Consider the following 50,292-nt stretch of genomic DNA (forward strand, 5'->3'; position numbering starts at 1 on the left):
CGATCGAGGGGTTGGGGCGATAGCCGGCGACGGTCCGGCCGGCCTCGGCCGCCCTGACCCCTGCTGTGGCGGCTTCGAGACTGGGCGCGGTTGCGCCGGCGAGCGCCAGCGCCCGCTCAAGCGTGAGCGGGGGACTGGGCGATGCCGGCTCGGATGATTGCGCGTGCGCGATCGACGCGCACGACGCCACGGCCAATAAGGCCGCGATGAAACGGGACATGGTGACGAACTCCTGACGAACTTGGATTGCCGCGCGGGAAGCTCCCGGCGGATTAGGCGCTTGTCAGGCTTGGGGAGGTCGCAGAGCTGGGTCCGAAGGCACCGGTGCCATCGGGGCGTGGTTCCACGCTGGAGGAGCGACAGAGAGCCCGGTCACTGAGGCAACGAGCTTGGCCTCGAACGGAACCCCGATATGATGGCCATGGCAACCGCCATGATGGTGCGGATAGGCCTTATCGGCATCAGCCGGCACCTGGTCGGCGTCGCCGTCACTATGTTCGAGCGAGCTGGCAGCGGTGGTATCGACGCAGCCCACCGCCTCGGTCGCATGCGCGACCGATCCCAGCCCAAGCGACAGCACGAGCATGAGACAGAGGAACAAGGCGGAAAGCCGATGCATCGGCCTTCGCCTTAGCAGCTTAGCGAACGCCATGTAACGGCTGCCTGTAAGTGGAAGGGGCAGGCGTGGAAGCGTATCGCAGTTCGGCCCGCGCCTGTCGCATGATCTGGAATCCGCCCGACAGACCGAGCACGGCCATCAACGCGGCCACCACTAGATCGGGCCACGCGCTGTTCAGACCGAAGACGCCGCCTGCAGCCAGCACCACGGCGATATTGCCGATCGCATCGTTGCGCGAGCAGATCCACACCGAACGCATGTTCGCGTCACCGCTCCGGAAGCGGTACAACATCACCGCGACCACGACATTCGCGATCAGCGCCGCAATCCCCACAACGCCCATGACCTCGGCATGGGGCACAGCGCCGTGGAGCGCGCCCCACCCCGCCGCGAGCAGGACATAGAGCCCAAGCAGGGCAAGCGTCGCTCCCTTCAGCATCGCCGCACGCGCGCGCCAGGCTATCGCCATCCCAGCGACACCCAGGCTGATCGCGTAATTGGCAGCGTCACCGAAGAAGTCGAGCGCGTCGGCCTGGAGCGCCTTCGACCCGCCCGTGATCCCCGCGACGATCTCGATCGCGAACATGCCGCCATTGATCGCGAGCGCGATCCACAACGCGCGCCGCCACTTCGGGTCATTGAGGGTGCCCGCCTTGTCGGACGCGCAGCTCGTGCAGGCCATTTCGCCACCTCGATAGAATCGATCTGGCAGCCTATATGCACCCTCTAGTCGCTAGAGGGTCAAGCGCTGTGTCTGATAAACTGACGATCGGGAAGCTGGCTTCGGCGACGGGCACAAAGGTCGAGACGATCCGCTATTACGAGCAGATCGGCTTGCTGGCGGCGCCAGCGCGGTCGGCCGGAAATTACCGGACCTACGAGGGCGAGCATCTGCGGCGCCTGTCCTTCATCCGTAGAGCGCGCGATCTCGGCTTCTCGATCGACCAGGTCCGGGAGTTGATGGGGCTCGCCGATCGACGCGAACAATCCTGTATGGCCGTGGACGTGATCGCCAACCAACATCGTGATGCCATCACGCGAAAGATCGCTGACCTGACGGCGCTCGCGAGCGAGCTGGATGCGCTGATCGACTCCTGTAGCCGCAACACTGTGGCCGAGTGCAGGATCATCGAAGCCTTGGGTCCGAGCGCGGAGGCCCGCTCACACTGAGCGTTTCTAACGGGCGACGCTGGGCTCATGCGCCGATCGAGGCGCGCCGGTCTAAATCAGGGTGCGTGTCGACCCGACTTAGTGTGCCACGTGGCACACCTCCTGTGCAGGAGCGCTGGTCTAAGAAGGCCGTCCCTTGATGCCGAAGGCAACAGCGGGGACGGCCATGTTGCCTTCAACATAGCGCGTCTTCTGCGGCTTTTGAAGAAACAGTTCGCTTACAAAACCGAGGACCGCCTTGAAAGGCGGTCCCGGTGCTAGTTCCCTGATCGGGAAACGGACAATCCGTTGGATGCCGCATGTACCGATTTGATAGGGGTCGCTCTCTGTTGGGACAAGGCTCCTCAAAGGGCCGAATGCGCCACGTGGCACACCAACGGTCATCGAAAGCACGAAAATCGTGAGATGGGCGCTCTCAACGCACGCTAACTCAGCCTGAAAATCGTCAATCTTCGTGCTTTCGATGACCGTTTCCAGCTTCGGTCCTCAAAAGCACGAACGCCTCGCGAGACGCCATAGGCGGCAAGGCGCTACCTCCTGAGCGGCCCGATGTAATTCGTGCTTTTGAGGACCTGAGCAAAGGTGCCGCGCCTGATTTCGTGTCCTTGCGCAACAGCCCGGACCTTGTATCATCGAGAAGCGAAAGCCGATCACGACCAGAGCCCACCAAGCTGCTACTTGGTGGGCTCAAATCATGAAGGCTTGCTACCCGATGATGCCGCCAACGATTCCGATCAGCGTCCGAAATCCCGTAACGGGTCGATCGGTGGTCGTTCGAGGTGCTGGTGCGCTACGCGGCCGATTGATGCTCAGGGATGGTTTGGACCTCACCCGGCCGATCGCCGCGCAAGTTCTTAGGCCCGGTTGCTAACAGTGAGATAGCCAACCTGAAGCTGGCACCCCTCGCAACGGTCGTGGCTAGTAGGCACGCAAGATGGACTATCGCCCACGGCCCCGACCATCACCACTCCGATCCTTGTCTCGCTGTTTGATCCGCTCGCGTTCCTGCTCTTGCTGGCGGACACGCTCGGCGCGGCGCTCGCGCATGACTGCTTCGTAGAGCTTGTTGAGGTGAGGATGCGCGCGCTCAACCCTGGCACGCGCCAGCTCATCGCCGCGGTGACGCCGCTGCCCGGTCACGGGACCGAGATACTCCTTGATCTGACCTAGTCGCTTCGCGAGCTGCGTGGATCGCTGCTGCAACCCGCGCGCGGCCTTCTCCCAACTCGCGCGTGCTGCCTCGTAGGACGGACGCCGCAAGGTTGCCATCAGTCCTTTGGGCGGCAGCGGCTGCTTACGAGCATGATCACCTCTCACCGCCTCATGTCGCCGGTACATTCCATCCGCCCGCACCTGCGCGCGTTGCGCGCGTGCCTGTACGTCCGCCAGCTCGCGTCCGTGTTCGGCCGCCCAGCTCCGCACCACTCCTTCGCGGGTCGGGCGCTGGTCGCCCTGCGGACTTGCCGTCGACCTTTGATACCGCTCCCCTGCCCCACCACGCGTCTTGTCGACCATCGGACGCGCGAGTTCCGGCAACCGGATCTCGCGCCGGTCGGCAAAGGCCCGGGCATGATCCTGGTGACTACGCTCGGGACCATAGTCGCCGGCCATATCCTTTGCCCGATCGCGAGATAGCAAGAGGGCGAGACGGCCTTGATCGGCGAAGTCATCCCGACCATAATGGAGGTGCACGCGGTCGCGGTGACGCGTCATGCCGACATAGCTGCTGTGACGATCCATGCCCGGTGTTGCGAGCGCATGGGCGTCATCTACCGACACGCCCTGCGACTTGCCGAACGTAGCTGCATAGCCGTGATCGAATGCCGCATAAGCCTTCGCGTCGAATTGAACCTGACGCCCACCGTCCAGACGCACCGTCATGCTCCCAGGATCGGCTCGCTCGATAGTGCCTAGCGTGCCGTTCTTGACCCCCAGCGACCGCTCGTTCCGAAGGAACATCAAGCGGTCGCCCGCCGCGAAGTCGCGGGTGCCCCGGTCTGTCGTGAACGCCACGTCCTCGCCAAGTTCGCCACCAGCTCGAAGCCGGCCGCGCGCTTCCTCGTTCAGCTCGCGCACCTCGGCATTGGTATGGGTAAGGATGATCCGTGAACGGTCGGGATCGGCCTGGCGTTGACGATCCCACCCCTCCACCAGCTCGGCCCGCGCCGCCTCGCGCGTGTCGGCGGCATGGACCATGCCATGCGCGGCATAGGCATTCAGCGCCTCGGCCGTCCGTCCCGTGGCGAGCGCCCGCGTTGCTTCCTTCTGCCAGTCCTCCCGCTGCCGGCGAATCTCGGTAATCTCGGCCGCGCCGTGCCGCTCGGTGATCGACCGGAACGCTGCGCCCGCCTCGATCGCCTGAAGCTGCTCGGGGTCGCCCACCAGCACCACCTTGGCCCCGGCGTCACGGGCATGGGACATCACCCGCTCCATTTGGCGCGTGCCGATCATGCCCGCCTCGTCGACCACCAGCACGTCCTTGGGCCCGAGCTGGTCGCGTCCCTGCGCCCAGCCATGCTCAAGGCTGGCGATGGTGCGGGAGGTGATGCCGGAGCCGCCCTCCAGGTTCTCGGCCGCGATTCCCGACAGCGCCGCGCCGCGCACCTGGTAGCCCTCGCGCTCCCACGCCTCGCGCGCGACGCCCAGCATCGCGGACTTGCCGGTCCCGGCATAGCCCACGACCGACGCCAGACCGTCACGGCCGGTGATATGATCGAAGGCGTCGCGCTGCTCGTCGGACAGCGTGAGACCCCGCGCCTCGGCCGCCTCCAGCGCCCCGGCTCGCTGCCGGTGGGACACGCCATGATCTTGGCGCCGCGCCAGCTCGTCGCTGGCCTTCTCCAGCCGCGCCTCGGTCGCGATCATGTCACGGGAGGTGAACCGCTCCTGGTCACGCCCGTCCCTGCCCAGCGCCACCAGCTCGGGGCTGGCGCGAACCGCCGCCATCACTTGGTCGAACTGCTCCTTGCCGTCCGAATGCCGGAACGCGAATGCGGCCAGGTCGCGGGTAGTGAACGTCGCCTGCTGCCGGGTGATGCCGTCGAGCGCGATGCGCGGATCGGCCGCGATCTTCTCGCCGTTCTCGCGCGCGATCCGCCGGTGATCGTCAGCACGCTCGGCATCCTCGCCGCGGTCGAGCCGGCGCATGCCGGCCGGGCCGATCTTATGCTGCGGCTCCAGCTCGATGCCGCGGTCGGCATGGCTGCGATGATCGATCCGCGCCTCAAGCCCCAGCTCGGCCATGCGCTCGTTGACGTGGGCCGCCCATGCCTCGCGCCAGCCTTGCAATAGCTCTCCGCTGTTCCAGTCGCGGTTCTTCTGACCAAAGCCGTCCGGCCCCACGTCGCGCATCGACAGCATGACATGCGCGTGCGGCTTCGGACTGCCGTCCCTCGCCTTGTCCCAATGCACGTTGAGGTCCGCGACCATCCCGCGCTTCACGAACTGCTCGGCGACGAAATCGCGGGTGAGCGCGACGCCCTGCTTTTCATTCATCTCACGCGGGATCGAGAACTCCACCTCGCGGGCGAGCTGAGCATCCTTGCGCTTCTCCCCTGCCTCCACTTCGTTCCAGAGCACGGTGCGGTCGTTTAAACGCTCCGGTGCACCCTGCGGCAACATCACCTCGGAGTGGATGACGCCGGCCTTGTTCGAGAAGTTGTGATTCCGCCCAAGCCGCTCGTCATGCAACTCGGAGGCAGAGCGATAGGCGGCGGATGCGACGGCGCTGGAGCCGTTTGCACGACTGATAATTTTGGCGCTGAAATGATAGATCGCCATTGCGTCCAGTACCATGCACTTTGGAGCGCACGTCGGCAACGACGTATAAGCGCGCACTCACGATCTGCTACGCATCTCCTGACTGACTTCTTCTGCTTTTGGCTTGCGCTCCCCGTCTGCTCTGCCAAACTGCCTGAACAAGGAGAGCATGATGAGCCGTGCCTACGAGGAAGCGATGGAGCGACGCCGCGATGCGTATGTCGCTCAAGCGCTCGGGATCAGCGTCGACACGCTTGATGACTACCCCTTTGATCTGGACGAGAATGCCAGCGACGATGGCGTGGTCTACGGTTGGCGCATTCTGTGGAACGGGGAAGCTCCGCCCGGCGTCGATGCAAACGGAACATCGGGGCTGCTGTGGTCGGATATTCCTGCCGCGCTGGATGAACCCGATGAGGATGATCGCGATGCGTAGGGTGCGCGATTACGATGCGGAGCTGAAGGCACTCGGCGACAAGGCCAAAGCGCTCAAGGCGAAGCGGATCGAACAGCTCGGGACGCTGGTCACCGCAACGGGTGCTGACGCTCTCGATGCTGAAACACTCGCGGGCGTGCTGCTCGACGCGATCGGATCAAAGGATGCGAGCGCGAAGGAGGCATGGCGCGCGAAGGGCGCTGCCTTCTTTCAACGGCGCGGGCGCAAGGGTGGCGGCGCTGCTGCAATCGACGGATCGGGCGCTGCGACTGAACCGCGCGGCGACGCTGCGGACGGAAGCGGGGCAACGGCGAACGGATAGCAGGGGCTGGGTCGTGCAACGCCGCGAGCGCACCCGCCACCTGATCGAGCTGGGTGGCCTCGTCCAGAAGGCCGGGCTGGTCGATCTGGCCGACGACGATCGCGCGACGATCTACGGTGCGCTGCTGGAGTTGGTCGGCAAGGCCAGGAGCGAGGCTGGCGACACGCTGGCATTGTGGAAGCGCCGCGGCAGGCGGGCGTTCGACGCGGAAGAAGCTGACCGGGAGACGGGCGAATGATAACGATCGACCTCGACACGCTGCGAAGCGAAGTCCGCGCGCTCGACTATGTGCGCGGCAGCCCGGCCGAGGACACGATGTGGCGCGAGGACGACGAGGACGCCCGCGCCAACCTCGCGATCGAAGGCATGGCGCTGACGCCTGAGGATGACGCACTGTTCGACATGATGCGCGACGAACGGGTGCCCCCTGCCCTCGCCACCCAAATCCTTCTCAGACTGCTCGGCCATCCCGATGCCGATCCCGCGCTGGCGATCACTCCCGCCGGCGCGAGCCACTGATGCCGGCGCGGATCGGCCCGCTCTGGGCGCTGCTGATCGGCTTCATCGTCCTGATGGCGAGCAATAGCTGGCTCAAAGGCATTTTCGGTGTTGGCGAAATCGCGACCGATGTGCCGTTCCTGCTCACCGGCCTGGTCCTGTTCGGCATCTGGAAGTTCAATCGTCGTGGGCGCGCCCGCAACACGCTGATGGGTTCGGCCCGCTTCGGCGATGGGCGCGACCTGGCGAAGCTGGAAGGCTCGGGCGATCTCGTCATTGGACGGTCGGGCCGTAACAACAAGCTGCTTCGCTATGACGGTCCGGCCCATCTGCTGACGATGGCCCCCACCCGCTCGGGCAAGGGTGTCGGCACGATCATCCCTAACCTGCTGCTTCTCGACCGCTCGGTGATCTGCATCGACCCCAAGGGCGAGAATGCCCGCGTCACGGCCCGCACACGGGCCAGGAAGGGCGATGTGTGGTGTCTGGACCCCTTCGGCGTCTCCGGGCGTCCTGCGGCCCGCTATAACCCCCTGGCGTGGCTCGACGCCGCCAGCCCGGACCTCGCGGAAGATGCACAGACGATCGCCGACGCGCTGGTCCACGACGCGCCGGGACAGTCGGGCGAGGCGCATTGGAACGAGGAAGCCAAGGCGCTGATCGCCGGCATCATCCTACACACCGTCATCCACGAGCTCCCTGCCCTCGCCACGCTGGCGACGGTTCGCGACAAGCTCACTCGCGATCCCGCCGGCTTCGCCGCGCTGCTCACCGACATGCAGGCCAGCGCCGGCGCGCACGGCCTGATCGCGCGTGCCGCCAACCGCCAACTCGGCAAGTCCGATCGCGAGGCGGCCGGCGTGCTGTCGTCCGCCCAGCGGCACACCCACTTTCTCGACAGCCCGCGCATCGTGGACAGCACGTCGGCATCCGACTTCCGGTTCGCGGACCTGAAAGAGCGGCCGGGCACCGTATTCCTGTGCCTGCCGCCCGATCGGCTCGATACCTATGCGCGCTGGCTGCGGCTGCTAGTAAGCCAGGCGGTCACCGACATGGCACGCTCCCCTGCCCGGCCGGAACGCCCGGTCCTGTTCATGCTCGATGAGTTCGCCGCGCTTGGCCGCCTCGATCCTGTAGAGCGCGCGATGGGCTTGATGGCGGGTTACGGGATGCAGCTCTGGCCGATCCTTCAGGACATGCACCAGCTCAAGGCGACCTACGGCGAGCGCGCGGGCACGTTCATGTCGAATGCCGGCGTGATCCAGACGTTCGGGGTCAACGACCTTGCCACCGCCGACATGCTGTCGCGCACGATCGGCGACACCACCATCGAATATGAGACGTTCGGCACGTCAGGCCCGGCGAGCATCTTCAGCGACGGTACCCGTTCGGAAAGCGCCAGCGGCCACGTCGCGGCCCGCCGATTGGCGACGCCTGATGAAATCATGCGGATGAATTCCGATGATCTCCTGCTGCTGCGGCAGGGGCAGCATCCGCTCGTCGTCGGTAAAATCCGTTACTATGCGGAGCGCGAGTTCGCCGGGCTCTATGATCCGACATGATCCCACACACCGGAAAACCAGACGATAGGCGTCGGGATAGCGCCCCTCCCGCCCCTCAATCTGCGCGACGCTGACAGTCACACACCGCCGAATCGGCTTGGCTTTTCCCGGAAAGCCTGCGGCCGATAGGCCGCCTCTGTGACGGCGTTAGCCGGCACGCATCAAAGGTGCATTGGCCTGTAGGCCAATTCCGCATGCCCTTCTTTCGTTGGTTGAGCGGTGTGTCGCGGTTAAATGATTCTGTTAAATAGGAATCGTTAAGAAGGTTAAGGCTCAAAAATGAGCCAAAAAAGCGAGGACTTCTGCGGCTTTCCAGATAGGTCCGGTGTGTGATCCCACGTGATTCGGTGTGTGATCCCACGATAGCTCGGTGTGTGATCCCACGATGCTTGGGTGTGTGATCCCACGATAATCAATTGGCTATTGGCACCGCGATTACTGTCAATTCCGCACTCCTACCGTTCCCTCCGAGACGGTTCGGATCGTGCCCTGCTCACGACGGTGTGTGAAACCACGATAGTCAGCGTCCGCCGGCGAGCCTATCCATAAGGTCGTCCACCTCGGTCGCGCGGCGGCGATCGGCGTCGAAGCGATGCCGCCGTTCCTGTTCGGCCTCCAACCTGGCTGTCAACGCCAACGCCTCTGCCTCCCCCCGAAGACGGAACAGCACAGCAGGGCTACCATCTATCGTCGTCGTCAGCTCCATCGCATAATCGGGGAGTTGGTCGGCCTCCACCACCTTACGGAGCATCCGGTTGAACTCCTTAGGCTTGCTGTCGCTGCCGGTCTTGTCGCGCAGCACCTCCACCCGGCATGTCCACCCGCCCTTCTGGTTACCGGCGTGTTTGCGCGCGATCCGGTACAGGGCGCGTTCCAATCCGCCAGTGAGCAGGAAGTAGTCCTGGTGCATGGTGAGAAGCGATCTCTCTCCCATGATGCCCTCATAGACCCAATCGGACAGGGTAATGGTCATGCCCCGGGGCTGGTCCGTCTCAGGGTCCACCTCCAGCGTCCATTTGTCGAGCCAGTTGAAGCCGGCCTTGGTACGCCGCTTCGGAGCGCGGATCGAAGTGGATATGGAGGTCGTCTGGAGCCGTTGCAGCGCCGCTTGCAATTCCTGATAGGCTCGGCCGCTGGTATCGCGCTTGATCGCTCGAAGCAGGTCGTAGGATGTGGTTTTGAGGGTCCGAGGAAGGTCGTTTACCCCCTGCTCCCGCATCCGATTAAGAGTGGAGGCTGCCCATATGAGGATGTCGGCATCCCAGATGGTCGCCATGCCGTAGGCCGGGATCGCCTCGATCTTCACCCACGTCTCGCCGTCCGGGCTGCTGTACTCGATCGGCTTCACTCGCTTACGCTTCTGGAGCGAGAAGAACGGTCGTTCCATAGTCTCCCGCTGATCCTTGAGCGGAAGATCGCCCATCAACGGGATGAAAAGGTCGAACTCGGGGTTAGGGTTTTGACGTTTGGTCACTTAGCATCAATCCTGCCGTTCTGCATTTATGCAGGTGTGCACATTATCAAGAACGACCGAACTGCTTATCGGCCTCATACTTCGCGACTAGCTCACTGATCGCTTCGGCAAGAAGGTCCTGGTGGCTGCGCCTGGTTCTCGCCGCCAGCACCCTGAAGGCTTCGGCCGTGGGATCGGCCGGATCAAAGTAGGCTCCTAGGTGGTACTTGCCAGGTCGCTTGCCGCTTGATCGCGTTGCGTTCACCGGCGGTGCCGAGGGAGCGGACACATTCTCCTGCTCGGCCTCGGGACGCGATTGGGGTGTCATCGCTGGGGCTAGCAAGGAAGTCCGCTTTGCCATGTTCAAGCCTTCACATTTGCAGGTGTGCAAGGCATCAGATCATCAAATATGTGTTTTTGCAAGGCTGCAACTTCTTGCGCTGCCTTACCCTTGGGCTCATGCTCGATGACGCCGAGACCGTAAGGCCATGCTGCTCGGTAGGCACTCCGCTCCCGCAATACCGCGCGTGCCACACGCAATCCGGTCGCTTCGGCAAGTGTCCGAGCATCATCCAGCAGCGTAGTTGCCGTTGGAGGAGCCGCGTTCAGCACGACCACACCCATTCTCCCGGTGCTGGTGATAAGCTGCGCAGTCCGCTTGATCGCGTCCAAGTCGATCAGCGAGGGGCGGCACGGAATGACGACGAGGTCAGCACGCTGCGCCGCTGCCGCGGCCTCTGAACCGGCAGCTGGCGGCGTGTCGATGATGGTAAGAGCGAAACCGTTGGCCTCAGCCGCGTCGATCGCCTGGTTGAGCCTGCGCGCACTGATTGGTTCGACATGGGGCAGTTCGGCCGTCCGCCGTTCGCTCCATGCGGTCGCGCTCTCCTGCGGATCAAGATCGAACAAGGCCGTTTTGATCCCGGCCGCTTGGGCCGCAACCGCGAGATTGACCGCTAGCGTCGTTTTGCCAACGCCGCCCTTCTGAGCTGCAAGCGTGATTATCTGCACGTGTGCACACCTTCAATTATGTCTTTTTGATATTATGCAGGATAGCAGATTAGCACAACCCAGGGAGGACAGGCCTGCCACTGAAAGCGAGCGGGGCCAGTCACTGGCCTCCGCGCCCTACTTCAATCCCGCCGCGCGGCGACGGAGCAACTCGCGGGTGTTAAATCAGTACGCGCTCCACCTCGTCCAGGCTGACCGCATCGTGCCGCCGATCGTAGAGCTGGGTTGTCCGGGTAGAGGCATGGTTCGCCATGGCAGCGGCCTTCTCTAACGTGCCCCCATTCTTTAGGTAGGCGGTTATCCCAGTGGCCCGAAACGAGTGGTTGCCGATCGCGGTCCTGATCCCGGCGATAGAAGCGCGACGCCTCACCATCTGGAACGCATTGGCTTGGGGCAGGGGGGTTGTGCTTAGCTGACCCGTGCCCCGCGCGATCGTCCGGAACAGCGGTCCCTTGCGATCGTCGCCAAGCTCGCACCCGTCGATATAGGCGTACAGGTATGCCTCCAAGCTGTGGTGGCAAGGCATCTCATGCCGCTTGCCGCCCTTCTCGTGCAGCCGCACCCAAAGGCGCCGATCCTGCACATAGGCGTCTTCGACCCGCATCCCGAGCGCAGCGCCAATCCGCGCGAAGCTGAACACCATCAACGCGATCAACGCTCGATCACGCAGCCCCGCCGGCGTGGTCACGTCGATGCTATCGAGCAGTCGGCGCGCCTCCTCAGGCGCCAGCACCGGCGTCTTGCCCCGCTTCACACTATGGCTCGGCCCACGCACCGATCCGGCCGGGTTCACCGGCACGACCTGGCCAATCACCAGCCAGTCAAACAAATGCCGAATGCCAGCGAGCTTCTGTTTGACGGTCGGCGCGCTCACTGCACTCCTTAGTTCCTCGATCCATGCAGCGACGTGTAGCGGCTCAATATCGGCCAGCGCCCGCACCTGACGAGCATCGCACCAAACCAGGAAGTCGCTGGCGGCACGCATGTAGGCCTTGCGCGTATGAGCGTTACGGATCGCCACGGCGAAAAACTCAAGGAAGCGCCGCTGCGCATGTGCCTCGGCCGATGCGACCAGGGTAGGGAGGGTGAGGGTAGGCCCGAGGCGCGCAAGCTGCGTTGTCATTCGAAAAGGAATACCAACTCACCAATATTGTCTGTCTGCACCACGAAAACCCCTGCTTCGCTTCGGGCATTGGCGTAGATGGTATTTGTACCGCCCAACCGCATATAGAGGTCGCCTCCTGCATGAACCCCCTTGAGGGTCACGCCGGCCGTGTTAGCGAAACCGGCGACGTTACTGATCAGTGCACGCAGTTCCTCGTCCGTCAGGTTATCGAGGTCCCGGATCTTGCCTTGCATTGGTCGCCCGGGCGTCCGCAGCGCCATGGCCGTATCGACCATCAATTTGGCGGCTTCGTCCATCATAGCAAAAGTACCTCCTACATCCGATAAAGGACATTATCATATATAGCCGGTGAGGAAAGGTGGCTCGTGACTGCCCGATCAAAGGGGCTGCGAACCGGGCGTTCGTTCCATCAACCGACATGCGAGATATGACTCGCCCCACCGGGTCGCAAATGTCTCCGACACCTCGAACCACCCGGCGCCCGGCCCCCCGGCACCATGATATGCACCCATGCATGAACATTGGCATTCGTGCCCTTGCGCGTTCATGCATTGCGACGCGCACTTCTCCTGCTCACGATAGGGCTGGATGATGTAGAGCTTCGAATATTTGCCAAGAATGTGATTCACGAGATCGCTGAACCAATCTTGCGCCACTTCCCACCCTTTATAACGTTCGAGCCAATCCGGACTCCGGCCCGTTGGACGGACTACTTGCAGGAAAGCACGTGCTAAGCGCCGGTCCTCAAAGGTTCTGCTGGAGTGCGGCAATTTGACAATGAGCCTGTAGCCTTTGCCTTTGCGGACAATGACCGGAATTTGGTTCTGCCTCCATATGCGCCGGAGATCGTCTGGTGCGCTTTGGTCCATTTCGCCTTTACGCCCCGATCTCTTCACCCCAGAATTTTAATGGCGATTACCACGGTAGGGACACATAGAGTTCTCGGACAATGGCGAACCGTTCATCGAACGCAGGCAGGTCCGACAATTCCAGCTTGAGCGTATCCCAATCAGCCTGCGCCCGCTTTGTAATTTCCGGATCGTCGATCGACGTTATGGTAGGCTCGATGCTACGGGTACGGCATTTATCCACGAACGTCGTGAGTATCTTTGCCCGATCACTGTCGGTCAGCGGATTAGTCTCAGCAAGGAATGCGATGTCATAGACATCCTGACGCCGGTATCGATTCCGAATGGGCTGCTGGAGCAAGGCCCGGAACTTCTCGGCGATCAGCTCATGCAAAGTGAACGCGCGCACAGCAACGCCGGCATCCGTGAGGCTCAGTTCTTGAAAGGCATAGACCTGATCGCGGAAGCTGATCTCCATATCCAAAACGCGAGTAGCCTGGCCAGCGTCGAGCCATTTTTCCTCTCCTGATCCCCGCACCGCCGAGCCGATCCGCACAAGCAATGCTGGAAAGTCATATTGCTCGAAGTTCTTAGCTCGCGGCATCTTTTTGACCGCCTGCACACGACATAGCAGATCGACATAACCGAGGCTGATCGCCGTTCTCGGCAAAAGTGCGTTCAGCTCCTCGACGATGAGCTGGGCAAAAGTCTCGGGATCAGCGTCCGCGCTGAAATCCACATCCCCCGTCACCCGCTCGCTTTTGAAGGCAAGCGCCATGACCGCCCCGCCTTTCAGCACCAGGGTTTCTTTCAGGTTCGGCGCGACGCCGATCGCGGCCAGGACGACTTCCGTCACCTGCCGGTCACGATAGCGAACCAGGTCGGTCTTTGCAGCTTCCACCCAAGCGCGCACGTCGACATCAACAATCTCGGTTCGCTCTCCCTCGGGAGCCTCGTCAATTTCAGACATTCAGAGAAATCATCCATCGTTCGGAATAGGTCGGAGCATATGGTGCGTCCGGGTCGAGTTTCCTTGACCCCCCACGCTGGGCGAACTGCTCCCAGCCGTCGATCCGGCTATCTTCAACCTCCAGTACCTCGGATAGCAAGTAACCTGCGCGGACCTTCACCATTTTGGAATCGAATTTTTCGACCTCATCGATGATCTGGTCCGCCCATTGTTCGGCCTCCTGCTCCCAAATGTTGATCACATGGCGGATACCGCCACACAGCGCCGGCTCAGAGAGCATGTCTCCAAAGGTGCGTCCAATAGATGTGATTCGTGTCTGCTCCCCGCGAATTTTTACAGGCGTTGCAGGGTGGCTAGATTGGTGCAGGATAACTGGTCGACGACGCAATTCACCCTTGAACCCCAAGCGCAGTAGCAGGGGATGCCCCTCGTCAGGTGGGCCGCCAAAATCCTCAACCATCTTCCGATCGCGCAGCATGTTCCAAACGGGTCTTGCCGGCGTCGTGAGGTGCAACGCCTCGGGGCTACGATCAGTCAGGCCGTAGCGCTGCATCGCCGAAAGGTGAGAAACGTAGCAGAAGGGATCAACGATACAGGCCACCTCTTCAGCCGACCCATTCCGCGTGGACTGAACCACACGCCAAACGCCAGAGTGAAAGTCGGCATCTGCCGTTAGGGACTTACGAGCTTCAAGGCGGCGGAGAGAGTTCCGCGCACGGGTCTGGTCCCAGCCAGCGGGTAGCCGCTTTAACGGCTCACCGGCCCACTCTTTGGCCTCAAACAGCTTCCGGCCGAGGGTAAAAAACTCGTAATCGGTGACGATCGGCGCATCATGCTCGAGCAGGGCTTTATCGAGGCCATCATTGAAATTCATACCGTAGCGATATCCCTATGTCCTAAGGACATAGGGATATCGCTACTAGCAGTCAACGGTTTTGCGCTCTCCCCTCGCCGCCACATCTCTCTTGACACATGCCACACGGAACCGCATATGTCCTAAGGACATATGCGGTTCCGTGTAGGTCTAATTATGGTGTCTAGCTGTTTGTCTGTCAGCGTACCAGTTGAAGCTTAGGTGTGCGTGGTGCGGTCGTTGATGGCACCGCATCACTATGCAATCCCATCACCGCCAGCCCAAAGACGAGGCGGTCAAGTTCGTCCGGCTCGATATGAAGAGCCGCTGCAACATCCGCTTTCGTCATCCCATCCTCGCGCAACGCCGCGAAGATTTTCGGGATCACCAAAGACATTTCTCGCTGAGCACCTTCAGGTTCCGCCGTGCGGTAACCGCGCTGACCCATATCGATGCACAGTCCGCGATAATTCCACTCCGATAGAAGCCCAAGCGCCTGCAACCGATAGGCCAAGGCTCCCACGGATACGATCCAGTGATGCTTTAAGCGTATAAGTGTCTCCAGCGTCGGCATCATCGGTGCGTGCGCCAGGACACTCCCGCGAGGCATGAGAAATGCCGATGCAAATCGGTTAGCCTCTTGCTCGGCCTCACGACCTCTTGGTTCGTCATGCCGATGAAGAACGAGATGCCCAAGCTCATGCGCAGCATCGAACCGGCTGCGTTCCGCCGACTTTTGAGTGTTCAGGAACACGAATGGCGTCGCCTCCCGCCAGAGGGAGAATGCATCTACCTCCGCCGTATCCTCTGCCATCGAATAGACTCGAACCCCTTTGGATTCGAGCAGATGGACGACGTTGCGGATTGGCTTCTCGCCGAGCAACCAATGCTGACGCAAGACCATGGCGGCCGTCTCCGGGTCCTCTTCCCGAAGATCAAGCAGATCAGGTTGCGGCAACGCGAAACGCGCTTCAATCCAATCGTTTAATAGGAACGCCAAAGCGCCAGAAGCCAGAGCGGCTTCACGACGCGACGCTGCCATGCGCGCCATAGAGCGAAAGCTCGCAGTGCGGTTGGTCGGCTCATGCAAATCGGCACCGGCAAAGAAAGCGGCCGGAAAGCGCAGTGCCACAGCGATACGGCCGAGCGTGTCACCGCTTGGTTCGTAATCGCCGCGCTCATATCCTGTGACGCTGCGCAGATCGACGCCGATACGTTCAGCCAATTGGGTTTTGTTCAGCCCGCGCCGTTTGCGGGCCACTCTAAGACGCGAAGGGGAAAACATTGCCTCACGCGCGACGCTGAACGTCGATGTCGATGTCCGGACCAAAGTCCGGTGCCGGCATCCTAGCGCCTTCGGGGTCGAGTGGCTGGGAGCCTAAAATAATACGCTCGCGCCAGCTATCGATATGATCCTTTTCGTCCATGCTCACCGGCAACGACAGCTCGGCTCGAAGTTCCGTAGCGTCGGCATGAAACAGCAGGACATAGGTGAGGCATTCTGCCTCCTCCTTAGGAGCCGGTTCTGGGGTCGTTTCAAAAAGGTCGAGTTGCTCCACGTTAGCGTGGATCACATCAGCTGTGCGCGGCCCCTTGTCCCGCTTGGTGCGAGGAAATCCACGTGCGCTACCTGTCGCCTCATCGCCGGACGACACGGAGATGGCGATGCGGCCGTCCGGACTCAGGATGGTGGAGAACATCTGCTCATCCACCCGCGTCCATCCCAACACGACCAGCTCGTCACGCAACGTCCGAAGCGTCTCGTTCCAATGATAGAAGCCAGCCGCGATCGGTGCATCATTCGCCGTACGGGAAATTCGGGACAAATAACCTGCGCGAACCGCCCGCATCAACGGCGATGCCGTCAACCCGAGACGCGCCAGCGCCGCATCGACCTCTTCCGGCCTGTCATGGATCATGGTCTTGAGCATCGCACACCCCTCGTTTCCGATTTTTCTACATCGATCGATGTAGAAAAACAAGAAGCGGCGTGATGCTGATTGCTAAGGTAGACCTTTTTTACCTCAGGCTGTCGCAAGCTGACATATTCGACACGCGGTTCTGACACCTGCAAACCCATGCAAATGCGAGGTCGCGCGGACCGGCCGCAACCGGACGATAATGGTCAGTCCTGAACGATGCTGGGTGGGAAGTCGCGCGCAGCATGAAGGGCGAGCGAAGTGAGGAGCGGGCGGGGGGCATACCCCCCAAAAGGCGGCGACCAATTATCCCTGCAAAAGGGTCCGATTAACACCGAAGCTTCGGAGGTAAGGGGAGCCCGGTTAACACCACCCAGCGGCTCCCAGAGGGGGGTCCGATTAACACCACCCAAGCCGCGGAGAACGACGGGGGCTGTTAAGAAACCTACGCTCTCTGGCCCGCCTGTCCCGATTGGGATGGTATTTCGGGATTATGGAAGTAGATCGGTTAGCCGGTTCCACCTGAGACATCAGGAGCCACTTTGGGGTCCGGGTCCTGCGCCTTGCCGGTCGCGGGTGCCACCTTCTGGCTCGGCATAGCGGTGAGATAAGCAACGATCGCATCGACGTCCTTCTCGGCCACTGGCGCCTTATACACCTCACGCATCTTGGTGACGGTCGCCTTCCACTGATCCGCCGATAGCGCAGGCTGGGTCAGCGCCATGCTGGCTGAGTGGCACGAGGTGCAATTGGCATTGATGACGTCGGCGTGCGGACCGTCGGGGTAGGTCGCGTCGTCGGCCGGCAGGTCGACGCTGGTCGAGGCAAGCGAGAAGCCGCGCGCTGACACGCTGGCGGCCGGTGCCGGCTCAGACATCTCGGAGATCGGAACGGGCGCCTTGCGGCTGCTCGGCGCGCCGATCGAGACGAGGATGATGCCGGTCAGGCCGATCAGGCCAGCAGCCATCATGCCGGGAGACGGAGTCTTCATGATTTGCTCGCTCCTCAGGCCGCGATGATGGTGGTGGTTTCAATGTTGCCGCGCATGAACCCGCCGGGATTCCAGATCGGCTTCATCGGCTGAGCGACACCGTTGGTGTTCCAGCAGCGCACCATGATGGGGTTAGGCCCGCGTCTCAGCGGCACCCGCCCGTCCCAGCGCCGGAAGCTGTACCTGCCCTCGTCCGCTCCGAGCGTCGTCCTGTACCAGGTGCGGCCACCGTCCGACGACACATCGACCTTGGCGACGCCGCAATCGCCGCCCATTGCGATGCCGCCGACCGGGATCGACGCTTCATAGGCGATCGCCTGACCATCGGGCAGGCTGGTCATCCAGCTACGCGGGATCATGCGATTGATCGGTACGGTCGGGAAGTCCTTGGCACCGGGCGCGACATTCGCGCCGGGTGTCGCGGGGATCTTGTAGGCCTTGGCCATCCAATACTGGTCGTCAGGGCCGGGCAGTACCTCGATCGCGTTCAGCATCTTGACCCAATAGGTCGAGTACCAGCCCGGCACGATCAGCCGGCAGGGAAAGCCGTTGAGGAGCGGCAGTTGCTCGCCGTTCATGCCGAAGGCGATCATGACCTCGCCGTCGCGGGCATGGTCGATGTCGAGTGCCTTCTCGAAGTCAGGAGCGCCCGCCACGACCGGCTGATCGAGAGCGCCGAAGCGCACCTGCACCGCGCCTGCCTTGACCCCGGCGAGGTCGAGCACGTCGCGCAGGCGAACGCCGAGCCACTTGGCGTTGCCCATCGCGCCATTGCCCCATTGCGCGCCGGCGACGCGCGGCTGGAACAGCCCGCGGCTGTTGCCCGAGCACTGGTTCACCGCCGCCATCTCGACCCGTGGAAGGCGCAGCAGCTGAGCGAGGCTGATCGACAGCGGCCGATTGACGTGGCCGAAGACGTTGAGGCGGAAACTTTCGACGTCGATCGAGGTCGGTATGTCGGCCCAGTGCCAGCGGACGAAGAACTGGTCGTTGGGCGTGAACACCGACTTGTCGAAGACCTCCATCGGCGTCTCCAGCAAGGGTGGATGGACGCGCTGGAGGATCATGCTGCCCTTGCCGGGAAAGGCGCTGGTCATCGGCCGCTCGGCATTGCCGCCGGGCAGCTTCAGGTCGACGAGCTGCTGCGCCAGTGCCGGCGCGGCGGCAAGGCCGGCGGTGCCGAGCGCGGCATGGCTGAGGAAGCGGCGACGGCTGGTCTCACTCGCCAGCCCGGCGTCGAAATTGTCCATGACAAGGCTCTCCTGTGGCCAGTCACGCTGGCGGATCGAAGGGGCATTCTGCAAGTGATCGGACCGACTGATCCGATCATCATGGCGGATCAGTTCGGGGTGGCGATGCAGGGCGAGACGAACAGGTTGCCCCGCCATGCACCGGCTAGCGTCTTGGCACCGACCAGCAGCCACATCGCCGCGAGCGCAACCGTCAGCACCGTGCCGACGATACCGAAAAACATAAGGTTCAGCGTCGTGCCGAGGCGGAAGGTGGCGACGGTGTAGACGCCGAGCGGGAAGGTGTAGCCCCACCAGCCGAGGTTGAACGGCACGCCCGCGCGCCAGTAGCGGATGGTGATAAGCGTCGCGAGCGCCAGCCACCACAGGCCGAAACCCCAAAGGCAGAGCCCGGCGACAACGCCGATCCCCTGCGCGACGGTGCCGACGCCGGCTAGCCCGTGCGCGGTGAGGATCGCCGGCGCATCCGCGCCGAGCACCAGCATGCCCAGAGCACCCGTGCCGATCGGCCCCAGCGCCAGCCAGGAAGATGCCGCCATGCTTTCATGCGGCAACTTGTGGAGTGCCATGCGCAGGATGAGGATGGCGAGGATGCCAAACGCGACCGGCACCGAATAGGCCCACAGCACATAGGAGGTCGCGAGCGTCACTATCTGCGCGTGGGGATCGGTTAGATGCGGCGCGAGCAGCCCGCCGCTGGCGCCCGCCACTTCGGCAGCGACGACCGGCAGCAGCCATACGGCGGTCATGCCGTCCAGGCTGTGCTCGTGGCGGGTAAACATCAGGTAGGGGATCAGCACGCCGCAGGCGAGCGACATGGCGACGTCGATCCACCACAGGATATGCGCGACCGGCACGATGCCATTTCCGAACCGCGCGATGCCGAAGGCGAGACAGCCGTTGATGATCGTCGCCAGCCCCATCGGAATGGTCCCGATGAACATCGACACGGTGTTGTGCCCGAAGATGCGCCGCGCCTCGTGCCCGAACATCACCCAGCGCGCGCCATAGAGGCCGGCGAACAGCGCGAAGAGCGCGATATTGAAGAACCACAACACCTCGCCGACAGGTTTAAGCGAAGGCCCGATGCCGGGCACCTGCGGCAGCGCGAGGGCAAGGATGCCCGTGCCCATCGTCGCGGCGAACCAGTTGGGCGTGAACTGGCGGATCATCTCGCGGGGGTGATCGAGCCGGCTGAGCGGCTTGAGGCCGCTGAGAACGGAGTGCGTGTCGGCAGTCATGCGACCTGCTCCTTGATGAGATCCGTCAGCGCGTCGGCCGCGCGGGTGCGATAGCGTTCCTTGTGGCGCAGCGCGTGAAAGGCGCGGTCGGGCAGCCCGAGCGGCAGCTCGACGAGATCGCCAGCCTTGAGCGCGCGCGCGACGACCAATCGCGACAAGACGGCAACGCCGGCACCGGCCTCAACGGCGGTGCGCACCGCCTCGTTGGACGGCAGCGTCATCGCTATCGTCAGCTGAGCCGGATCAAACCCGCGCGTTCGCAGCACGTCCTCGAAAGTCGAGCGCGTACCCGATCCCTGCTCACGGACGATCCAGCGTGTAGTGCGCAGCCAGGCCTCGTCGATGCGTTCGGCTTCCTCGCGGCCGACCAGCACCATTGGGTCATGCCCGACATTCCAGTGGGCAAGCGCCGGTTCGTCCACCTCGCCCTCGACAAAGCCGAGTTCCGCCGCGCCGCTCAACACCTGCGCTGCCGCGCCTTCGGTGTTGTCGATCGCCAGCTCGACCGCGATCTGTGGGTGGCGTTCGTGGAAGGCGGCGAGCTTTGCCGGCAACCAATAGCTCGCGATCGTCTGGCTGGCGACGATCCGCAACGAACCACGCGCGAGCCCGGCATAGTCCGCGAGCATCGTCTCGGCATGCGCTGCCCGCCCCAGCACCGCGCGCGCTTCCTCCAGAAAGCCGCGGCCTGCCTCGGTAAGCTGGATGCCACGCCCGACGCGGTGGAACAGCGGAACGCCGTAGCGCGCTTCGAGGGCCGCAACCGCCCCGGAGGCAGCAGACTGCGTGACGTTCAGCGCCTCCGCTGCCTTGGTGACGTGTTCGCGCTCCGCGACACCGACGAATATTCTGAGCTGCTCCAAAGTCATGCAGCATATATCGCGTACTTAGATCGATACGACCAACCGTTTGATATGGTCATTCCAATCTGGATATCGGAATGGTCGGCAGCCTTTCGTCTGCGATGGTCTCGAAGACTTGAAGCGTTACGCGTGCCCGCGACGTTTGATCGTCCATGACCGATATGATCGAGCGCAGTTCTGATCCCTACAATGCCGAGCCGACGCCCGGTGCGTTGATCGAGCGGTTCCTGACGCCGCAGGCGCTGTTCTACGTGCGCAGCCACGGGCCAGTGCCGGATCTGCCCGCCAATCATCGGATCGAGGTGAGCGGGAGGGGCATGGCGAGCCGCTTCTTCTCGGTGCAGGAACTGAAGAGCACGTTTGCCACGCGCACGGTAACGGCGGTTCTCCAGTGCGCCGGCAACCGGCGTACCGATCTCCAGCAGGTCGCCAACACCTCCGGCGATCCGTGGGACGTAGGCGCGATCGGCAATGCGGAGTGGACCGGCGTACGCTTGGCCGATGTGCTCGATGCGGTCGGCGCGCCGGATGCGTCCGAGCTGTTCGTGGCGTTCACCGGCGCGGACGAGGTGGACGTGGAGGGTGAAGAAGCCTTGTTCGGGGTATCGATCGCCATGAGCAAGGCGCGGGAGCCCGACGTACTCCTCGCCTGGGCGATGAATGGCGAGCCGCTGACGCCCGAACATGGCGCCCCGCTCCGCATGGTGGTGCCTGGCTATGCCGGGGTCCGCAGCGCCAAATGGCTGACACGGATCGAGGTGCGTGAAACGCCCTCCGAGGCACCGATCCAGGCGCACGACTACAAGCTCTTCCCCGCCGCTGTGACGAGCGACACCGTCGACTGGAGCCAGGGTCTGACGATCAATGCCATGCCGCTCAACGCCGCGATCTGCTCGCCCGGTGCGGGCGAGAGTTTGGCCGCCGGAGAGGTGCGGATTGAGGGATATGCCATTGCCTATGACCGCCGTATTTCTCGGATCGAAGTGTCGGTGAACGGCGGTCGCGACTGGCAACAGGCGACCTTCGCCGATCCGGAGACGCGCTGGGGCTGGCGGCGCTGGATCCTTGACGCCACACTTGCCAAGGGACGCCAGCACCTTGTCGCCCGTGCCTTCGACGAGACCGGGCAGGGACAGCCCGAGCGGCCGGATACGATGTGGAACTTCGCCGGCTATCTGTGCACCGCCTGGCATCACGTTCACGTGCTGGTCGAATGATCGAAGCATCAGCGGCACCGGACGTCGCTTTCTGGATCGATGCGATTGGCCGGCTGGTGGTGGCGACCGCGGCCGGGATGGTGCTCGGCTGGGAACGCTCGCGTGAGAACCGGCAGATCATGGGCCTGCGGACGCTGGGTCTGGTCGGTCTGGCGAGTTGCATCGCCGTTCAGGCGATCGTGCATAGTGGCTTGCCGAACGTGAACGCCGATGCCGCAGGACGGGCGATGCAGGGCATTCTGTCCGGCGTCGGCTTCATCGGTGCCGGTGCGGTGCTGCGGGTCGGCCAGGGTCAGGAAGTGCATGGATTGGCGACCGCCGCGTGCATCTGGGTGACAGCCACGATCGGCGCGGCAGCAGGGTTGGCGGTGTGGCCGCTCATCATCGGCGGGGTGAGCCTTGCAATGCTCGTCCTGTTCGTCGGCGCGCCGCTGGAACGCCGCATCCGCGAGCGAGCCCGTCTGACGCCGGCCGAGACCGACAGGAAGGATGTCGAGCGCAAGCCGTGATCGCGCTGGACCGCCCGGTGCCCGTCGGCGCCGGGAGGCGGCAAGGCGCTATCAGGACACAAGCGCGGCATCTGCCTGACGCCGGACTTCATCGGCGATCGGATGCAGTTCGGCCGCGGGTCGCTCGCCCACCACACTATAGCCGATCCCGTCGACCGCCCATGTGACCCGGCCCATGGTCCCGCTGGACGTGCTGGTCATGCTCGCGGTCTTGTCGATCTGCATGGGCCTCGTCAGCACCGCAAGTTTCGACGCTTGCGGTCCGTCGTAGAGGAGCAGTGCCGCAGGGCCGTGGGGCGTCGCGACCAGTCGCCCCCCGCCATAGCGATAGCCGGCCGTGCTGAGGTCCGGGATCGTGACGCGCTCACCCAATCGAGCGGAGGTCCATCGGATCAGCATGGCGCGCTGGTCGGGGCCGATCTCCGCCGGTCGTATCCGGTCGGCGGCATAGACACGGAAATTATCACTCGCCTCGTTGGCCAGCGCCGCGATGCCCGCGCGGGGTTCGCCGCTCCACCGCGCGCTCGACCAGCCACCGCCAAACCCCAACGCCAGCAGAAGTGACGCGGCGATGGCGAGCTGCCAACGCGGTTGCCGTTGCCGTCCCCTGATCGCTGCCACGCGCATCGTCGCCGGGATCGGTTCATCCGCGACGGGGGCGAACAGGGATGCAAGGGCTCGCGCCTGCTCCGCCTGCTCTCGCACACGGGCATGCACGTCCGGCTGGCCTTCAAGATAGGCGTCGACCAGGCGCTGCCGCTCGGGCGACAGCCTGCCATCGATCCATGCGGCCAGATCGTCCTCGCCGATCGGGCTGGTCATTGCACGCTCCTCAATCGCGGCCGTTCACCCTCCCGGAGGAGGGTCGCCAGACGGTCGCGCCCCCGCGATATGCGCGACATTACCGTGCCCAGCGGCACGCCGACTACGGCAGCGACCTCCGCATAGGGCAGGCCCTCGACCGAGACCAGGAGCAGCACCGTTCGCTGTTCTTCAGGCAACGCATCAAGCGCGCGCAGCAGGTCGCGGTGGTGCAGGCCTGTGTCCTGATCGGCCGGGCGGCCGAGCGCGGCGTCGTCCACGAGGTGGAGCGGAACCGCCGTACCTCGCCGGCTATGCTGCCGCTGATGATCGACCAACAAATTGTGCAGGATCGCATAGACCCACGGGCGGACCTCCGCACCCCGTCGCTGTCGCCAGCGCCCGACCGCGCGCTCCAGGCAATCCTGCACCACGTCATCCGCCATCACCCGGTCGCGCAACCACGACCGGGCATAGCGGCGCAGCCCGGGGATCAGCGGTTCGATCGCGGCGGCAAGCGGGTCCATCTCAGTCGCGCTGCACCTGCACGATGCGCCCCGGCGCGCCGTTCACCACCTCCGCAACCGCCAGAAAGCGCCGGGGTGTCGCGGTGCTGCCCTGAACGATCTGGCGGATCGGACCCGATGCGTTGACGATCGCCGCACCTGCCGGGTTGCTCATGAAGTTCGCAAGCGGCTCTACAGCGCCGCTGCCGTCCGCATTGGCGGTCAGTACGAGCATGTAAGGCTTCTTGGGCTGCAAACCGGTAACGGCACTCTGCACGACCTGAATGATGCCCTGGTCGAAGAGGGTGATGCTGCTTGCCGTACCTTTGCCGCCAATCGGCCCCATGGTCAGATGCAGCGCCTTGCCCGCTGTGCCGAGCGGCTGGAGATTGTCGGTGCCGGGGCCTGTCGGAACTGCGTTCGACACATAGGCGATCGCCTGCGGTGCCTGTCCGACCGGCACGGTAGCGACGACCGTGTTGCCGGCAGTGTCGATCGCGGCCAGCTCATCGGAATTCTCTAGCCCGACATAAACGCGCCGGCCGTCGCCCGATGGCCAAACACCGTGCGGCATCTTGCCGACCGGAATTGTTGCCACCGGCGTGAAGTCGGACGTGCGGAACACCTTGACCACATTCTCTCCGCCGACCGTCACATACGCGAACTGCCCCTTGGCCGTGCGGGCGAAATTGACATGGTTCGTGATAGGCCCGGTATCCAGCACCTTCAGGATCGCGAAGGGTGGCCGAGCATCGAATGCGACCGTCTTGCCGATGTCCTTCAGCGTAAACCACACTTGCTTGCCGTCCGGCGTCGCGGCGATGTTGGGGCAGAAGGGGCTTGGCTGCGCCACCTGTCCGACCTGCGCGTGGGTCGCGACATCGAACACAGCCAATACCGGATTGAACGAAGAGCAGACATAGCCGTACCGGCCATCGGGAGAGAAGATCGTCATGCCCGGACCACCGGGCGTCTTGATGCGCCCCGTCTCCTTGTACGTCGTGGGGTCGAGCACGGCGATATAATCCTCGCCGCGGACCGTGACCCACACCTCCTTGCCGTCCGGCGTGAAGAACGCCTCGTGCGGACTGCGCCCGACATAGGTCGTGTGCTTGACGGTGTTGGTGGCGGTGTCGATCCACGACACGGCGTTCGATCCGATCGACACGACCGCCAAGGTCTTCCCGTCCGGCGAGAAGCCCAGGCCGTGAACCAGCACCTGTCCCTTGTAGAGCGGGGAGAAGTTCATCGGCTGGGGATCGCCGAGTTTGATGACGCCGAGCAGCCGGTTGTCGGCCGGGTCGGTCACCGACACCGTGTTGGAGAATTGTTCAGACGCATAGACGCGGTCGCGGTGGCTGACGGGCATGTCCTTAGCGTTCCACGGCGCCTGCTGGGCCATGGCGAGGCCCGGTGCGGCGCTCATCAGCAAGGCGGCCGAGCGCAGGATGGTCCGGATCATGTCAGTGCTCCATAGGGCTATGGTGGTCGCCGCCCTGCGTCGGGGCTGGCGTCGAAGGCGGTAGCGGCTGGCCGATCGCCAGCTTCATGGCGGCGATCTCCTGCTGCTGATCGATGATGATTTCCTGCGCGATGCGCTTGAGCTGCTCGTTATGGCCGTAGCGCAGCTCCGCCACCGCCATATCGATGGCACCCTGATGATGCGGAAGCATCATCGCCACGAAGTCGCGGTCGACGTCACCGGACGGCTTGACCATCATGCCCGCCATCATCCGGTCCATCGCGACAGACATCATGGTAGCGTAGCCATCGGCGGGGGCGGCCGCGACTGCGCCGGTAAGTAGGGCCGAAGCCGTCAGACCCAGCATCCAATCTCGTCTACGCATAAGCCTCCAGCGCATCGGTCTCGAAAGCGTAGACGATGCTCGTCGGGGTTTATTCCGTGGCCAAAGCCATTTTATCGGTCCTCACCAAAACGATAGTCTCATGCTTCTGCGGTTGGTTGACCGGGTCGCGGTCGGACAGCATATGCGCAGGCACGGCGATGGATTTCCGCCGGGCCATTCGGTCGAACCGCCCTCGCAAGGGCCGATGATTCCTACCAGGCGCCGCAAGGCAGCAAGGAGGAATCGTGCGCGCGACATTTCGCAATCTCTATGACCAGTTCAACATGGCAGCGTTCATTCGCGATCGCCGCACCCATGCCACGTCGGTACTGCGGTGGGCTTTGATCCTGGTCCCGATGGCCGCAGCGGTGGGAACGCTCTGCGCGGCCTTCCTGCGGAGCCTCGACGCCGTAACCCGGCTTCGCTTCGCCTTTCCCTGGCTGCTCTACCTGCTGCCGATCGGCGGGTTCGTGGTCGGACTGCTCTACCATCTGACAGGGCGCTCGGTCGAAGGCGGCAACAACCTCATCGTCGAGCAAATCCACGAACCGGGGGGCGGCGTGCCGCTGCGCATGGCTCCGCTCATCTTCTTCGGCACGGTCGTGACACATCTGTTCGGGGGATCGGCGGGACGTGAAGGCACCGCCGTGCAGTTGGGCGGCAGTCTTGCCAGCGGGTTTGGACGCGCGCTCAGATTGGATGCGGAAGCGACACGCACCCTCCTTATGACCGGGATCGCGGCTGGGTTCGGCGCGGTCTTCGGGACGCCGATTGCGGGCGCGGTCTTTGCACTGGAGGTGCTGGCGATCGGTCGGGTCGAGTATCGCGCGCTGGTGCCATGCCTGGTCGCGGCGCTGGTCGGTGACTGGACCTGTCTTGCCTGGGGCATTCATCACGGCGTCTACCATGTCGATGCGCTGGTGCCGGTCGACGCGCTGCTCGTCGCCAAGGCCGGTGTCGCCGGCATTGCCTTCGGTCTGACCGGGCTGACCTTTGCCGAGGCCAATCACGCGCTGGGCGGATGGTTGAAGCGCGTGATCCCCTATGGCCCACTACGACCCGTTATCGGCGGGCTGGCCGTGATTGCGCTGGTCTGGCTGCTCGGAACCCGCGACTATCTTGGCCTGGGTACGCTCGCCGCGACACCGGACAGCCTGACCATCGCCAGCTTCTTTGGTCCCGATACGCACTCGTGGAGCTGGGCGCTGAAGCTGCTCTTTACCGTCGTGACCCTGAGCGCGGGCTTCAAGGGGGGCGAGGTCACGCCGCTGTTCTTTATCGGCGCGGCGCTCGGCAATGCGCTCGCGCCGATGTTCGGAGTACCGTCGGGGCTATTCGCAGCGATCGGCTTCGTCGCGCTGTTCGCGGGCGCGGCCAACACACCGCTGGCTTGCACGTTCATGGGGATCGAGTTGTTCGGCGCGGCCTATGCGGTGCCGATCGCAGTCGCGTGCTTCGTCGCCTACCTCTGCTCAGGCCACAACGGCATCTACCTGTCGCAGCGCGTCGCTGTGCCAAAGGTACCTGCCGCACACCTCACACCCGACGCGACCCTGCGCGATGCCCGCACGCACCGCGCTTCTCGCCGGCGCACGCGCGCCTGATCCTGTTTCCTGTCGAAAGCCCGTCATGCCCAATCGTTTCACCGTCCATCACCGCGAAGTCGGGATGCTGCGCATCTATCTGAAACCGTCCGACAAGATCGGCCCGCGTCGCTTCTGGGGGGCAAAGCCGCTCTATCGCGAGCTGATTCGCACCGCGAAGGCGGACGGCATCATCAACGCCGTCGCGCAAAATACCCATTACGGCTTCAGCAATCACGAACCGATCCGGGAGAACGGCTCGGAAATTGCCGATCCGCATCTGACGATCTGTGTCGAACTGGTCGGCGATCGCGATCAGCTCGACCTCTTCTGTCGCCGGCATGGAGATCTGATCGGCGACAAGGTGATCGTCTACAAACGACTGGAGCATTGGACTATCACGCGCAAAACTGAGCTAACCAGAGCCTGATCGGCGTTCCCGTAAAGGAACCTCCAACGGGACGGACCGGACCGGCATAAAAATGCGCCCGATGAACGCCGGAGCTTTCCCAAAATATGTTCCCGAAATATGAGTCCCGAAATTCGCTGTTCGAGTTGGGATAACGGGACTCATGCTGGTTGGTTATGCGCGTGTCTCGACGTCCGATCAGGACCTGACGCTGCAAACCGATGCGCTGACCAGAGCTGGGTGCGAAAAGCTGTTCACCGACAAGGTGAGCGGCGCAAAGCTGAACCGGCCCGGCCTGATCGAGGCCCTCAATTTCGTGCGGGCCGGCGACACGCTGGTCATCTGGAAGCTCGATCGGTTGGGCCGCTCGATCCAAGGCCTGATCGAACTGGCGGCCGACCTCTCGGCGCGCAAGGTCGATTTCCGGTCGCTGACGGATGGGTTCGACACGTCCACGCCATCGGGCCGGCTGCTGTTCCATATCCTTGCCTCGGTCGCGGAAATGGAGCGCGAGCTGATAAAAGAACGGACCCTCGCCGGCCTAGCGGCAGCGCGTGCCAAGGGTGGCACCGGCGGGGGTCGCAAATCGGTGATGACGCCAGACATGCTCGACACTGCGCGCAAGCTGCTTGCGGCGGGCGACAGCCCCGCCAAGGTTGCCAAACTGCTGCAAGTCGGCCGCTCGACCTTCTACCGTCACTTCCCAGCCGGCGAACGACAGCCGGTGTCATAACCGGACGGTTTTGACACGTTTCTCGCGGTGGGCGCACTGATCCGCGCGCCCTCCAAGGCGGATTAACTGTCAGGTGGTGGAATAGGCCGCGCCCGCTTTGCGGAGCTGCGAAAGCGCCGGCGGCGATTAGCGCGCGACGCTTCCTTGACCGCTTGGGGGTCGTCCAAATCAATCATGCTGCTGGTCCTCGGAAAGGCGAGGCGCGCGAGCCGCGCCTATAATCCTGTTCCGAGCCGGAAGGTGTTGCGGACCTGGTTTTCCGGACCCGTTGCCTCGCTCTCGTCATATCCACTATGTTGGATATATGGAAAACGATTCGGCCATTTCCGCTTTGAGCGCGCTCGCGCAAGCGACACGCCTCGATGTCTTCCGCCTGCTGGTGCGGCATGAACCGAACGGTATGGCAGCCGGCGACATAGCCCGTCAGCTTGATGTGCCGCAGAATACCATGTCCGCACATCTGGGCATCCTTGCGCGCGCGGGCCTCGTGCGGTCCGAACGTCGCAGTCGATCCATCATCTACTGCGCTGACCTGGACGGCCTACGTGCGCTCACCCTCTTCCTCGTCAAGGACTGCTGCGCCGGCAATGCCGAGCTGTGCGCGCCGCTCGTCGCGGAACTCGCCCCCTGCTGCTGAAAGGACGCTTCGTGCCTGTCGATATCGTCATTTACCACAATCCCGAGTGCGGCACGTCCCGCAACGCACTCGCCATGATCCGCAATGCCGGCATCGAACCGCATGTGGTCGAGTATTTGAAGACGCCGCCCTCGCGTGCCCTGCTGGTCGAGCTGATCGATCGCGCCGGCATAGCGCCCCGCGAGCTCCTGCGAGAGAAGGGCACACCCTATGCGGAGCTGGGCCTGGGTGACACGTCGAAGTCCGACGACGCGCTGGTGGACGCGATGATGGCGCATCCGATCCTCATCAACCGGCCTCTGGTCGTCTCGCCACTCGGCGTGAAGCTGTGCCGCCCCTCTGAAGCCGTCCTCGATCTGCTGCCAAGCGATCAGCTCGGCGCGTTTGCCAAGGAAGACGGTGAGCAAGTGGTGGACGCTTCGGGCCAGCGCGTCGTCTGATGCTCCTGGCCGTCCTGATCTTCGTCGCCACAATCGCGCTCGTCATTTGGCAACCCAAGGGCCTCGGCATTGGGTGGAGCGCCATGGGAGGGGCGGTCGTGGCGCTGCTAGCGGGCGTCGTCACGCTGTCCGACGTGCCGGTGGTGTGGAACATCGTGTGGAACGCGACCGCCGCGTTCGTTGCCATCATCGTCATCAGCCTGTTGCTCGATGAAGCCGGGTTCTTCGAATGGGCGGCGCTGCATATCGCACGCTGGGGCAGGGGGCATGGTCACCGACTATTTGTCCTGATCGTGCTGCTCGGCGCGGCGGTGTCTGCGCTGTTCGCCAATGATGGCGCGGCGCTGATCCTGACGCCGATCGTCATCGCGATGCTGCGGGCGCTAGGCTTCAAGGACAGGGCGACACTGGCGTTCGTCATGGCGGCGGGGTTCATCGCCGACACGGCCAGTCTGCCGTTGGTCGTGTCGAACCTCGTCAACATCGTGTCGGCCGACTTCTTCGGCATCGGCTTCGGCGATTATGCGTCCGTGATGGTGCCGGTCGATCTAGTGTCGATCGCCGCCACGTTGGGCGCGCTGCTACTGTTCTTTCGAGGTGACATACCAAGAGCTTACGATGTGGGGGCGCTACGTACGCCCCGAGAAGCGATCCATGACGCCGCGACCTTCCGCGCCGGATGGATCGTTCTCGCTTTGCTGCTTGCCGGCTTCTTCCTGCTCGAACCGCTTGGCGTGCCCGTCAGCGCCGTTGCCGCTGCCGGCGCGATCCTTCTGCTGGTAATCGCCGGACGTGGGCACGTGATAGAGACGCGGAAGGTGCTGCGCGGCGCACCGTGGCAGGTCGTGATCTTCTCGCTCGGCATGTACCTGGTGGTCTATGGCCTGCGGAACGCCGGCCTGACCGATCATCTGGCTGCGCTCCTCGATCGGACGGCACAAGGCGGTGTCTGGAGTGCCGCCTTGGGAACAGGCGTGATCGCAGCCGTTTTCTCCTCGGTGATGAACAACATGCCGACCGTGCTGGTGGGCGCGCTGTCGATCGATGCGGCCCATGCCACGGGCACGGTCAAGGAGGCGATGATCTACGCCAACGTGATCGGCTGCGACCTCGGTCCCAAGCTCACGCCGATCGGATCGCTCGCGACGCTCCTGTGGCTTCACGTTCTCGGCCAGAAAGGCGTGCGGATCGGATGGGGCTATTATTTCCGGATCGGTGTCACGCTGACCGTGCCGGTGCTGCTGGTCACGCTCGGTGCCTTGGCGTTGAGGATTACCATCGAATGACTGCCCTGATCTACATCGGCGCGGCGCTTGCTGAGATTGCCGGATGCTTCGCATTCTGGGCGTGGCTCCGAATGGGCAGGGCGCCCCTCTGGCTGGTCCCCGGCGTTGCCTCCCTAATCCTTTTCGCCTGGCTTCTGACCCGCGTCGACAGTGATGCCGCGGGGCGGGCCTATGCCGCTTATGGCGGCATCTACATCTGCGCCTCCCTGCTCTGGCTGTGGAGTGTCGAGGGCGTCCGTCCCGATCGCTGGGATGTCGGCGGGGCCGCCCTCTGCCTTGTCGGAACCTGTTTGATCCTGCTCGGGCCTCGCGGCGCATGATGACGCCGATCGCCAGGCTTCTCCAAGCCAGCGACCTTGCTGAGCTGTCGCGGCACCTCGACGCCATGGGCTTGCCCAGCACCGATCTCGCGGAGCCTGACCGCGTGTTCTTCCGGTTCGATGCGGATAGCCTAATTGGCTATGGTGGTCTGGAAGGCGAAGGAGCCGACCGTCTGCTCCGCTCCGTCCTCATCCTTCCCGATCGTCGGGGCGCCGGCATCGGCCGCGCGCTGGTCGCCGCGCTCGAACAAGAAGCTTGCACACTGGGCGTACAGCGACTCCATCTACTGACCACGACCGCGGCCCCGTTCTTCCGCATGCTCGGCTATGCGGCCGCCGATCGCCATTCGGCACCGTCCGCTATTGCCGCCACGCGCGAGTTCACCTCGCTCTGCCCCGCCTCCGCGACCTACCTCGTGAAAGCCCTCTGATGCCGCTTCGTACCCTTGCCGATTTGGATGTTCTGCCGGCACTCGATCCGGCGTTTATCCGTCATCGCCTCGCCGCGGATCTTGGGCCGACCGAACCCGCTCCCCGCATCCTGCTGCTCTACGGCAGCCTGCGTGAGCGCTCCTTCTCGCGCCTAGCCGCGGAAGAAGCGGCGCGCTTGCTGCACCTGTTTGGCGCAGACACGCGCATCTTCGATCCTTCCACGCTGCCGCTGCCCGACCAAGTGGCGGGAGACGATCACCCGGCCGTTCACGAGTTACGCGAGCTATCAATGTGGTCGGAGGGGCAGGTCTGGTGCAGCCCTGAGCGGCACGGCCAGATCACGGGCATCATGAAGGCGCAGATCGATCATCTGCCGCTCGAGATGAAGGGGATGCGGCCGACGCAGGGACGCACGCTCGCGGTGATGCAGGTGTCGGGCGGATCGCAATCGTTCAACGCAGTCAACACACTACGCCTGCTTGGCCGCTGGATGCGGATGTTCACGATCCCCAATCAATCATCGGTGGCGATGGCCTACAAGGAGTTCGACGAAGCTGGGCGCATGAAGCCGTCGAGCTATTACGACCGTATCGTCGATGTAATGGAGGAGCTGGTGCGCTTCACCGTCCTGCTGCGCCCATATGCAACCCAGCTCGTCGACCGCTATTCCGAGCGCAGGCACGCCGGCGTGCCAGTCGACGTCAGAACCGATCTGTCGAGCATCGCCATCGCCCGAGCTGACGCTCAAGCGTGATCGAAAGCCGCCAGAATAGGGCACGGTCCCGCTGATCCGTTTCCGCACTCGTGTGCGAGATGCCGCAGTGACGCGCGTACCCGCTCAAGCTCCTCGATCTTGGCGTCCAGCACCGTAATCCGCTCGCTGGCAAGCTCGCGTGCGCGTGCGCGATCGTCGGTCGCGTCGAGCGCCAGCAGCTCGCCGATCTGCTCCAGCGTGAAGCCGGCGCCCTGGGCCGATCGGATGAAGCGCAGCCGGCGAACATCCTCCGGGCCATAGCGGCGGATACCGCCCCCGGACCCGGAGTTTATCGGCCTGTCGGGCGTGTCGAGAAGACCTCGGCGCTGGTAGTAGCGGATCGTTTCCACGCCCACATCGCCTTCTCGAGCGAGCCCTGCGATCGTCATGCCGGTCATGCCTTGACTCCGTACTATAGTACGGATGCCATATAGGTCGGGCACAGAGGCCGGAGAAGACGAATGGCGACGTTCGCGCCCAAGAAGGCGACGATCTATCGGATGGTGATGCCGACCCACACCTGTCCCTACGGGATCAAGGCGAAGGATCTGCTGCGCCGGCAGGGTTATGAGGTCGAGGACCATTGGCTACGCACGCGCGAGGAAACCGACGCGTTCAAAGCCGAGCATGGGGTCAAAACGACACCCCAGACCTTCATCGGTGGCGAGCGGGTAGGAGGCTACGACGATCTGCGCCGGTTTTTCGGTAAGACCGTGGCCGACCCCACGGCGGTGACCTACCGGCCGGTCGCGGTTGTGTTCGCGATGACGGCATTGATGGCGCTGGCGGCCAGCTATGCCGTGCTCGGCACACCGTTCACGGTACGCGCGGGTGAGTGGTTCATCGCCTTCTCCATGTGCGTGCTGGCCATGCTCAAGCTCCAGAACGTGGAGAGCTTTTCGAGCATGTTCCTCAACTACGATCTGCTTGCGAAGCGCTGGGTGCCCTATTCCTACACCTACCCCTACGCGGAAGGCGCAGCGGGCGTGCTGATGGCGGCCGGCGTGCTGACCTGGCTGTCGGTGCCGATCGCGCTGGTGATCGGGACGATCGGAGCGGTCTCGGTCATCAAGGCCGTGTATGTCGACAAGCGCGAGCTGAAATGCGCGTGCGTGGGCGGTGACAGCAATGTGCCGTTGGGCTTCCTGTCGCTCACCGAGAACGTGATGATGGTCGCCATGGCGATCTGGATGGTGCTGGGCGTCGCGCACTGATCTGGTGCGGCGGCCCGGCGCAAGCTAGAAGGGCTGCATGAGCTTCGGCCGCCTCGTCCGCACATTTGCGCTGCTCCTGCTGGGCGCGATGCTGCTCGTGCGGATGGGCCCGATGTGCGAGGCCATGGCGCAGGCTGCGCCGCCTTCGCAGGCGCATGCCGGAATGGCCGATTGCGATCGCGCGCCGCTCACGCCCGTAAAAAAGACCCCTCCGGTGGACTGCGTAGGAGCCTGCATCGCAACGGCCCTCGACGTTCACACGTCTCCCGCGCCGCAGCTCGCCGTGCGGACGGATCCGCCCGCACCCGAGCCTCATGCCCTTGTTGGTCGCTCGGGCGGTCCTGCACCGCCACCTCCTCGAACCGCCTGATCGACGTGGATTCCGATCAATCAGTGCATTTGAGGAAAATTACACATGAAGACCATCAAGTTCATCGGCGCGGCTATCGCGCTCACGCTCGTTCCCGCCACGGCCTTTGCCGCCGCTGACTGCTGCGCGGGGAAGGAGTGCTGCAAGGATGGCGCCGACTGCTGCAAGGACAAGGACGGCGCGAAGAAGGATTGCTGCGCCGACATGAAGGACATGAAGCACGGCGAGCACGCCGGTCACGACATGTCGGGCATGCAGAAGAAGTAAGCTGGGAGGGGAGGCGTTCGCGCCTCCCCTTTTCAATGGCGGGCGAACACCCTGCGGCCGCTCGGCCCGAACGCGATCACGTCATAGGCCTGGGCCTTCATGCCCGGCATTTCCATGCCCGGTGAGCCCATCGGCATCCCGGCGACCGCGAGGCCGGTGACGCCCTTCGGATGCGTGGCCAAGGCGCGCTTCATGTCGGCAATCGGAACGTGCCCTTCGAAGGTCATGCCGTCGATAATGGCAGTGTGACAGGAGGCGAGGTCTTGAGGCACGCCGCGTGCCTTCATGAACGCCGGCCGGTTCGCATCGTCGACGACGCGGACGGCGCGGCCGAACTGCTCCTTCACCTGCTGCGCCCATTTCTCGCAACAGGGGCAACCCGGGTCGCGATGCATCAGGACGGGACCCGCGGCGAGAGCCCCCGCAGGGGTAGCGCACGCCAGCGCGGCGGCGAGAAGGCGAAAGCGATCCATATCTGAGTTCCCGGGTGGCCATCCCCCGCACGGTGACGGGGGGAGGGACGATAGTCGATTACTGGGCGCTCTTGCCATGCGCCCGCAGCCAGGCGTTCAACTCGCCGATCTCGCGGGTCTGCTCTGCGATCGTCTTGGTGGCCATCTGGCGAACCTTGGGGTCCTTGGTCTCGCGAAGCACGATACGCGACATGGCGATGCCGCCACGGTGGTGCTCGACCATCTTGCGGACCCACGTCTCGGTGGCATCGGCACCCATCGCCGACATCATCTTCTGATGCATGTCCATCTCGGCCTGCGGGTACGGGTTCGCCGGCGTCGGCCGCATCATCTGCCCATGGTTCATGCCGGAATGGTCCATGCCCTGCATCTGGGCGACCGCGGGAGCCGCGCCGAGGGCGGTCGCGACGGCCATAATCATCATTTTCTTCATCGTGTCGCTCCTGCGTCAAAACCCCCGCTCAACAGGGATACGGGCTCAAACCGATTAGCCCTCAAGCGATGTTGCTCAGCGGATCGGCTGAAGCGTGTTGACGCCGACGCTCTCGTCGGTTTCGGGGGGCGGGGGAGGCACCTGCTTGTCGCGATAGGAGGGGAGGTCGGGCGCATTGTCGGGCGTGGGGTGCGCCTCGAGCCGGGCGATGTAGCGCTTCATCTGCGCGATCTCGCGGACCTGAGCATCAATGATCCCGTCCGCCAGCTTGCGTACCTCGGGGTCTTTGATGTGCGCGCGCTCGCTGGTCATGATCGCGATCGAGTGATGCGGGATCATGGCCTTCATATAAGCGACGTCGCCGACCGTCTCCTGGCTACGGACGAGCCACAAGGCGCCGGCGAATACCGCGATCGAGGCTGCCACGATGCCGAGATTGGCCCGCCGGTCGGGGTACATGCCCCACATGAAGCCGATCATGATGAGCGCCATGGTGGCGCCCATGACGATCGCCATCCACGTCCGGGTCTGGCTGTATTCGACATGGCTCAGTGCGTAGGTGTTAAGGTACATGAGCCCGAACATCACGACCGTCGACGTCGCGATCATCGCGGCGAAGCGCCCGTAGCTCATCCCCATATTGCCGCCCTGTTTGGAGCTGGGGTCGTCGTGGTTCATCATGCGCTCTCCTGTGCGGCCCCACCCACACGAGGATACGCGGCTCTCTAGCGGACCCCTTGAGCTTTTCTGCGCCGTCGGCGGGGCCAACGCATGAAGAGCAGGATCGCGCCGGCAACGGCGAACACGAGCCCGCCCGCTGCAAAGGCGTTGAGCCATGGCGTGTTGAACCGTTCGTGCTCGGTCCAATCCATGATGTGGAGACCCCAGAAGAAGTCATAGAGCCGCCACGTGCCGGTTCGCACCGATGTCAGCCGCCCCGTTTCAGCCGCGACGTAAATGCGGGTCCCGTCGGCATCGGGGAAAGAAGCACGCCAGGCGGGGAGGGCGCCGCGGTACTCGGTGCTCGGGCGCTCGATCCGTTCAACGACCGGCGCCGAACCGGCATCGCCGCGATACGCCTGCCTCGCGATCAGCGCTGCAGCGGCGCCATCGACCGGGGCCAGAGGCTTCGCGGTCCGGGCGTCCAGCAAGCGCACCTTGCCGTCGCCGAGTTGGGCTTCGACGATTGGCCGACCCAGCAGCATCCGGTGCTGAAGCTGACGCACCGGCGCCCCTGCCGATGCGAGAAGGGCAGGGACGGGCGCGAAGTCCTGGGTGGCAATCAGGGCCGGTTCGACGTTCCGATCGATCCGGTGATCGCCATGCACCGTGTCGATCGGCAGCAAGCTCATGACTAGCCCGCTTGTGAACCAGACGATCGCCTGCGCTCCGATCAGGAGCGCAAGCCAGCGGTGAACCTTGCTTGCCCCAACATGGAGGCGGAGCCGCGGGCTCAGAACCAGGTCCTCACGCCCGCGACGAAGCTAAAGCCGCCCGTTTTGTCACCGCGTGCGCGAGTGAAGCGCGCGGTGTCCCCGAACTGCCGCTCCCAGGACACGCCGATGTAGGGCGCGAACTCGCGCCGGCCCTCGTAGCGAAGCCGAAGCCCGGCCTCGAGGTCCGTGAGCCCGGAGCCGGTGCCGGTTTCGGGCACGTCCTGCGCGGAGAAATTGGCCTCCACCCTAGGCTGGAGCACGAACCAGTTGGTGATGCGCTGGTCGTAATAGCCCTCCGCACGGCCAAGCACGTCGCCCTTGTCGGAGAGGAACAATGCGCCCTCCACCTCGAACCAACCGGGGGCCAGCCCCTCGATCCCTACCGTCGCGAAGGTGCGCGAGGGGTTGGGCTTGAAGTCGTAGCGAACGCCCGCCTGAAGGTTCCAGTATGGATCGAGCGCGCGGCTGTAGAGCGCCTGCACCTCGGCCTGTTCGAGCGGCTTGCCGAACGTGCCTTCGCCCTCGCTCTTTAGCGTAAAGCGATTGATGTCGCCCCCGATCCAGGCCTCGCCATCCCAGCGATAGCCGTCGCCACCCTTGCGAGCCTGATATTCGGCGAGATTGAAGAGGATCTGATAGACGGTCATTCCGCCATGCTCGCGGCGTAGATCGTTCTCGCGCGAGCTGGCCATGGCGTCCGCGCCCCAGAAACGATCGGCGAGGTGGTCCCCGGCCGGAGCGGGAGCGGGCTTGTTGCCGGGGGGAAGGTCGGTTCCGACCTTGGCAGCGGGCTGATCGCCGGGCATCGCCATGCCCGGCATCGTGCTCATGTCGTGGCCGGCATGTGGGTCCTGGCCCGCATCTGTCGATGCTGCCATGCCCGGCATAGCGGACATATCGTGCCCGGCGTGCGGGTTCTGGGTGGGCTGCTGACCGCTCATATCCATTCGCTGCATTCCGCTCATGTCATGCCCGGCATGAGGGTCGGCAGCCTGCGTCTTCGCCGGTTGCGCGCGCCGCGGCGCGGTGCGTCGGACGGGGGCCTTACGCTTAGTCGCGGACTTGGCCGCGGCTTTCGCCTTCGGCTTGGCGGCCGGCTTTGCCGGCATCGTCATGCCCGGCATGTTGTGCATGGAATGGTCCATGGTCTGCGCCAATGCGGGTGTCGCAAGGGCGAGCGGCGCCATACCGGCGAGGAGGAGCGCCCGGATCACGCCGTGGCCTCCCCGGCCTTGCGGACCTGGACGACACGCATCATGCCCGCGTGCATGTGGTAGAGCATGTGGCAGTGGAAGGCCCAGTCGCCTTCCTCGCCGGTCACGTCCCAGCTCACCGTGCCTCCCGGCTGCACCAGCACCGTATGCTTTCGGGGCGCGTAGGCGCCCTTGCCGGTCACCAGGTCGAAGAAGTGGCCATGGATGTGGATCGGATGTCCCATCATCGTGTCGTTGATGAGCGTCACCCGTACGCGCTCGCCGTGAAGCAGCGTGATCGGATCGGGGTTCTCCGACAGCTTTTCGCCGTCGAAGCCCCACATGTAGCGCTCCATGTTGCCGGTGAGGTGGAGCTTGATCTCCCGCTCCGGTGCGCGTGTGTCCGGGTTGCGGTCGAGCGCCATCAGGTCGCGATAGGTGAGAACGCGGTGCCCGACATTCTCCAGCCCCTGCCCGGGATCTCCGGTGCGATCGACCGGCATCGGCGAGATGGTCTGCACGCCCGGTCCCTTCTTCACCTCAGGGGCATTGCTGAAATCGCGCATGGAATGGCTCATGCCGCCCATGTCCATCCCGCCCATCTGATCGCCGTTCATCGCCGGCATCGTGCCGGAGCCATGGTCCATACCGGCCATGGCGCCGCCCTGAGCCTGGCCGTGGTCCATGCCTGCCATGCCGCCTGCCGCGGTGCCGGCCGCGCCGTGGTTCATTTGGGAATGATCCATACCCGGCATCGCGCCGGTGCCCGCGCCATGCCCCATCGCAGCATGGTCCATGCCGGACATCGATCCCGCGGCGCCGCCCATAGCACCATGATTCATAGCGCCGTGGTCCATCGTGCCATGATCCATGCCGCCCATGCCCATGTCCTTCATGGTCGCGAGCGGGCGCTTGCGGAGCGGGGGCACCTCGGCCGCCATCCCCTCACGCGGGGCGAGCGTCGCGCGGGCCATGCCGGAGCGATCGACGCTCTCACCGACCAGCGTATAGGCGCGCAGGTCGGGCGGGGTGACGATCGCGTCGTAGGTCTCGGCCGGGCCGAACTGGAACTCGTCGATCTCAACCGGGCGCACGTTCAAGCCGTCGGCCGCGACGATCGTCATCGGCAGGCCCGGAATGCGGACGTTGAAGGTGGTCATCGACGAGGCGTTGATGAAGCGCAGCCGTACCCGCTCGCCGGGCCGGAACAGCGCGGTCCAATTGTCCTTGGGGCCGTAGCCGTTGACCAGGTAAGTGTAGACCGACCCCGTGACGTCGGCGACGTCGGCGGGATCCATCCGCATCTTGCCCCACTCCAACCGCTCTTTCAGCGACTGATCCTTGCCGGCGAGAAGCCCGGCCAGGGTCTGGCGCTGGCGGTTGAAGTAGCCCGACTCCTTCTTCAGCCGATCAAAGAGGTAGTGCGGGTGATGGAAGCTGTGGTCGGACAGCACGATCACATGCTCGCGATCGAACTGCACGGGATCGGGATTCTTCGGATCGATCAGGATCGGGCCGTAGTGTCCCTCCTGCTCCTGAAGCCCGGAATGGCTGTGATACCAGTAGGTCCCGCTTTGGATGATCGGGAACTCGTAGGTGAAGGTCGAGCGCGCCGGAATGCCGGGGAAGGCGATCCCCGGCACCCCGTCCATCTGAAAGGGCAGCAGCAGCCCATGCCAGTGGATCGAGGTTTCCTCGTCGAGCTCGTTGACGACGTGGAGGCGGACGTTCTGTCCCTCGCGCAAGCGGATGAGCGGCGCGGGCACGGTGCCGTTGATGCCGATGGCGTGGCTCTGCCGCCCGTCGATCATCATCATCTGATGCGCGACCTTGAGCGTGATGTCCTCGCCCGACACCGTGGGCAACGGCTTGGCGATGCCGGCGGAGACGGGCTGTGCCCATGCCGGCATATAGGCCGACAAGGCGAGGCCGCCTCCTGCCAGACTGGCACCGCGCAGCACCTGGCGGCGGTCGAGAACGCGCGACATGCAAGCTCCTAAGAATGGGGCCGTGAAAGGGCCGTCGCTTCTTCTACGCGGCCGATCCGTCCAGCCCTCAGCGGTTCCCGAGTTTTTCGAGCAGCCGCGCCCGCGCGCGATACAGGCGGGTTTCGACCGCCTTCTGGCTGATCCCCAGCACCTCGGCCGTCTCGGCCTGGCTCAGGCCTTCGATCGTCCGAAGTACCAAAGGCTCCTTCAGGTTCGCGGGCAAGGTCGAGATGGCGCGGGTCACACGATCGAGTTCCTGCCGATCGCCGGCTGCGTCGTCGATCGGCACCTGTTCGTCGACGATGCTCTGGACCTGTTCGTCGTTCGGCAGCGCGAACGACAGAAACCGGCGCACGGCACGCTTGCGCGCCCAATCGCGGCATTTGTTGACGGCGATGGTCGTGAGCCACGCCTGCATCGAGCGGTTGGGATCGTAGCGCGACAAGGCCTGATGTGCGGCCACGAACGCTTCCTGGGTCACGTCCAGCGCGTCGTCGGCATCGCCGAGGAATGCGCGCGAAAGCCGGAACATCGGCTGCCGATAGCGTCGCACGATCTCGGCGAAAGCGGCTTGTCGGCCGGCGATGCTGAGCGTCGCCAGTTCGCCATCCGACAACGCGGTCCAATCGAGGCTCACCCCTGGCCGTCGGTGAGCGCCTTCACCACCGCGTCATCGAATTGAGAGGTCTGATCGGGCCGGAGGAGCTGACGCATGGCGAAGATGTGCGCCAGCGTCGCCTTCTGCAGCTCGCCCATCGCGGCATGGCTTTGGTCGACCGCAGCGGCCACCCGCGGACCATTGCCATGCTCGGCCTCGATCGCCTCGGCAAGGCGGGCATTGGCGGCACGCATCTCCAGCTCGAGGGCGCGGCGTTGCACCGCGAACCGGTCTTCGAGCACCTTCAATCGGGCCTGCTGGTCGCCATCAAGCGCGAGCTTATGATGCAGCACCTCGTGAAGCGCCGCACCGGGTTGCTTGGGCTGCGGCAGCAGTGCGCGCCCGATAAAGACACCGCCGATCGCTGCCAGGAAGGCGAGCAAGGCGCACAGGACAACCCGCTTGGTCGAGGTCATGGCTCGCCGATCAGCAACGCGGAAGGGGCAAGGGGGGAGGCTCCGCCGAGCGGCGCGAGCGAGACAACAGGGCTTGCCGTCGCGGGCAGCTCGGCACCGACGATCCCGATACCGAGCGCCGCGGCGGTTATCACACCGATCCCGAGCCCGGCTCCGCGCACGGCGGGGCGGCTGCCGATTCGTCTGAGGACTTGGTCCTCGATACCCTCCAAAGCGGCCGGGGCGGGTGCGCCCGCTAGTCGCGCCAATGCTCTGTCTAGATCGTCCATGCTTTCCACTCCGCCCCTCTATCATCGGATACGCATCGCTGCCCATCATCCCTCAACCGCCGGTGAGGGGTCGGGCAGCGCGCCGCGTAGAAGGGTGCACGAACCTCGTCGGAGTACCCCATGCGTAGTCTCGCCCTTCCTGCCGCCCTCACTCTCCTGAGCCTCGCCAGTGCGGCGCAGGCTCACCCGAAGCTCGTTGTGGCCTCACCCGCGCCCAACGCGACCGTTGCCAAGCCCGCGCGTGTCGCTTTGCAGTTCAGCGAGAAGCTGATGCCGAAATTCTCCGGTGCGGACTTGATGATGACGGGCCATGGCGGCACCACGCACCCACCGATGAAGGTTGCAACCACCACCCAGGTTGCACCCGATGGCCGAACGCTGGTCGTGGTGCCCAAGTCGCCGCTCGGCGCGGGCCGCTACAGCGTCGCATGGCACGTCGTCTCGGCCGACACGCATCGGGTGTCGGGCAACTTCGCCTTCGCGGTGAAGTAAGGTGGATGCCGACTGGCCGCTGATCGGGGTCCGCTTCGCGCTTTATGCGACGTTGAGCGGGCTGTTCGGCCTGTCGGCGTTCAGCCTCTACGGGCTCAAGGCCGGGGAGCGCGCAGACGCACTCGCCTTGCGCCCCTGGCTGGTGGGGACCGGGCTGCTCGGCCTTCTGTTTTCAGGCATTGCGCTCGTCCTGCTCGCCGCGGCAATAGCTGGAGCGCCGCCGTGGCCGATCGATCGGGAAGCGATCGGAATGCTGATCACCGGCTCCGCGACGGGCACGGCGTGGAAAGCGCGCATGGTCGCGCTGATTGTGGCCGTGATCGCCGCGCTGATCGCGGCAGGACGTACCGCGCCGCTCGGCATGGTGGCGCTCGCGGCGGGCATTGCGCTCGCGACGCTCGCCTGGACAGGCCATGGCGCGATGGATGAGGGCGCGACGGGCTGGATCCATCTGCTGGCCGATATTCTGCACCTGTTGGCGGCCGGAGCCTGGGTCGGTGCACTGCTCGGGTTGACGCTGCTCGTGGTGCGGCCGGCAGTTCGCGTCGACGTCGCCCATCTCAGACTGACCCACCGGGCGCTGCACGGCTTCGGTCTGGTCGGCACGCTCGTGGTCGGCACGATCGTTGTGACGGGCCTGGTTAATGGCTGGCTGCTGGTCGGTGCCGGCAATTTACCGAGACTTCTGACCACCCTTTACGGCCAGCTCCTCCTCGCCAAGCTGGTACTGTTTGGCGCGATGCTCGGGCTGGCCTCCCTCAATCGTTTCCGGCTGACGCCGGCTTTCGAGCGCTCGATTGCCGCGGGCGATCATCGGGCCGCGCTTGGTGCTCTGCGGCGCAGCCTTGCGATCGAGGCGAGCTGTGCCGTCACGATCCTGGCGCTGGTCGCCTGGCTGGGGATGCTCGAGCCCCCCGCAACGGCGATGTGAGGAGCGGGCGGCCGATCGCCACCCGCCCGTCACCGATCAGGCGGCCATCTTCTCGCATGCGTCGGCACAACGCTCGCACGCGGCGACGCACTCTTCCATGCCGTCGAGCCCCCGGCAGCTCTCCGCGCAAGCCCGGCAGATCTGAGCGCAGATGCCGCATACGAGCTTATGCTGGTCGGACCCGCGGGCCATGAAGTCGAGTGAGGTGCCGCAAATCTGCGCGCAGTCGAGCATGATCTTGATGTGGTCGGGCGCGGCATGTGCGCCGCCCACCTGAAGGCAATGCTGCGTGGTCATCGAAAGGCAGGTGACGTGACAGTGGTGACAGGCGTCCATGCAAGCCTGCATCTCGGCGCTCATATGATCGTGCATCGGTGATCTCCACGTGAGCCCCCACTCATGGAGGAGTACGTGCGGCGCCGGCTCGTCCCTCAGCCGGATGCCTTCATTCGTCACCTTTAGCCTGATCCTTCATCGGCTTCGGCGCAGGCCCCCGCTTCACTGTTTCACGCCAGGGCCGCGTAGGAGACGGAAGGGCGACCCGCAGCGCAGCCGCCCTCCCCCGAACGCCATCCATCGTTCTATCCATCTCCCTCGCGATCGTCGCCAATGGCTGTTTCGCGGCGATCCGCTGGCGAAGCTCTGCGTCGGCTTCTTCCGTCCAGCGCCGCGGCTTTCTCATGGCCACCGCGCGTTCACGGGTGCAGGTGTCCGGTGTCCTCGCACGGCTCGGCCGCTGCCTCGGTCTGGATCGTACAATGCTCGATCCCAAACCGGCTATCGAGCATGTCCGCGACCCTCTTCCTGACCGCATCGGCATCGGCACCTTCGGCAAGCGTGACGTGTGCGGTGCAGTTGATGTCGTCCGAGGCCATCGACCAGACATGGAGGTCGTGGACGCCAGCCACGCCGGACAGGCCGGCGATGCCGGCACGCAACTCGGGCAGCTTGATCCCTCCAGGAACGCCCTCGAGCAACACGTTGGTCGTGTCCCGGAGCAGCACCCATGTTCGGGGCAGCACCCATAAGCCGATCCCGACCGCCACGATTGGATCGACCCACGTCCATCCGGTAAACCGGATGGCCAGCGCCCCGGCGATCACGCCCACCGAGCCGATCATGTCGGCCCATACCTCGAGGTAGGCGCCCTTGACGTTCATACTCGCGTCCTTGCCCGACGTGAGCAGCTTCATCGATATGAGGTTCACCACCAGGCCGATCGCGGCGACGATCATCATCCCGGTCGACTGGACCGCCTCGGGCTGGCGGAAGCGCTGCACCGCCTCCACCAGCACGTAGATCGCCACACCGAAGAGCAGCAGGGCGTTGAAAGCAGCGGCCAGGATCTCGAACCGCTTATAGCCGAACGTCCGCTTGTCGTCGGCCGGCTTCTGTCCGAACCGGATCGCGAGCAGCGCAATCACCAGTGCTGCCACGTCTGTCAGCATATGCGCTGCGTCAGATAGAAGCGCGAGGCTGTTGAAGACGAACGCACCAACAACCTCGGCAACCAGATAGGCGGTCGTGAGCGCCAGCGCCCAGCTCAGCATCTGGGCATTCGCGCCAGCGGTGTGGTCGTGGGCATGCCCCCCATGGTCATGGCCTGCGCTCATTGATTGGCTCCTTTCGTGCCCGCGTCCGAGCGAGCGTCTCGCAGGATTTCGAGGCCGCCTTTCACCGCGATAGCGGCAACAGCGACGCCGACGATAAGGTCAGGCCAGTTCTGGCCCGTCCAAACGACGATCGCGCCGGCTAGAATGATGCCCCCATTGGACACGAAGTCGTTGAGGCTGAAGGTTGTCGCAGCGCGCATATTTACATCGGGCTCGCGCAATCGCTTCAACAGCCACAAGCAAAGCCCGTTAACGACCGCCGCGATGATCGCCATCCCGATCATAGTGGGGCCGAGCGGCTCGCTTCCCGAGAAATAGCGCCGCCCGGCATCGAGCAGCACACCCGCGGCAAAGAGCAGCAGCAGGATGCCCGATGTCACCGCGGCCCCCCGCTTCCACGCCTGTGAGCGCGAGAGGGCAAGCAAGCTGATGATGTAGACGATGCCATCGGAGGCGTTGTCCAAGCCGTTTGCGATCAGGGCGCTGGAATCCGCCATGACGCCGGACACCCCGAAGCCTGCCGCCAGGCCCAGATTGAGCAACAGGACTATCCAAAGCGTCCGGCGCTTCTCGGCCGTGTCGAGGTCGAAGCTCTCTTCGCTCATGCCGGCACCTTCTCGTCAGGAGCGGCAGTTTGCCGATCGCTTTCCGGGACCGGCAGCTCTCGGCTACCGAAACGGGCATAGAGCGTCGGCAGCACGAACAATGTGAGCAGCGTCGCGGATATGAGGCCGCCAATAACCACGGTTGCGAGCGGTTTTTGCACCTCGGCGCCCGCTCCATGTCCCAGCGCCATCGGTACGAAACCGAGTGAAGCCACAAGCGCAGTCATCGCGACAGGCCTGAGCCGGGCCAGCGCGCCTCGATGCGCCGCAGCCGCGCGATCCATGCCGTCGCGCATCAGGTCATGGATGGACGTCACCATGACCAACCCGTTGAGAACTGCGATGCCGGATAGCGCAATGAAGCCGACGGCCGCGGAAATGGAGAAGGGCATCCCGCGCAGCACAAGCGCGAGCACCCCTCCCACCAGCGCCAGAGGGACGCCGGTGAACACAATCAGCGCATCCCGAACGGAGCCGAGCGCCCCGTAGAGCAGCAGCATGATGACCACGAAACAGATCGGCACCACGATAGCGAGCCGGTCCCGAGCGGACGCAAGGTTCTCGAACTGGCCTCCCCATTCGAGGTACGTCCCTGCCGGCAGCTTCACCTGAGCGTCGATTGCCGCCCGGGCATCGGCAACGACGCCCGCCACGTCGCGGTCACGGACGTTCGCCTGCACCACCACGCGCCGCTTTCCGTTCTCCCGGCTGATCTGGTTGGGACCATCGACGACAGCGATATCGGCGACGGTCGACAGCGGTACGAAGCCACCACCGGCAGTCGGTACCGGCACCTGAGCGACCGCCGTGAGGTCCGAGCGCGAGCTTTCGGCCATTCGGATCATGACGGGGAAGCGGCGATCCCCCTCAAAGATCATGCCGGCCTGCCGGCCACCGATGGCTGCGGCAACCGTGTCTTGCACGTCGCCGGCGGTTACGCCGACGCGCGACATGGCGGTGCGGTTCGGCCGGATGTCGAGCATCGGCAGGCCCTCGGTCTGTTCGACCCGCACGTCTGCGGCACCCCGGGTCCGGCGAAGGATACCGGCGATCCGGTCCGCGGTCGCATTCATCTCGCCAAAATCGTCGCCGAACACCTTGATGGCGATGTCGCCGCGCACGCCCGCGATCAGCTCGTTGAACCGCATCTGGATCGGCTGGGTGATCTCGTAGGCGTTGCCGGGGAGGGTGGAGAGACGCTTCTCCAGACGCTCCACAAGCTCTTCCTTGGAGAGACCTGGATCGGGCCACTGCGCCTTCGGCTTCAGGATAACGAAGGTGTCCGTGGCGTTCGCTGGCATCGGGTCCGATGCGATCTCGGAGGTGCCCGTGCGCGAGAAGGCGAAGCGGACCTCCGGCACCTTGGCCAATGCCTTCTCGACCTGGAACTGCATCGCCTGGCTTTGGTCGACCGACGTGCCCGGAATCCGCACGGCCTGGACGAGGATATTGCCCTCGTCGAGCTGCGGCAGGAACTCCTGCCCCAAGGTGGTGAAGGCGACACCGGCGAGCGCCAAAGCGCCGATCGCAATGCCGATGGTGAGCGTCGGGCGACGCATCGCCCCATCGAGCCCCGGCTCGTAGCGCTGTCGAAGGAACGTCACGGCCCGGCTTTCCTTCTCCTCCACCCGCTTGCTGAGCCAAATGGCGATCGCCGCGGGTACAAAGGTCAGCGACAGGATGAAGGCGAACACGAGTGCGATGATGACGGTGAGCGCCATTGGCTCGAACATCTTCCCCTCGACACCGGTGAAGGTCAGCAAGGGCGCATAGACCAGGATGATGATCGCCTGCCCGTAAACGGACGGACGGATCATCTCGCGGGCGGACGCGGCGACCAGCCCGAGCCGCTGTTCCATCGTCAGCTCGCCGTCCCGGCCATGCTGGGCTTCGGCAAGGCGCCGCAATGCGTTCTCGACGATGATGACGGCACCGTCCACGATCAGGCCGAAGTCGAGCGCGCCGAGGCTCATCAGATTGGCCGAAACGCCCGCCTCCAACATGCCGATGCTGGTGAGCAGCATCGTGATCGGGATGACGAGAGCCGCGATCAGCGCCGCCCGGAAGTTGCCGAGCAAGGCGAACAGGACGACGATGACCAACAGCGCGCCTTCGGCGAGATTGCGGGCGACCGTCGATATGGTGGAGTTCACCAGCTCGGTGCGGTTCATCACCGGTTTCACGACAACGTCGACCGGCAGCGAGCGGCCGATCTGGGTCAGCCGTTCGGCGACCCCGGTCGAGACGGTACGGCTGTTCTCGCCGATCCGCATGACGGCGGTCCCGACGACCACCTCATGGCCGTTTTCGGACGCGGAGCCCATGCGCAGAGCCTGGCCGGTCCGAACGGTTGCGATCTGGTTGAGCAGGATCGGCACACCCTCGCGGGTGGCGACGACGGTTCGGGCAAGCTCGTCGGCGTTGCGCACGCGCCCGTCGGAGCGGACAGAGAGCCCTTCGCCGTTACGGTTGACGACACCGGCGCCGGCGCTGGTGTTGTTCCGCTCCAGCGCCGTGGTGAGATCCTGCAGCGTCAGCCGCATTGCGGCCATGCGCTGCACGTCGGGGACGACGAGATATTCCTTGGTGTACCCGCCAAGGGAGTCGACCCCCGCCAGTCCCTCCGTGCTCTTGAGCTGCGGCGTGACGATCCAGTCCTGGACAGTGCGCAGGTAGGTGGCCTTGTCGGCCTCGCTGACGAGGTGATCGCCTTCCGGCGTGATGTAGCTGCCGTCGCGTTGCAGACCGGGCTCACCGTTGCGGTGATGGACCTGATCCAGTTCACGGTACTCGACCGTCCACATGAAGATGTCGCCGAGCCCGGTCGCGATCGGCCCCATTTCAGGGTTTACGCCCTCGGGAAGGTCTTCCTCCGCAGTCCGCAGCCGCTCCGCCACCTGCTGACGGGCGAAGTAGATATCGGTCTTCTCGGTGAAGACGGCCGTGACCTGGGCGAAGCCGTTGCGGCTGAGTGAACGGGTATATTCGAGGCCAGGGATGCCGGCGAGCGCGGTTTCGACCGTGAACGCGACCTGTTTCTCGATCTGGTCGGGGGAAAGGGCAGGGGCGACGACGTTGATTTGCACCTGGTTATTGGTGATGTCGGGAACGGCGTCGATCGGGAGTTGGCGCAACGCGCCTATCCCGAGCAGCGCAGCGGCGACGGTGAGAAGCAGGACTAGCCAACGCTTCTCGACGGAGAGGGTGACGATGCGACCGATCATGGTTCAGTCCTCGTCCCCGCCGTCGCCCTTGCCGAGTTCGGCTTTGAGCGTGAAGCTGTTGGTGGAGGCGATCCGCTCCGAACCGGTCAGCCCGGACGTCACGACGACCTGGCCGCCGTTGGTGCGGCCCAATGTCACCGGGGTCGCCCGGAACCCCGTCGGGGTCCGCACAAAGACGAACGACTTGTCCTCGATCATCTGGACCGCGGCCGACGGCACGGCGACTGTACGGTCGCCGGTTGCCGGCACCAGGATGGAAACATTGACCGTCTCGCCAACGCGCCAGGTGCTGCCGCCATTGTCGAGGGTGACGATCACCGGCACCAAGCGCGTCGTCTCGTCCAGTATGGGCGAGACGAACGTGACGCGTCCTTCCTGACGGCGCCCCGCCGCTGTTACCTCGACGCGGGCACCAGGCTTCACCCGGCCCGCATCAGTGGGCACCAGCGAGGTCGCAACCGTGACCTTGGAAAGGTTGGCGACCCGGAAAAGCTCGGCGTCGGCTGCAACGGTCTGCCCGAGCGTAGCCGAGCGCGCGATGACCTGACCGGCGATTGGTGAGCGCACTGCGATGCGGTTGAGCGCACCGCCCCCGCTGCCGGTCGCGGACAATTGCTGCTGCGCCAGGCGAAGCGCGATGCTGGCTTCGGTCGCGGCGGTCCGCGCCGCGACAAGATCCTGTTCCGGCGAGACGCGCTCGGCGAACAGGCGCTGCTCACGACGAAGGTTCGTTTGCGCGAGGGCGGCACGCGCGCGAGCGGCCTCCACCTCTGCTTTGAGCGACGCCGCTTCGCGGCTCTCGATAACGGCGAGCGGATCGCCGCGACCGACAGGCTGGCCGAGATTGCGGGTCAGCGAGACGAGCCGCCCGCCCACCGATGCCGATACCACCTGCACGCCTTGCGGATCGCCTTCGATCGTTGCCGAAAGCTCGATCGCACCAGCTTCCCCGCCGACCGTTGGCCGCGTGACCTCGATCCCGGCGTCCGCGATCTGCTGCGCGGAGAGGATGACGGCATCCTTTGGACCTTCCTTGGCCTCGCTGGCCTCGGCACCTTCGGCCTTCTCGGCTCCGGCCTTCTCCCCGGCTTCACCGCCGCTGCCGGTCCCGCCGCATCCCGCAAGGATGAGGGCCAGCGTCACGGGCGCCAGCGCCCGCATGATGTTCTTCGTCATTGATTGTTTTCCTCAGGAGAGGGCGCGGCGGCAACGAGCCGTTCCAGGCGTGCCTTTGCGTCATGATAAGTGGCGAGCGCGTCGATCGCGGCGGTGCGCGTCTCGGACAGGGTCCGCTCGGCATCGAGCAAGTCGAGCTGGCCGAACTTGCCCTCGCGGTAGCCGATCCGGGCAATGCGCGCAGCCTCGGCAGCCGACGCCAGCACCGGACCGCTCGCATTGCGTGCGGACGTGGCGGCGTTGGCCACCTCCGCCTGGGCGTTCGCGATGTCCTGCGCCGCGTCCAGCTCGGCGGCACGCCGCAGGGCCTGCGCCTGGTCGCTCTGCGCGCGCGCCTGGGCGATGGCGGCTTTGCCGTTGTTGAAGACGGGAAATGGGATGGAGACCCCGAACACCGCGGCGACGTCGTTGGTAGCCTCGAGCCGTCGTGCGCTGGCGCTCAACGTCACATCGGGAATGCGCTGCGATCGGGCGAGCCGGACCTGTGCCTCGGCCGTCGTCGCGTCGGCACGGGCGGCCGCCAGTGCCAGCGTACCACCGGGTTCGATCGGCCGTGCCGGTCCAAAGCCCTCAACACGATCATACCATGCGAGGTCGAGCGGCCCGGTCACGGGCTGGCCGATCCGACGAGCGAGATTGTCCCGCGCCACCTCGGCAAGCCGCTGGGCACGTTCCACGGCCGTCTCTGCATTGATACGCAGCACATCGGCACGCTGCTGTTCGAGCGGTGATGCACGCCCCGCCTGCACGCGGACACCGGCTGCGCGGAGCGCCTCCCGGGCGATGCCGGCCTGTTCGCGGGCTGTGACGAGGCGGCGTTCGGCCGCTGCTGCCTGAATGTAGAGCTGCGTGACGGCGAGCCGGAGATCGGCCTCGGCCAGCGCCGTGCCGATCCGTGCCCGGTTGCCGATCGCCTCGGCGACCGCGATCCGCGCCGACCTTTTGCCGCCCAACTCGATCGGAAGTGCCAGGCCAGCGGTCGTCTCCGCACTGCGCAGGCCCCGATACTGGCCGCTGCCGGCGATGTTTTCGGTCTCGGCAACGATCGAGGGGTTGGGGCGATAGCCGGCGACGGTCCGGCCGGCCTCGGCCGCCCTGACCCCTGCTGTGGCGGCTTCGAGACTGGGCGCGGTTGCGCCGGCGAGCGCCAGCGCCCGCTCAAGCGTGAG

The 50,292-nt window shown here is 64.5% G+C and carries 57 protein-coding genes, 1 pseudogene and 1 riboswitch; of the genes and pseudogenes, 21 read left to right on the forward strand and 37 right to left on the reverse strand.

The annotated features are described in order from the left end of the window. From KZ810_RS16780 to KZ810_RS16790, 3 genes and pseudogenes are all read right to left on the reverse strand, one after another. Positions 1–220 (reverse strand): annotated as a pseudogene (locus tag KZ810_RS16780) (TolC family protein); the annotation flags it as partial. A gap of 63 nt (positions 221–283) precedes the next feature. Further along, complete coding sequence (locus KZ810_RS16785) at positions 284–619, reverse strand: hypothetical protein (protein WP_143559681.1); 336 nt, start codon at positions 617–619, stop codon at positions 284–286. A 19-nt stretch (positions 620–638) separates the two neighbouring features. After that, positions 639–1,301, reverse strand: a complete 663-nt coding sequence (locus tag KZ810_RS16790) for a cation efflux transmembrane domain-containing protein (RefSeq protein ID WP_088368466.1) — start codon at positions 1,299–1,301, stop codon at positions 639–641. Positions 1,302–1,369: 68 nt separating this feature from the next. On the opposite strand from KZ810_RS16790, the gene KZ810_RS16795 reads away from it, so the two are divergent. Beyond that, the gene (locus KZ810_RS16795) at positions 1,370–1,789 is read left to right on the forward strand and encodes a MerR family transcriptional regulator (protein ID WP_219994280.1); all 420 of its coding nucleotides are present in this window, start codon (positions 1,370–1,372) and stop codon (positions 1,787–1,789) included. A 939-nt stretch (positions 1,790–2,728) separates the two neighbouring features. Here the strand turns inward: KZ810_RS16795 and traA are convergent. After that, positions 2,729–5,569: a Ti-type conjugative transfer relaxase TraA gene (gene traA / locus KZ810_RS16800; protein ID WP_082746203.1), complete on the reverse strand. Its 2,841-nt coding sequence runs from the start codon at positions 5,567–5,569 to the stop codon at positions 2,729–2,731. A gap of 151 nt (positions 5,570–5,720) precedes the next feature. Between traA and KZ810_RS16805 the strand changes: the two genes are divergently transcribed. Genes KZ810_RS16805 through KZ810_RS16825 form a run of 5 tightly spaced genes read left to right on the forward strand, consistent with a single transcriptional unit; the run spans position 5,721 to position 8,366 of the window. Further along, positions 5,721–5,984 carry a hypothetical protein gene (locus tag KZ810_RS16805; protein WP_219770280.1) on the forward strand — a complete coding sequence of 88 codons (264 nt, stop codon included), beginning with the start codon at positions 5,721–5,723 and terminating at the stop codon, positions 5,982–5,984. Continuing rightward, on the forward strand, positions 5,977–6,306 hold the full coding sequence (locus tag KZ810_RS16810; RefSeq protein WP_110150414.1) for a conjugal transfer protein TraD: 330 nt from the start codon (positions 5,977–5,979) through the stop codon (positions 6,304–6,306). The genes KZ810_RS16805 and KZ810_RS16810 overlap by 8 nt, the downstream gene beginning before the upstream one ends. 13 nt (positions 6,307–6,319) lie before the next feature. Continuing rightward, positions 6,320–6,544 (forward strand): conjugal transfer protein TraD, encoded by a 225-nt coding sequence (locus KZ810_RS16815; protein ID WP_110150411.1) that lies wholly within the window; start codon positions 6,320–6,322, stop codon positions 6,542–6,544. Further along, positions 6,541–6,825, forward strand: a complete 285-nt coding sequence (locus KZ810_RS16820; protein WP_110150410.1) for a hypothetical protein — start codon at positions 6,541–6,543, stop codon at positions 6,823–6,825. Before KZ810_RS16815 ends, KZ810_RS16820 begins: the two co-directional genes overlap by 4 nt. Further along, complete coding sequence (locus tag KZ810_RS16825) at positions 6,825–8,366, forward strand: type IV secretory system conjugative DNA transfer family protein (RefSeq protein ID WP_219770281.1); 1,542 nt, start codon at positions 6,825–6,827, stop codon at positions 8,364–8,366. Before KZ810_RS16820 ends, KZ810_RS16825 begins: the two co-directional genes overlap by 1 nt. A 520-nt stretch (positions 8,367–8,886) precedes the next feature. On the opposite strand, the gene KZ810_RS16830 is transcribed toward KZ810_RS16825, so the two are convergent. The 13 genes from KZ810_RS16830 to KZ810_RS16885 form a co-directional block, all read right to left on the reverse strand. Beyond that, positions 8,887–9,840 (reverse strand): replication initiator protein A, encoded by a 954-nt coding sequence (locus KZ810_RS16830; RefSeq protein WP_110150409.1) that lies wholly within the window; start codon positions 9,838–9,840, stop codon positions 8,887–8,889. Positions 9,841–9,886: 46 nt separating this feature from the next. Continuing rightward, entirely contained in the window at positions 9,887–10,180 is a 294-nt protein-coding gene (locus KZ810_RS17460; RefSeq protein WP_373369182.1) for a ribbon-helix-helix domain-containing protein, read from the reverse strand. Between the two features lie 2 nt (positions 10,181–10,182). Next, a complete protein-coding gene (locus tag KZ810_RS16835; protein WP_110150408.1) occupies positions 10,183–10,830 on the reverse strand; it encodes an AAA family ATPase in 648 nt (215 codons plus the stop codon). A 160-nt stretch (positions 10,831–10,990) separates the two neighbouring features. Further along, the gene (locus KZ810_RS16840; RefSeq protein ID WP_110150407.1) at positions 10,991–11,953 is read right to left on the reverse strand and encodes a tyrosine-type recombinase/integrase; all 963 of its coding nucleotides are present in this window, start codon (positions 11,951–11,953) and stop codon (positions 10,991–10,993) included. Further along, positions 11,950–12,255, reverse strand: a complete 306-nt coding sequence (locus tag KZ810_RS16845; RefSeq protein WP_110150406.1) for a profilin — start codon at positions 12,253–12,255, stop codon at positions 11,950–11,952. Before KZ810_RS16845 ends, KZ810_RS16840 begins: the two co-directional genes overlap by 4 nt. Before the next feature lie 616 nt (positions 12,256–12,871). Continuing rightward, the gene (locus tag KZ810_RS16850; protein WP_110150404.1) at positions 12,872–13,774 is read right to left on the reverse strand and encodes a nucleotidyl transferase AbiEii/AbiGii toxin family protein; all 903 of its coding nucleotides are present in this window, start codon (positions 13,772–13,774) and stop codon (positions 12,872–12,874) included. Continuing rightward, complete coding sequence (locus KZ810_RS16855; RefSeq protein ID WP_110150403.1) at positions 13,767–14,648, reverse strand: type IV toxin-antitoxin system AbiEi family antitoxin domain-containing protein; 882 nt, start codon at positions 14,646–14,648, stop codon at positions 13,767–13,769. The genes KZ810_RS16850 and KZ810_RS16855 overlap by 8 nt, the downstream gene beginning before the upstream one ends. A 178-nt stretch (positions 14,649–14,826) precedes the next feature. Beyond that, on the reverse strand, positions 14,827–15,888 hold the full coding sequence (locus tag KZ810_RS16860; RefSeq protein ID WP_219994279.1) for a helix-turn-helix domain-containing protein: 1,062 nt from the start codon (positions 15,886–15,888) through the stop codon (positions 14,827–14,829). A gap of 28 nt (positions 15,889–15,916) precedes the next feature. After that, on the reverse strand, positions 15,917–16,558 hold the full coding sequence (locus KZ810_RS16865) for a hypothetical protein (RefSeq protein WP_110150401.1): 642 nt from the start codon (positions 16,556–16,558) through the stop codon (positions 15,917–15,919). Positions 16,559–17,054: 496 nt separating this feature from the next. Continuing rightward, complete coding sequence (locus KZ810_RS16870; protein WP_007406258.1) at positions 17,055–17,537, reverse strand: c-type cytochrome; 483 nt, start codon at positions 17,535–17,537, stop codon at positions 17,055–17,057. Positions 17,538–17,551: 14 nt separating this feature from the next. Further along, positions 17,552–18,787 (reverse strand): molybdopterin-dependent oxidoreductase, encoded by a 1,236-nt coding sequence (locus KZ810_RS16875; RefSeq protein WP_007406293.1) that lies wholly within the window; start codon positions 18,785–18,787, stop codon positions 17,552–17,554. 89 nt (positions 18,788–18,876) lie between these two features. Continuing rightward, a complete protein-coding gene (locus tag KZ810_RS16880) occupies positions 18,877–20,028 on the reverse strand; it encodes a TDT family transporter (protein WP_007406242.1) in 1,152 nt (383 codons plus the stop codon). Further along, positions 20,025–20,897 carry a LysR family transcriptional regulator gene (locus tag KZ810_RS16885; RefSeq protein ID WP_007406272.1) on the reverse strand — a complete coding sequence of 291 codons (873 nt, stop codon included), beginning with the start codon at positions 20,895–20,897 and terminating at the stop codon, positions 20,025–20,027. The genes KZ810_RS16880 and KZ810_RS16885 overlap by 4 nt, the downstream gene beginning before the upstream one ends. A gap of 146 nt (positions 20,898–21,043) precedes the next feature. Between KZ810_RS16885 and KZ810_RS16890 the strand changes: the two genes are divergently transcribed. Both KZ810_RS16890 and KZ810_RS16895 read left to right on the forward strand, forming a co-directional pair. Beyond that, positions 21,044–22,108: a molybdopterin-dependent oxidoreductase gene (locus KZ810_RS16890; protein WP_110150399.1), complete on the forward strand. Its 1,065-nt coding sequence runs from the start codon at positions 21,044–21,046 to the stop codon at positions 22,106–22,108. Next, positions 22,105–22,617 carry an MgtC/SapB family protein gene (locus tag KZ810_RS16895; protein ID WP_007406274.1) on the forward strand — a complete coding sequence of 171 codons (513 nt, stop codon included), beginning with the start codon at positions 22,105–22,107 and terminating at the stop codon, positions 22,615–22,617. Before KZ810_RS16890 ends, KZ810_RS16895 begins: the two co-directional genes overlap by 4 nt. Before the next feature lie 51 nt (positions 22,618–22,668). Here KZ810_RS16895 and KZ810_RS16900 read toward each other — a convergent pair whose 3' ends face one another. From KZ810_RS16900 to KZ810_RS16915, 4 genes are read right to left on the reverse strand one after another with little or no spacing between them, the layout of a single operon-like run. Further along, positions 22,669–23,439 (reverse strand): anti-sigma factor family protein, encoded by a 771-nt coding sequence (locus KZ810_RS16900; RefSeq protein ID WP_007406229.1) that lies wholly within the window; start codon positions 23,437–23,439, stop codon positions 22,669–22,671. Beyond that, positions 23,436–23,945, reverse strand: coding sequence for an RNA polymerase sigma factor (locus KZ810_RS16905; protein WP_007406239.1), 510 nt, complete (start codon positions 23,943–23,945; stop codon positions 23,436–23,438). The genes KZ810_RS16900 and KZ810_RS16905 overlap by 4 nt, the downstream gene beginning before the upstream one ends. A 1-nt stretch (position 23,946) precedes the next feature. Beyond that, on the reverse strand, positions 23,947–25,386 hold the full coding sequence (locus KZ810_RS16910) for a YncE family protein (RefSeq protein ID WP_007406255.1): 1,440 nt from the start codon (positions 25,384–25,386) through the stop codon (positions 23,947–23,949). A gap of 1 nt (position 25,387) precedes the next feature. Beyond that, positions 25,388–25,753, reverse strand: a complete 366-nt coding sequence (locus KZ810_RS16915) for a DUF305 domain-containing protein (protein WP_219994278.1) — start codon at positions 25,751–25,753, stop codon at positions 25,388–25,390. A gap of 163 nt (positions 25,754–25,916) precedes the next feature. Then, positions 25,917–25,993, forward strand: a riboswitch (Fluoride riboswitch). A gap of 23 nt (positions 25,994–26,016) precedes the next feature. Between KZ810_RS16915 and KZ810_RS16920 the strand changes: the two genes are divergently transcribed. The 9 genes from KZ810_RS16920 (at position 26,017) to arsH (ending at position 32,365) form a co-directional block, all read left to right on the forward strand. Continuing rightward, positions 26,017–27,375: a voltage-gated chloride channel family protein gene (locus KZ810_RS16920; RefSeq protein WP_042489218.1), complete on the forward strand. Its 1,359-nt coding sequence runs from the start codon at positions 26,017–26,019 to the stop codon at positions 27,373–27,375. A gap of 25 nt (positions 27,376–27,400) precedes the next feature. After that, complete coding sequence (locus tag KZ810_RS16925; RefSeq protein ID WP_007406288.1) at positions 27,401–27,784, forward strand: DUF190 domain-containing protein; 384 nt, start codon at positions 27,401–27,403, stop codon at positions 27,782–27,784. A gap of 142 nt (positions 27,785–27,926) precedes the next feature. Further along, positions 27,927–28,496, forward strand: coding sequence for a recombinase family protein (locus KZ810_RS16930; RefSeq protein ID WP_110150398.1), 570 nt, complete (start codon positions 27,927–27,929; stop codon positions 28,494–28,496). A gap of 304 nt (positions 28,497–28,800) precedes the next feature. Further along, positions 28,801–29,133, forward strand: coding sequence for an ArsR/SmtB family transcription factor (locus KZ810_RS16935; RefSeq protein ID WP_066779324.1), 333 nt, complete (start codon positions 28,801–28,803; stop codon positions 29,131–29,133). Positions 29,134–29,144: 11 nt separating this feature from the next. Then, positions 29,145–29,573, forward strand: coding sequence for an arsenate reductase (glutaredoxin) (arsC, locus tag KZ810_RS16940; protein WP_088368451.1), 429 nt, complete (start codon positions 29,145–29,147; stop codon positions 29,571–29,573). Then, positions 29,573–30,859 carry an arsenic transporter gene (locus KZ810_RS16945; RefSeq protein ID WP_088368452.1) on the forward strand — a complete coding sequence of 429 codons (1,287 nt, stop codon included), beginning with the start codon at positions 29,573–29,575 and terminating at the stop codon, positions 30,857–30,859. Before arsC ends, KZ810_RS16945 begins: the two co-directional genes overlap by 1 nt. After that, positions 30,856–31,179 carry a YnfA family protein gene (locus tag KZ810_RS16950; RefSeq protein WP_088368453.1) on the forward strand — a complete coding sequence of 108 codons (324 nt, stop codon included), beginning with the start codon at positions 30,856–30,858 and terminating at the stop codon, positions 31,177–31,179. The genes KZ810_RS16945 and KZ810_RS16950 overlap by 4 nt, the downstream gene beginning before the upstream one ends. Next, a complete protein-coding gene (arsN2, locus tag KZ810_RS16955; RefSeq protein ID WP_088368486.1) occupies positions 31,179–31,610 on the forward strand; it encodes an arsenic resistance N-acetyltransferase ArsN2 in 432 nt (143 codons plus the stop codon). The genes KZ810_RS16950 and arsN2 overlap by 1 nt, the downstream gene beginning before the upstream one ends. Beyond that, positions 31,610–32,365 carry an arsenical resistance protein ArsH gene (gene arsH, locus KZ810_RS16960; protein ID WP_066779332.1) on the forward strand — a complete coding sequence of 252 codons (756 nt, stop codon included), beginning with the start codon at positions 31,610–31,612 and terminating at the stop codon, positions 32,363–32,365. The genes arsN2 and arsH overlap by 1 nt, the downstream gene beginning before the upstream one ends. Here the strand turns inward: arsH and KZ810_RS16965 are convergent. Then, on the reverse strand, positions 32,356–32,763 hold the full coding sequence (locus tag KZ810_RS16965) for a MerR family transcriptional regulator (protein ID WP_066779335.1): 408 nt from the start codon (positions 32,761–32,763) through the stop codon (positions 32,356–32,358). The genes arsH and KZ810_RS16965 overlap by 10 nt on opposite strands. Positions 32,764–32,826: 63 nt before the next feature. Here KZ810_RS16965 and KZ810_RS16970 point away from each other — a divergent pair, with 63 nt between their 5' ends. Continuing rightward, on the forward strand, positions 32,827–33,579 hold the full coding sequence (locus KZ810_RS16970; RefSeq protein ID WP_066779336.1) for a MauE/DoxX family redox-associated membrane protein: 753 nt from the start codon (positions 32,827–32,829) through the stop codon (positions 33,577–33,579). Between the two features lie 415 nt (positions 33,580–33,994). Beyond that, positions 33,995–34,216, forward strand: a complete 222-nt coding sequence (locus tag KZ810_RS16975) for a hypothetical protein (RefSeq protein WP_066779340.1) — start codon at positions 33,995–33,997, stop codon at positions 34,214–34,216. A gap of 32 nt (positions 34,217–34,248) precedes the next feature. Here the strand turns inward: KZ810_RS16975 and KZ810_RS16980 are convergent, their stop codons facing one another. The 9 genes from KZ810_RS16980 to KZ810_RS17020 form a co-directional block, all read right to left on the reverse strand. Further along, positions 34,249–34,689 carry a DUF411 domain-containing protein gene (locus KZ810_RS16980; protein ID WP_058733718.1) on the reverse strand — a complete coding sequence of 147 codons (441 nt, stop codon included), beginning with the start codon at positions 34,687–34,689 and terminating at the stop codon, positions 34,249–34,251. 58 nt (positions 34,690–34,747) lie between these two features. Beyond that, positions 34,748–35,122, reverse strand: a complete 375-nt coding sequence (locus KZ810_RS16985; RefSeq protein ID WP_174236673.1) for a DUF305 domain-containing protein — start codon at positions 35,120–35,122, stop codon at positions 34,748–34,750. 75 nt (positions 35,123–35,197) lie between these two features. After that, positions 35,198–35,800, reverse strand: a complete 603-nt coding sequence (locus tag KZ810_RS16990; RefSeq protein WP_211280110.1) for a DUF305 domain-containing protein — start codon at positions 35,798–35,800, stop codon at positions 35,198–35,200. Positions 35,801–35,847: 47 nt separating this feature from the next. Further along, positions 35,848–36,585, reverse strand: a complete 738-nt coding sequence (locus KZ810_RS16995; RefSeq protein WP_088368454.1) for a PepSY domain-containing protein — start codon at positions 36,583–36,585, stop codon at positions 35,848–35,850. Next, a complete protein-coding gene (locus tag KZ810_RS17000) occupies positions 36,576–37,745 on the reverse strand; it encodes a copper resistance protein B (protein ID WP_219770283.1) in 1,170 nt (389 codons plus the stop codon). The genes KZ810_RS16995 and KZ810_RS17000 overlap by 10 nt, the downstream gene beginning before the upstream one ends. 23 nt (positions 37,746–37,768) lie before the next feature. Continuing rightward, complete coding sequence (locus tag KZ810_RS17005; RefSeq protein WP_088368456.1) at positions 37,769–39,739, reverse strand: copper resistance system multicopper oxidase; 1,971 nt, start codon at positions 39,737–39,739, stop codon at positions 37,769–37,771. A gap of 67 nt (positions 39,740–39,806) precedes the next feature. Next, positions 39,807–40,376, reverse strand: coding sequence for an RNA polymerase sigma factor (locus KZ810_RS17010; RefSeq protein WP_088368457.1), 570 nt, complete (start codon positions 40,374–40,376; stop codon positions 39,807–39,809). Continuing rightward, positions 40,373–40,813, reverse strand: a complete 441-nt coding sequence (locus KZ810_RS17015) for a periplasmic heavy metal sensor (protein ID WP_041043253.1) — start codon at positions 40,811–40,813, stop codon at positions 40,373–40,375. The genes KZ810_RS17010 and KZ810_RS17015 overlap by 4 nt, the downstream gene beginning before the upstream one ends. Beyond that, the gene (locus tag KZ810_RS17020; protein ID WP_066779362.1) at positions 40,810–41,082 is read right to left on the reverse strand and encodes a hypothetical protein; all 273 of its coding nucleotides are present in this window, start codon (positions 41,080–41,082) and stop codon (positions 40,810–40,812) included. Before KZ810_RS17020 ends, KZ810_RS17015 begins: the two co-directional genes overlap by 4 nt. Before the next feature lie 120 nt (positions 41,083–41,202). On the opposite strand from KZ810_RS17020, the gene copC reads away from it, so the two are divergent. Then, entirely contained in the window at positions 41,203–41,574 is a 372-nt protein-coding gene (copC, locus tag KZ810_RS17025; RefSeq protein ID WP_088368458.1) for a copper homeostasis periplasmic binding protein CopC, read from the forward strand. Between the two features lies 1 nt (position 41,575). Then, entirely contained in the window at positions 41,576–42,505 is a 930-nt protein-coding gene (gene copD / locus KZ810_RS17030) for a copper homeostasis membrane protein CopD (RefSeq protein WP_088368459.1), read from the forward strand. 36 nt (positions 42,506–42,541) lie between these two features. Here copD and KZ810_RS17035 read toward each other — a convergent pair whose 3' ends face one another. From KZ810_RS17035 to KZ810_RS17060, 6 genes are all read right to left on the reverse strand, one after another. Then, positions 42,542–42,877 (reverse strand): four-helix bundle copper-binding protein, encoded by a 336-nt coding sequence (locus KZ810_RS17035; protein WP_088368488.1) that lies wholly within the window; start codon positions 42,875–42,877, stop codon positions 42,542–42,544. Positions 42,878–43,200: 323 nt separating this feature from the next. After that, positions 43,201–44,118 (reverse strand): cation diffusion facilitator family transporter, encoded by a 918-nt coding sequence (locus tag KZ810_RS17040; RefSeq protein WP_088368460.1) that lies wholly within the window; start codon positions 44,116–44,118, stop codon positions 43,201–43,203. After that, a complete protein-coding gene (locus KZ810_RS17045) occupies positions 44,115–44,723 on the reverse strand; it encodes a cation diffusion facilitator family transporter (protein ID WP_088368461.1) in 609 nt (202 codons plus the stop codon). The genes KZ810_RS17040 and KZ810_RS17045 overlap by 4 nt, the downstream gene beginning before the upstream one ends. Beyond that, the gene (locus tag KZ810_RS17050; RefSeq protein WP_088368462.1) at positions 44,720–47,947 is read right to left on the reverse strand and encodes an efflux RND transporter permease subunit; all 3,228 of its coding nucleotides are present in this window, start codon (positions 47,945–47,947) and stop codon (positions 44,720–44,722) included. The genes KZ810_RS17045 and KZ810_RS17050 overlap by 4 nt, the downstream gene beginning before the upstream one ends. Positions 47,948–47,950: 3 nt before the next feature. Then, positions 47,951–49,123 (reverse strand): efflux RND transporter periplasmic adaptor subunit, encoded by a 1,173-nt coding sequence (locus KZ810_RS17055; RefSeq protein WP_088368463.1) that lies wholly within the window; start codon positions 49,121–49,123, stop codon positions 47,951–47,953. Next, positions 49,120–50,292, reverse strand: a 1,173-nt coding sequence (locus KZ810_RS17060; protein WP_219770282.1) for a TolC family protein, incomplete at its 5' end; no start/stop codon positions are given. The genes KZ810_RS17060 and KZ810_RS17055, both read right to left, overlap by 4 nt.

The sequence above is a fragment of the Sphingomonas citricola genome, assembly GCF_019429535.1.
Classification (GTDB): domain Bacteria; phylum Pseudomonadota; class Alphaproteobacteria; order Sphingomonadales; family Sphingomonadaceae; genus Sphingomonas; species Sphingomonas citricola.

Coding starts and splice junctions, on each gene's coding strand:
- KZ810_RS16785 (WP_143559681.1), bottom strand. CDS start 619: ATGCATCGGCTTTCCGCCTTGTTCCTCTGTCTCATGCTCGTGCTGTCG.
- KZ810_RS16790 (WP_088368466.1), bottom strand. CDS start 1,301: ATGGCCTGCACGAGCTGCGCGTCCGACAAGGCGGGCACCCTCAATGAC.
- traA (WP_082746203.1), bottom strand. CDS start 5,569: ATGGCGATCTATCATTTCAGCGCCAAAATTATCAGTCGTGCAAACGGC.
- KZ810_RS16805 (WP_219770280.1), top strand. CDS start 5,721: ATGAGCCGTGCCTACGAGGAAGCGATGGAGCGACGCCGCGATGCGTAT.
- KZ810_RS16810 (WP_110150414.1), top strand. CDS start 5,977: ATGCGTAGGGTGCGCGATTACGATGCGGAGCTGAAGGCACTCGGCGAC.
- KZ810_RS16820 (WP_110150410.1), top strand. CDS start 6,541: ATGATAACGATCGACCTCGACACGCTGCGAAGCGAAGTCCGCGCGCTC.
- KZ810_RS16825 (WP_219770281.1), top strand. CDS start 6,825: ATGCCGGCGCGGATCGGCCCGCTCTGGGCGCTGCTGATCGGCTTCATC.
- KZ810_RS17460 (WP_373369182.1), bottom strand. CDS start 10,180: ATGGCAAAGCGGACTTCCTTGCTAGCCCCAGCGATGACACCCCAATCG.
- KZ810_RS16840 (WP_110150407.1), bottom strand. CDS start 11,953: ATGACAACGCAGCTTGCGCGCCTCGGGCCTACCCTCACCCTCCCTACC.
- KZ810_RS16845 (WP_110150406.1), bottom strand. CDS start 12,255: ATGATGGACGAAGCCGCCAAATTGATGGTCGATACGGCCATGGCGCTG.
- KZ810_RS16850 (WP_110150404.1), bottom strand. CDS start 13,774: ATGTCTGAAATTGACGAGGCTCCCGAGGGAGAGCGAACCGAGATTGTT.
- KZ810_RS16855 (WP_110150403.1), bottom strand. CDS start 14,648: ATGAATTTCAATGATGGCCTCGATAAAGCCCTGCTCGAGCATGATGCG.
- KZ810_RS16865 (WP_110150401.1), bottom strand. CDS start 16,558: ATGCTCAAGACCATGATCCATGACAGGCCGGAAGAGGTCGATGCGGCG.
- KZ810_RS16870 (WP_007406258.1), bottom strand. CDS start 17,537: ATGAAGACTCCGTCTCCCGGCATGATGGCTGCTGGCCTGATCGGCCTG.
- KZ810_RS16875 (WP_007406293.1), bottom strand. CDS start 18,787: ATGGACAATTTCGACGCCGGGCTGGCGAGTGAGACCAGCCGTCGCCGC.
- KZ810_RS16880 (WP_007406242.1), bottom strand. CDS start 20,028: ATGACTGCCGACACGCACTCCGTTCTCAGCGGCCTCAAGCCGCTCAGC.
- KZ810_RS16885 (WP_007406272.1), bottom strand. CDS start 20,897: ATGACTTTGGAGCAGCTCAGAATATTCGTCGGTGTCGCGGAGCGCGAA.
- KZ810_RS16890 (WP_110150399.1), top strand. CDS start 21,044: ATGACCGATATGATCGAGCGCAGTTCTGATCCCTACAATGCCGAGCCG.
- KZ810_RS16895 (WP_007406274.1), top strand. CDS start 22,105: ATGATCGAAGCATCAGCGGCACCGGACGTCGCTTTCTGGATCGATGCG.
- KZ810_RS16900 (WP_007406229.1), bottom strand. CDS start 23,439: ATGACCAGCCCGATCGGCGAGGACGATCTGGCCGCATGGATCGATGGC.
- KZ810_RS16905 (WP_007406239.1), bottom strand. CDS start 23,945: ATGGACCCGCTTGCCGCCGCGATCGAACCGCTGATCCCCGGGCTGCGC.
- KZ810_RS16910 (WP_007406255.1), bottom strand. CDS start 25,386: ATGATCCGGACCATCCTGCGCTCGGCCGCCTTGCTGATGAGCGCCGCA.
- KZ810_RS16915 (WP_219994278.1), bottom strand. CDS start 25,753: ATGCTGGGTCTGACGGCTTCGGCCCTACTTACCGGCGCAGTCGCGGCC.
- KZ810_RS16925 (WP_007406288.1), top strand. CDS start 27,401: ATGCCCAATCGTTTCACCGTCCATCACCGCGAAGTCGGGATGCTGCGC.
- KZ810_RS16930 (WP_110150398.1), top strand. CDS start 27,927: ATGCTGGTTGGTTATGCGCGTGTCTCGACGTCCGATCAGGACCTGACG.
- KZ810_RS16935 (WP_066779324.1), top strand. CDS start 28,801: ATGGAAAACGATTCGGCCATTTCCGCTTTGAGCGCGCTCGCGCAAGCG.
- KZ810_RS16945 (WP_088368452.1), top strand. CDS start 29,573: ATGCTCCTGGCCGTCCTGATCTTCGTCGCCACAATCGCGCTCGTCATT.
- KZ810_RS16950 (WP_088368453.1), top strand. CDS start 30,856: ATGACTGCCCTGATCTACATCGGCGCGGCGCTTGCTGAGATTGCCGGA.
- arsN2 (WP_088368486.1), top strand. CDS start 31,179: ATGACGCCGATCGCCAGGCTTCTCCAAGCCAGCGACCTTGCTGAGCTG.
- arsH (WP_066779332.1), top strand. CDS start 31,610: ATGCCGCTTCGTACCCTTGCCGATTTGGATGTTCTGCCGGCACTCGAT.
- KZ810_RS16965 (WP_066779335.1), bottom strand. CDS start 32,763: ATGACCGGCATGACGATCGCAGGGCTCGCTCGAGAAGGCGATGTGGGC.
- KZ810_RS16970 (WP_066779336.1), top strand. CDS start 32,827: ATGGCGACGTTCGCGCCCAAGAAGGCGACGATCTATCGGATGGTGATG.
- KZ810_RS16975 (WP_066779340.1), top strand. CDS start 33,995: ATGAAGACCATCAAGTTCATCGGCGCGGCTATCGCGCTCACGCTCGTT.
- KZ810_RS16980 (WP_058733718.1), bottom strand. CDS start 34,689: ATGGATCGCTTTCGCCTTCTCGCCGCCGCGCTGGCGTGCGCTACCCCT.
- KZ810_RS16985 (WP_174236673.1), bottom strand. CDS start 35,122: ATGAAGAAAATGATGATTATGGCCGTCGCGACCGCCCTCGGCGCGGCT.
- KZ810_RS16990 (WP_211280110.1), bottom strand. CDS start 35,800: ATGAACCACGACGACCCCAGCTCCAAACAGGGCGGCAATATGGGGATG.
- KZ810_RS17000 (WP_219770283.1), bottom strand. CDS start 37,745: ATGGCGCCGCTCGCCCTTGCGACACCCGCATTGGCGCAGACCATGGAC.
- KZ810_RS17005 (WP_088368456.1), bottom strand. CDS start 39,739: ATGTCGCGCGTTCTCGACCGCCGCCAGGTGCTGCGCGGTGCCAGTCTG.
- KZ810_RS17015 (WP_041043253.1), bottom strand. CDS start 40,813: ATGACCTCGACCAAGCGGGTTGTCCTGTGCGCCTTGCTCGCCTTCCTG.
- KZ810_RS17020 (WP_066779362.1), bottom strand. CDS start 41,082: ATGGACGATCTAGACAGAGCATTGGCGCGACTAGCGGGCGCACCCGCC.
- copC (WP_088368458.1), top strand. CDS start 41,203: ATGCGTAGTCTCGCCCTTCCTGCCGCCCTCACTCTCCTGAGCCTCGCC.
- KZ810_RS17035 (WP_088368488.1), bottom strand. CDS start 42,877: ATGCACGATCATATGAGCGCCGAGATGCAGGCTTGCATGGACGCCTGT.
- KZ810_RS17040 (WP_088368460.1), bottom strand. CDS start 44,118: ATGAGCGCAGGCCATGACCATGGGGGGCATGCCCACGACCACACCGCT.
- KZ810_RS17045 (WP_088368461.1), bottom strand. CDS start 44,723: ATGAGCGAAGAGAGCTTCGACCTCGACACGGCCGAGAAGCGCCGGACG.
- KZ810_RS17050 (WP_088368462.1), bottom strand. CDS start 47,947: ATGATCGGTCGCATCGTCACCCTCTCCGTCGAGAAGCGTTGGCTAGTC.
- KZ810_RS17055 (WP_088368463.1), bottom strand. CDS start 49,123: ATGACGAAGAACATCATGCGGGCGCTGGCGCCCGTGACGCTGGCCCTC.